This is a genomic window from Clostridium amylolyticum, assembly GCF_900142075.1.
Classification (GTDB): domain Bacteria; phylum Bacillota; class Clostridia; order Clostridiales; family Clostridiaceae; genus Clostridium_AA; species Clostridium_AA amylolyticum.
Genome location: NZ_FQZO01000010.1, coordinates 57,672 through 115,342 on the forward strand (window position 1 = coordinate 57,672; position 57,671 = coordinate 115,342).

The 57,671-nt window shown below is 30.6% G+C and carries 66 protein-coding genes and 1 pseudogene (1 of these 67 only partly in view); 63 read left to right on the forward strand and 4 right to left on the reverse strand.

Features of this window, described 5'->3' with window-relative positions; genetic code table 11:
* The 11 genes and pseudogenes from BUA82_RS17855 to BUA82_RS17905 all read left to right on the forward strand — a co-directional run.
* Positions 1-326 carry the 3' portion of an ABC transporter permease gene (locus tag BUA82_RS17855; protein WP_073011604.1) on the forward strand. It extends 1,651 nt beyond the left edge of the window, so the window shows 326 of its 1,977 coding nt (coding positions 1,652-1,977); its start codon lies beyond the left edge, outside the window; the stop codon is at positions 324-326.
* Positions 327-695: 369 nt separating this feature from the next.
* Positions 696-788 (forward strand): annotated as a pseudogene (locus BUA82_RS21040) (phosphohydrolase); the annotation flags it as partial.
* An 8-nt stretch (positions 789-796) separates the two neighbouring features.
* Positions 797-1,255, forward strand: coding sequence for a GNAT family N-acetyltransferase (locus tag BUA82_RS17860; RefSeq protein WP_073011607.1), 459 nt, complete (start codon positions 797-799; stop codon positions 1,253-1,255).
* Between the two features lie 139 nt (positions 1,256-1,394).
* Positions 1,395-2,366, forward strand: a complete 972-nt coding sequence (locus tag BUA82_RS17865; RefSeq protein ID WP_073011610.1) for a DUF3658 domain-containing protein — start codon at positions 1,395-1,397, stop codon at positions 2,364-2,366.
* A 67-nt stretch (positions 2,367-2,433) separates the two neighbouring features.
* Positions 2,434-2,853 (forward strand): GNAT family N-acetyltransferase, encoded by a 420-nt coding sequence (locus BUA82_RS17870; RefSeq protein WP_073011613.1) that lies wholly within the window; start codon positions 2,434-2,436, stop codon positions 2,851-2,853.
* 169 nt (positions 2,854-3,022) lie between these two features.
* Positions 3,023-3,262 (forward strand): PF20097 family protein, encoded by a 240-nt coding sequence (locus tag BUA82_RS17875; protein WP_073011616.1) that lies wholly within the window; start codon positions 3,023-3,025, stop codon positions 3,260-3,262.
* A 58-nt stretch (positions 3,263-3,320) separates the two neighbouring features.
* Positions 3,321-3,845 (forward strand): hypothetical protein, encoded by a 525-nt coding sequence (locus BUA82_RS17880; protein ID WP_073011620.1) that lies wholly within the window; start codon positions 3,321-3,323, stop codon positions 3,843-3,845.
* Positions 3,846-3,943: 98 nt separating this feature from the next.
* Positions 3,944-4,582, forward strand: coding sequence for a Type 1 glutamine amidotransferase-like domain-containing protein (locus BUA82_RS17885; RefSeq protein ID WP_073011623.1), 639 nt, complete (start codon positions 3,944-3,946; stop codon positions 4,580-4,582).
* Positions 4,583-4,847: 265 nt separating this feature from the next.
* Entirely contained in the window at positions 4,848-5,672 is an 825-nt protein-coding gene (locus BUA82_RS17890) for a GNAT family N-acetyltransferase (RefSeq protein ID WP_073011626.1), read from the forward strand.
* Positions 5,673-6,086: 414 nt separating this feature from the next.
* Complete coding sequence (locus BUA82_RS17895) at positions 6,087-7,052, forward strand: helix-turn-helix transcriptional regulator (protein ID WP_073011629.1); 966 nt, start codon at positions 6,087-6,089, stop codon at positions 7,050-7,052.
* 353 nt (positions 7,053-7,405) lie between these two features.
* Entirely contained in the window at positions 7,406-7,648 is a 243-nt protein-coding gene (locus BUA82_RS17905) for a hypothetical protein (protein ID WP_073011635.1), read from the forward strand.
* 278 nt (positions 7,649-7,926) lie between these two features.
* On the opposite strand, the gene BUA82_RS17910 is transcribed toward BUA82_RS17905, so the two are convergent.
* Positions 7,927-8,115 carry a class I SAM-dependent methyltransferase gene (locus BUA82_RS17910; protein WP_073011639.1) on the reverse strand — a complete coding sequence of 63 codons (189 nt, stop codon included), beginning with the start codon at positions 8,113-8,115 and terminating at the stop codon, positions 7,927-7,929.
* Between the two features lie 314 nt (positions 8,116-8,429).
* Here BUA82_RS17910 and BUA82_RS17915 point away from each other — a divergent pair, with 314 nt between their 5' ends.
* From BUA82_RS17915 to BUA82_RS18120, 45 genes are all read left to right on the forward strand, one after another.
* On the forward strand, positions 8,430-9,191 hold the full coding sequence (locus BUA82_RS17915) for a Nif3-like dinuclear metal center hexameric protein (protein WP_073011641.1): 762 nt from the start codon (positions 8,430-8,432) through the stop codon (positions 9,189-9,191).
* A gap of 64 nt (positions 9,192-9,255) precedes the next feature.
* The gene (locus tag BUA82_RS17920) at positions 9,256-9,657 is read left to right on the forward strand and encodes a GNAT family N-acetyltransferase (RefSeq protein WP_073011644.1); all 402 of its coding nucleotides are present in this window, start codon (positions 9,256-9,258) and stop codon (positions 9,655-9,657) included.
* A gap of 53 nt (positions 9,658-9,710) precedes the next feature.
* Complete coding sequence (locus BUA82_RS17925) at positions 9,711-10,043, forward strand: DUF1801 domain-containing protein (RefSeq protein WP_073011646.1); 333 nt, start codon at positions 9,711-9,713, stop codon at positions 10,041-10,043.
* A 126-nt stretch (positions 10,044-10,169) separates the two neighbouring features.
* Entirely contained in the window at positions 10,170-11,537 is a 1,368-nt protein-coding gene (locus BUA82_RS17930; protein ID WP_073011649.1) for a hypothetical protein, read from the forward strand.
* A 50-nt stretch (positions 11,538-11,587) separates the two neighbouring features.
* Complete coding sequence (locus tag BUA82_RS17935) at positions 11,588-12,028, forward strand: GNAT family N-acetyltransferase (protein ID WP_073011652.1); 441 nt, start codon at positions 11,588-11,590, stop codon at positions 12,026-12,028.
* A 44-nt stretch (positions 12,029-12,072) separates the two neighbouring features.
* Positions 12,073-12,213, forward strand: coding sequence for a DUF2244 domain-containing protein (locus BUA82_RS20540; RefSeq protein ID WP_143148661.1), 141 nt, complete (start codon positions 12,073-12,075; stop codon positions 12,211-12,213).
* 83 nt (positions 12,214-12,296) lie between these two features.
* A complete protein-coding gene (locus BUA82_RS17940) occupies positions 12,297-13,097 on the forward strand; it encodes a GNAT family N-acetyltransferase (RefSeq protein ID WP_073011655.1) in 801 nt (266 codons plus the stop codon).
* 146 nt (positions 13,098-13,243) lie between these two features.
* The gene (locus BUA82_RS17945) at positions 13,244-13,744 is read left to right on the forward strand and encodes a GNAT family N-acetyltransferase (RefSeq protein ID WP_073011658.1); all 501 of its coding nucleotides are present in this window, start codon (positions 13,244-13,246) and stop codon (positions 13,742-13,744) included.
* Positions 13,745-13,805: 61 nt separating this feature from the next.
* On the forward strand, positions 13,806-14,270 hold the full coding sequence (locus BUA82_RS17950) for a CPBP family intramembrane glutamic endopeptidase (RefSeq protein ID WP_178140779.1): 465 nt from the start codon (positions 13,806-13,808) through the stop codon (positions 14,268-14,270).
* Positions 14,271-14,371: 101 nt separating this feature from the next.
* Complete coding sequence (locus BUA82_RS17955) at positions 14,372-14,848, forward strand: 2'-5' RNA ligase family protein (protein WP_242949002.1); 477 nt, start codon at positions 14,372-14,374, stop codon at positions 14,846-14,848.
* A 118-nt stretch (positions 14,849-14,966) separates the two neighbouring features.
* Complete coding sequence (locus tag BUA82_RS17960) at positions 14,967-15,275, forward strand: hypothetical protein (protein WP_073011667.1); 309 nt, start codon at positions 14,967-14,969, stop codon at positions 15,273-15,275.
* Between the two features lie 49 nt (positions 15,276-15,324).
* Complete coding sequence (locus tag BUA82_RS17965) at positions 15,325-15,864, forward strand: DUF1697 domain-containing protein (protein ID WP_073011670.1); 540 nt, start codon at positions 15,325-15,327, stop codon at positions 15,862-15,864.
* A gap of 159 nt (positions 15,865-16,023) precedes the next feature.
* On the forward strand, positions 16,024-16,188 hold the full coding sequence (locus BUA82_RS20850) for a hypothetical protein (protein WP_178140780.1): 165 nt from the start codon (positions 16,024-16,026) through the stop codon (positions 16,186-16,188).
* A gap of 107 nt (positions 16,189-16,295) precedes the next feature.
* A complete protein-coding gene (locus BUA82_RS17970; RefSeq protein WP_073011673.1) occupies positions 16,296-16,739 on the forward strand; it encodes a GNAT family N-acetyltransferase in 444 nt (147 codons plus the stop codon).
* Between the two features lie 298 nt (positions 16,740-17,037).
* Positions 17,038-17,712, forward strand: a complete 675-nt coding sequence (locus tag BUA82_RS17975; RefSeq protein ID WP_073011677.1) for a class I SAM-dependent methyltransferase — start codon at positions 17,038-17,040, stop codon at positions 17,710-17,712.
* Between the two features lie 33 nt (positions 17,713-17,745).
* On the forward strand, positions 17,746-18,303 hold the full coding sequence (locus BUA82_RS17980) for an HD domain-containing protein (RefSeq protein ID WP_083600015.1): 558 nt from the start codon (positions 17,746-17,748) through the stop codon (positions 18,301-18,303).
* An 82-nt stretch (positions 18,304-18,385) separates the two neighbouring features.
* Positions 18,386-18,736, forward strand: a complete 351-nt coding sequence (locus BUA82_RS17985; protein WP_073011683.1) for an inorganic pyrophosphatase — start codon at positions 18,386-18,388, stop codon at positions 18,734-18,736.
* A gap of 135 nt (positions 18,737-18,871) precedes the next feature.
* Positions 18,872-19,417 (forward strand): GNAT family N-acetyltransferase, encoded by a 546-nt coding sequence (locus tag BUA82_RS17990; RefSeq protein ID WP_073011686.1) that lies wholly within the window; start codon positions 18,872-18,874, stop codon positions 19,415-19,417.
* Positions 19,418-19,652: 235 nt separating this feature from the next.
* Positions 19,653-20,546 carry an acyl-CoA thioester hydrolase/BAAT C-terminal domain-containing protein gene (locus tag BUA82_RS17995; RefSeq protein WP_073011689.1) on the forward strand — a complete coding sequence of 298 codons (894 nt, stop codon included), beginning with the start codon at positions 19,653-19,655 and terminating at the stop codon, positions 20,544-20,546.
* A 174-nt stretch (positions 20,547-20,720) separates the two neighbouring features.
* Entirely contained in the window at positions 20,721-21,599 is an 879-nt protein-coding gene (locus BUA82_RS18000) for a carbon-nitrogen hydrolase family protein (protein ID WP_073011692.1), read from the forward strand.
* A 287-nt stretch (positions 21,600-21,886) separates the two neighbouring features.
* A complete protein-coding gene (locus BUA82_RS18005) occupies positions 21,887-22,351 on the forward strand; it encodes a GNAT family N-acetyltransferase (protein WP_242949003.1) in 465 nt (154 codons plus the stop codon).
* Between the two features lie 24 nt (positions 22,352-22,375).
* On the forward strand, positions 22,376-22,864 hold the full coding sequence (locus tag BUA82_RS18010) for a GNAT family N-acetyltransferase (RefSeq protein ID WP_073011699.1): 489 nt from the start codon (positions 22,376-22,378) through the stop codon (positions 22,862-22,864).
* A 138-nt stretch (positions 22,865-23,002) separates the two neighbouring features.
* Positions 23,003-23,872, forward strand: coding sequence for a PHP domain-containing protein (locus tag BUA82_RS18015; protein ID WP_073011702.1), 870 nt, complete (start codon positions 23,003-23,005; stop codon positions 23,870-23,872).
* A gap of 106 nt (positions 23,873-23,978) precedes the next feature.
* On the forward strand, positions 23,979-24,572 hold the full coding sequence (locus BUA82_RS18020; protein ID WP_073011903.1) for a putative immunity protein: 594 nt from the start codon (positions 23,979-23,981) through the stop codon (positions 24,570-24,572).
* A gap of 202 nt (positions 24,573-24,774) precedes the next feature.
* A complete protein-coding gene (locus BUA82_RS18025; RefSeq protein ID WP_073011705.1) occupies positions 24,775-25,056 on the forward strand; it encodes a metal-sensing transcriptional repressor in 282 nt (93 codons plus the stop codon).
* A gap of 13 nt (positions 25,057-25,069) precedes the next feature.
* Positions 25,070-25,948, forward strand: coding sequence for a DMT family transporter (locus BUA82_RS18030; protein ID WP_073011707.1), 879 nt, complete (start codon positions 25,070-25,072; stop codon positions 25,946-25,948).
* Positions 25,949-26,175: 227 nt separating this feature from the next.
* Positions 26,176-26,619: an aminoglycoside 6'-N-acetyltransferase gene (aac(6'), locus tag BUA82_RS18035; RefSeq protein ID WP_073011710.1), complete on the forward strand. Its 444-nt coding sequence runs from the start codon at positions 26,176-26,178 to the stop codon at positions 26,617-26,619.
* Positions 26,620-26,645: 26 nt separating this feature from the next.
* Positions 26,646-27,149, forward strand: a complete 504-nt coding sequence (locus tag BUA82_RS18040) for an HIT family protein (protein ID WP_073011713.1) — start codon at positions 26,646-26,648, stop codon at positions 27,147-27,149.
* A gap of 22 nt (positions 27,150-27,171) precedes the next feature.
* Entirely contained in the window at positions 27,172-27,345 is a 174-nt protein-coding gene (locus BUA82_RS20855) for a hypothetical protein (protein WP_178140781.1), read from the forward strand.
* A gap of 45 nt (positions 27,346-27,390) precedes the next feature.
* Positions 27,391-28,056, forward strand: coding sequence for an HAD family hydrolase (locus BUA82_RS18045; RefSeq protein ID WP_073011716.1), 666 nt, complete (start codon positions 27,391-27,393; stop codon positions 28,054-28,056).
* Between the two features lie 72 nt (positions 28,057-28,128).
* Positions 28,129-28,605, forward strand: coding sequence for a hypothetical protein (locus BUA82_RS18050; RefSeq protein ID WP_073011718.1), 477 nt, complete (start codon positions 28,129-28,131; stop codon positions 28,603-28,605).
* A 229-nt stretch (positions 28,606-28,834) separates the two neighbouring features.
* Positions 28,835-29,377, forward strand: a complete 543-nt coding sequence (locus tag BUA82_RS18055; protein WP_073011721.1) for an ABC transporter permease — start codon at positions 28,835-28,837, stop codon at positions 29,375-29,377.
* A 796-nt stretch (positions 29,378-30,173) separates the two neighbouring features.
* Positions 30,174-30,503, forward strand: coding sequence for a hypothetical protein (locus tag BUA82_RS18060; RefSeq protein WP_073011724.1), 330 nt, complete (start codon positions 30,174-30,176; stop codon positions 30,501-30,503).
* Positions 30,504-30,668: 165 nt separating this feature from the next.
* Positions 30,669-31,763 (forward strand): ABC transporter permease, encoded by a 1,095-nt coding sequence (locus BUA82_RS18065; RefSeq protein WP_073011727.1) that lies wholly within the window; start codon positions 30,669-30,671, stop codon positions 31,761-31,763.
* 2 nt (positions 31,764-31,765) lie between these two features.
* Positions 31,766-32,968, forward strand: a complete 1,203-nt coding sequence (locus BUA82_RS18070; protein WP_073011731.1) for an ABC transporter permease — start codon at positions 31,766-31,768, stop codon at positions 32,966-32,968.
* Positions 32,968-33,660: an ABC transporter ATP-binding protein gene (locus BUA82_RS18075; protein ID WP_073011734.1), complete on the forward strand. Its 693-nt coding sequence runs from the start codon at positions 32,968-32,970 to the stop codon at positions 33,658-33,660. The genes BUA82_RS18070 and BUA82_RS18075 overlap by 1 nt, the downstream gene beginning before the upstream one ends.
* Positions 33,650-34,051 carry a hypothetical protein gene (locus tag BUA82_RS18080; protein WP_073011738.1) on the forward strand — a complete coding sequence of 134 codons (402 nt, stop codon included), beginning with the start codon at positions 33,650-33,652 and terminating at the stop codon, positions 34,049-34,051. Before BUA82_RS18075 ends, BUA82_RS18080 begins: the two co-directional genes overlap by 11 nt.
* Positions 34,052-34,555: 504 nt before the next feature.
* On the forward strand, positions 34,556-34,891 hold the full coding sequence (locus tag BUA82_RS18085; protein ID WP_073011741.1) for a hypothetical protein: 336 nt from the start codon (positions 34,556-34,558) through the stop codon (positions 34,889-34,891).
* Between the two features lie 621 nt (positions 34,892-35,512).
* Positions 35,513-36,856, forward strand: a complete 1,344-nt coding sequence (locus BUA82_RS18090; RefSeq protein ID WP_073011744.1) for an APC family permease — start codon at positions 35,513-35,515, stop codon at positions 36,854-36,856.
* Positions 36,857-37,210: 354 nt separating this feature from the next.
* Positions 37,211-38,044, forward strand: a complete 834-nt coding sequence (locus BUA82_RS18095; protein WP_073011749.1) for a PhzF family phenazine biosynthesis protein — start codon at positions 37,211-37,213, stop codon at positions 38,042-38,044.
* Between the two features lie 190 nt (positions 38,045-38,234).
* Positions 38,235-38,414, forward strand: coding sequence for a hypothetical protein (locus BUA82_RS18100; RefSeq protein ID WP_073011752.1), 180 nt, complete (start codon positions 38,235-38,237; stop codon positions 38,412-38,414).
* 107 nt (positions 38,415-38,521) lie between these two features.
* Positions 38,522-39,190 (forward strand): response regulator transcription factor, encoded by a 669-nt coding sequence (locus tag BUA82_RS18105; protein ID WP_073011757.1) that lies wholly within the window; start codon positions 38,522-38,524, stop codon positions 39,188-39,190.
* Positions 39,187-40,200 (forward strand): sensor histidine kinase, encoded by a 1,014-nt coding sequence (locus BUA82_RS18110; RefSeq protein WP_073011760.1) that lies wholly within the window; start codon positions 39,187-39,189, stop codon positions 40,198-40,200. The genes BUA82_RS18105 and BUA82_RS18110 overlap by 4 nt, the downstream gene beginning before the upstream one ends.
* A 177-nt stretch (positions 40,201-40,377) precedes the next feature.
* Positions 40,378-41,148 carry an ABC transporter ATP-binding protein gene (locus BUA82_RS18115; protein ID WP_073011763.1) on the forward strand — a complete coding sequence of 257 codons (771 nt, stop codon included), beginning with the start codon at positions 40,378-40,380 and terminating at the stop codon, positions 41,146-41,148.
* Positions 41,138-43,132: an FtsX-like permease family protein gene (locus tag BUA82_RS18120; protein ID WP_073011766.1), complete on the forward strand. Its 1,995-nt coding sequence runs from the start codon at positions 41,138-41,140 to the stop codon at positions 43,130-43,132. Before BUA82_RS18115 ends, BUA82_RS18120 begins: the two co-directional genes overlap by 11 nt.
* Positions 43,133-43,291: 159 nt before the next feature.
* On the opposite strand, the gene BUA82_RS18125 is transcribed toward BUA82_RS18120, so the two are convergent.
* The 3 genes from BUA82_RS18125 to BUA82_RS18135 form a co-directional block, all read right to left on the reverse strand.
* A complete protein-coding gene (locus BUA82_RS18125) occupies positions 43,292-44,410 on the reverse strand; it encodes a PTS sugar transporter subunit IIC (RefSeq protein ID WP_242949004.1) in 1,119 nt (372 codons plus the stop codon).
* 142 nt (positions 44,411-44,552) lie between these two features.
* Complete coding sequence (locus BUA82_RS18130) at positions 44,553-45,365, reverse strand: response regulator (protein ID WP_073011769.1); 813 nt, start codon at positions 45,363-45,365, stop codon at positions 44,553-44,555.
* Positions 45,362-46,660 carry an ATP-binding protein gene (locus BUA82_RS18135; RefSeq protein WP_073011781.1) on the reverse strand — a complete coding sequence of 433 codons (1,299 nt, stop codon included), beginning with the start codon at positions 46,658-46,660 and terminating at the stop codon, positions 45,362-45,364. Before BUA82_RS18135 ends, BUA82_RS18130 begins: the two co-directional genes overlap by 4 nt.
* Positions 46,661-46,928: 268 nt before the next feature.
* On the opposite strand from BUA82_RS18135, the gene BUA82_RS18140 reads away from it, so the two are divergent.
* From BUA82_RS18140 to BUA82_RS18170, 7 genes are all read left to right on the forward strand, one after another.
* Entirely contained in the window at positions 46,929-48,644 is a 1,716-nt protein-coding gene (locus BUA82_RS18140; RefSeq protein ID WP_073011784.1) for a methyl-accepting chemotaxis protein, read from the forward strand.
* 165 nt (positions 48,645-48,809) lie between these two features.
* Positions 48,810-49,841, forward strand: a complete 1,032-nt coding sequence (locus tag BUA82_RS18145; protein ID WP_073011787.1) for an extracellular solute-binding protein — start codon at positions 48,810-48,812, stop codon at positions 49,839-49,841.
* A gap of 34 nt (positions 49,842-49,875) precedes the next feature.
* Positions 49,876-50,982 carry an ABC transporter ATP-binding protein gene (locus tag BUA82_RS18150; RefSeq protein WP_073011790.1) on the forward strand — a complete coding sequence of 369 codons (1,107 nt, stop codon included), beginning with the start codon at positions 49,876-49,878 and terminating at the stop codon, positions 50,980-50,982.
* Positions 50,972-52,627, forward strand: coding sequence for an ABC transporter permease (locus BUA82_RS18155; RefSeq protein ID WP_073011793.1), 1,656 nt, complete (start codon positions 50,972-50,974; stop codon positions 52,625-52,627). The genes BUA82_RS18150 and BUA82_RS18155 overlap by 11 nt, the downstream gene beginning before the upstream one ends.
* Positions 52,628-52,845: 218 nt before the next feature.
* A complete protein-coding gene (locus BUA82_RS18160; protein ID WP_073011796.1) occupies positions 52,846-54,552 on the forward strand; it encodes a sensor histidine kinase in 1,707 nt (568 codons plus the stop codon).
* Positions 54,545-55,336 carry a response regulator transcription factor gene (locus tag BUA82_RS18165; protein WP_073011799.1) on the forward strand — a complete coding sequence of 264 codons (792 nt, stop codon included), beginning with the start codon at positions 54,545-54,547 and terminating at the stop codon, positions 55,334-55,336. Before BUA82_RS18160 ends, BUA82_RS18165 begins: the two co-directional genes overlap by 8 nt.
* A gap of 43 nt (positions 55,337-55,379) precedes the next feature.
* Positions 55,380-57,284, forward strand: coding sequence for a sigma-54-dependent Fis family transcriptional regulator (locus BUA82_RS18170; RefSeq protein ID WP_073011816.1), 1,905 nt, complete (start codon positions 55,380-55,382; stop codon positions 57,282-57,284).
* Positions 57,285-57,671 lie beyond the last annotated feature (387 nt).

Below are 57,671 nucleotides of genomic sequence, written 5' to 3' on the forward strand. Positions count from 1 at the left end.
TGCTTATTATCTACTACAAGCAGATTTCAGAAGGGTATGATGACAGGGAACGCTTTGAGATTATGAAGAAGGTTGGCATGAGCAAAGAAGAAATTAAAAAATCAATTGGTAGCCAAGTACTTATGGTGTTTTTTCTTCCCCTTGTAACTGCCATTATTCATATTGCCTTTGCATTTAAGGTTATAACTAAACTTCTAGCGGTATTAAATCTAACTAACATCACCTTGTTTGTACTCTGCACAGCAGGAACAATTTTTGTCTTTGCTATTTTCTATGCCATTGTGTATATTCTTACTTCGAAGGTTTATTATAAAATTGTTAGTTAATTAATGTTATCTTAGAGTTATTGAATAAAGTTTAAATCTCAGAGCAATAACACGGTAAAAGCAGAAGAAATGTTTGTCCAATGAATAAATTACTACTAAATAACTAAAGCCTAGTTGTAGTAGAATAACCCTCATAAAATACTCTAGATGGTTAGGAGTTAAAGAAATAGGTTTGTGGAGTATGTATATGGAAATGGAAAAATAAAAGAGTATTAAGGGCTGTACTAAATGAGTGTTTAGTATGGTCCTTATTTATTGCAGTGTAATTGAAAATATATGTAATATGACCAAAATAAGTATATAATAAAGGTAATCGCTTTTGAGTAATGTTTTCAAGTGATATATTCGTTGTGCAGGTGATTTTAATAAATTTTAGGACTTTTGCATGATATAGGAAGAAGATATGGAATATATGGTATGCGGCATGGTATTGACGGATATAATTATGCAATGAGTAAAGGAGAATAAGAGTGATATTTAAAATTGAGGATAAGTGTCAGAAAGAAGAAATAGCAAGGGAAATATTATCTAAGCTTACGGATTGGTTTGGCTTGCCGGAAAGTACAGCGGAATATGTTAAGTGTAGTAGAGATATGCCTTTTTGGGCAGATATAGAGAATGAACAGGTAAGAGGATTCATTACACTAAGAGAAACAAGTCATTATGCTGCTGAAATTTATGTTATGGGAGTATTAAAAGAGTTTCATAGAAATAAGATTGGTAATAAGTTATTTAAAACTTGTTATAACTACGCTAAAGAACAGGGGTATTTATATATACAAGTTAAAACAGTAAAAGAAGGATGTTACAATGAATATGATAGAACAATTGCATTCTACAAAAGTCTTGGGTTTAAAGAGTTTGAATGCCTTCCTACACTTTGGGATAAATGGAATCCGTGTCAGATTTATGTTATGTCCATTAAGTAAACTCAAAGCTGTAAAACTAATTGGAAAATAGTAATTTGTAGATTAGATTGAAAACTCGAAATTTATTGAGTTGTTCTGAACACAAGGTTGTTATACTATCTTGAAGATATGTATATGCTAGAGTTGGAGGGTAATGGTTATGATAGATATCGTATTCAGCGATAGTGCTTGTGGAAGCCTTAAAATGGCACAGCATTATGGCAAAGAAAAATATCAAGGTGGGTGCATGGGCATTATTGTCAGTCACGATGATGGAAGTAAGCCGACCAAAGAGGAAGTTGAAACTGCTCGTAGGGAAGCAGAGGAAAAGGCACGATTGGCATGGGAGAGCGCCACCCCCATGGGTGGAAAAACATCAGACATCTACGGATTCAATTTGATGCTGAGCATTGGAGATATTTCGGAGAATCGCCCTGGTATCAAGCGGAAACTGATATTAGAACACTTATACAGTGTTTATCCGAAAGACGAGTGGCATCAGGCGACGGAAGAAATACTCAATAGAGCGAATGAAGATCTGAAAACAATTCGCGAACGCGCAGCATCGGGAGAATCCCTTCGCATCTGGTATAGCAATCAGCCCGACGAAATGTGTGGTCTTTACTGTTTTATGAGTCAGTTGAATCAGTGGAAAGTGCGTGATGGACAGGTCTCGATTGTCAAGCTCCCGGAATGGGAAGCCGACGAAAGAGGAAATATTGTGCGGAAAAATAGCTGGAGTGAAGTAGCTCCAGAAGAATGGCAACGCTATCTTTCGATGCAAAAGATTGCACTTCCAGTATTTATACAAAGCTGTGTATCTCGTTGGCGGGAGCTTCAAGCAGAGAGTGCACCTTTGCGAGCCGTGCTGAATGGACAGTTGGTAAGTACATCAGAAATACTCTATGATGACTTTATACTTCGCGAAATTGAAGCAGAAGACGAAGAGTTTCATGAAGCAATGATTATCGGACGAGTGCTTGGTAAATACCAACTTGGTATTGGTGATTCCTGGGTTGCATTACGTATAGAAGAAATGATCCATGTCGGAAAACTTGAGGCTGTGACTACGGGTGGCAAATATATGCCAATCTATCATCGAGTATTGAAAAAGTGTATTCACAGATTATAAGCAGCAACAAATTCAAATTTTAGATTGAGAAATATAAATAGTAAATTTGCATTGTGGGGGATAGCAAATGTTTAATATTAGAATTGTAAAAAGTAGTGATAAGGAATTTTGGTATTCATTGGATAAACATTTACTAGATAAAGAATTTGAGAAAAAAGTTCGAGACAAAATGGGGTATATTATTTTGGAAGATGAAAAGCCAATAGGAATATTGCGGTACAATCTATTTTGGGATAATACACCATTTTTAACACTGATTCATATTGAATGGTCTTTTCAGAAGAAAGGTTTTGGATGTAAAGCAATGGACTTTTGGGAACAAGAAATGAAAAAATTAGGTTATGGAATGATTATGGTTTCCACACAAGTGAATGAGGGGGCACAGCATTTTTATAGGAAATTGGGATACAAGGATTGTGGTTGTCTTGTGGTAGACATTCCAAAGTATGAACAGCCTATGGAAATGTTTATGGTAAAAGAGTTGTAATGTAAATTCTACTTTGTATAATTCAGAAAATGAGCAGAACGTAAAGTTAGGTTGTTTCCCAACTTTCTAATAAAACGTCGCATTTATAAGTTCATGCGATGGTTTCTAAAAAATATAATGTAACTTAATAAATGATAATTTCAGGAATAAAATTTATGGAGGCATGAGTATGATTTGCCCATTTTGTGGAAGAGAAATGAAAAAAGGAAGTTTGGATACACCATCACGTTTTGGGAAGATTGAATGGTATCCAGAAGCAGAGAAAAATTATTTAGATAAAGCGTGTAATAGTGTTACTATTCGAAGTGCTATAAAACTTGAGTTTCCAATGGCATACCTTTGTTTTCATTGTCATAAGCTGATAATGGATGTTCAAGAAAGAGCAAATTTTAAATTTACTGAAGAGTAAAATGACAATTTATCGAGTACTTTGAGTTAAATATTATTTATCTAAAAGGAGTCTTAAAATGAAAAAGGTAAGAATATTTGTAGTTATTTTCTTATTAATTAGTATAGGAATATTAGCATTTTATTTCATTCCAATGAGAATAACTCCAAGGGTTCCTTTAACAAGCGAAGATATTAGTATAAAAGTTGAAAGGGCTGGAGGAAATACAGGACCAGTTTTTATAGTAGATAAAGACAAAACTAAACTTAAAAATATATTACAGGAAAAGTATCCTGATAAAGATATAGAACCATATTATATTGAATTAACAGGAAATCTACCAAATGGAGTAGTAATTGATCCATCATTCTTGGGAAGCTATGTAGTTCACGGTACGATTATTTCACCAGATGGCGGCGAAGAAAAAAGTACAATAATTGATGTTAAATATACAGATGCAAAGATTTCAAGATTTTTTAGGGATGATTTACCAAAGAGTGAGCATGAAATATTAAATGTATTAATTGCATTAGTATCTTCATTAGTCTCTATATTTATATTGATTATTATATTTTTAGCAAGGGGAAGAAAAACTATTAAATAATTTATGACTTAGTGAAAGTGTCGCATAATAAATCCTAATAAGTAGAGCAGATTGAAAAATAGTAATTTTGAAAGGGTGATATATAAGGGTGATATATAATGGTTAAAATACTGACAAGTGGATTCCCTAATGGGTTCCCCAATGATTTTAGTAAGGTACTAAGGAAATATATAAAAACAGGTATGAAGTTTGCTTTTGTGGCTTCTGAGTTTGAAAATATACATGAGAAAACTGATTGGTATTGCAATCACTTTTTAAAAATGTTTTCAGATTGTGGCATAACTTTCGGCAGCGTGGATGTTATAGATAGTAGAATGTCAAAAGAAAAAGCACAAGATACCGTTAGAAATGCAGACGTTTTATGGCTTGCAGGTGGTGATACACCTACTCAGTTTGCCTATTTGGAATCTTATGGGGTTATACCTTGTATTAGGGAACATAAAGGTGTGGTTATTGGAATAAGTGCAGGTTCAATAAATATGGCGAAAACAGCTGTATGTACATTAACCTGCGAACATGATAAGTTGGAAATATATGAAGCCCTCGGATTAGTTGAATTTTCGGTTGAACCACATTTTGATAAAGATAATATAACTGACGAGTTGCTTGTGCTTTCTGAAGAATATCCGTTATATGGGATATGTGATGACAGTGCTATAATATCCACGGAAGGCAACACTTCCTACATAGGCGATATATTCTTTATAGATAATAGACATATAACTAGAGTTTTCTAAATTTCAATTTTAAGCTGGGACTTTTGGAAGTTTTGATAGCGAAGAAAAATTTGAAGCTGTAATTAATGAAACTAGAAATATAGATGATACTTTTAAAACTACTGTTAATGGGATTAGTGTAGAAATCATTGATGAAGATGAAAATTCAATTATAGAGATCAACATTTCATTAAAATAAGTTAATTGTTACATGATTTTTATTAGGATGCACTTTTCTTATTTGCGTTACAGTTGTTATGTATAGAAAGTCTAAGGGGGAAAATTGATGAAGTATATTTCACTGATAAGTGATGAATTTAAGGCGAAAATATTGGATTTTCTATATGAGGATGAATTGTTCAATGTATTTCTAATTCATTTTATAGAAAATCAAATTGAAGATATTGGTGAACTATATATTGAAGAGTCAAATGGCAGGATTAATAACATCTTACATATGAAATTTGATGGTAATTCTTATTTCACAAGTTTTTTTACTAAAAATGAAAAAGGTTATGCTGAAATTGCAAAGCAACTTCAAATATTAGGCTATAATAGAGTTTTATTAGCAGGTAAAAGAAAAGAAGTATCGAAAATATTGTCCTATCTTGGTAAAGAGGTGACATCTATTCCTGACATATATTATAAGTTTGATGTAAATAGAAACTGTAGACAAACTATACATCCAGATATAACATATAGAATAGCTACTTATAGACAAGAGGATATGAATAAAATTAGTGAATATATGATTGATTTTTTTGAGCCTACAAATGAGCAAGAGATTGCAGATATAACAGATGAAAAGAAGTTAGTTGAAGATATAAAAGTAGGAGTCTATTTTATCGAATACAAAGGGCAAGTAATAGGTATGGCTAGATATAGTGGAAAAACCAAAAATTACATTGATATCACAACTGTCTACATTGACCCACATTATAGAGGAAAGGGCTTTGGAAAAAAATTAATGTCATATATGATAGATAGAATTATTTCAGATAATAAGATACCAGTAATACAAACTTCATTATTAAACATTATTGCAAGAAAAACTTATGAATCCTTGGGATTTATCAAACAGGATGATTATTCATTTGAATTTATATCCTAACCTAACTAATCAATAGAGGTTATTAATATCGAATATCTTTAAAATAGGAATTTGTTATTTAGGTAAGAACTAATAGGTAAAAAGTAAGAGTTAATGAAGAAATTCAGCAGGGGTGAATTTTCACCACAACTATTACATCTTAGCTCTTAGCTCTTTTATCTACAAATTTATAATTTTATGCTTAAAAACATCACTATCCGTTTTGAGGAGGGGTTTATCATGGGGCTCATCGACCCCAACGCTGCAGACAAAAATTTCTTTGATAGAGGTGTTAAAAACCTCATATTGTAGGGTCAGACGCAAAGAAGCAGAACTTAAAAGAGAAAAATGAAATAACAGCAAGTAAAATCAAGCAGTAATCTCTCTATTTCTTTATAATAAATGTAGGACGGTTGAAACGAGGTGGACAGGGGAATGTATCAGTGGCAGAAGCAAATTCAAATAATCGTTGATGAAATTGACAAATGTATTAAAAATTATAATGATGAAGACTTGACACTACGCTTTCTTTCCCGCAGACTGGGTTATTCCGAATTTTATACAACGAGAAAATTCAAAGAAATATCGGGTATGCAATTTAGGGATTATCTGCGGCATAGAAAATTAGCCTTTGCACTAAAAGAGGTTCGGGATAGTGAAAAATGTATTTTGGATATTGCCTTTGATTATGGTTTTTCATCTCATGAAGCTTTTACCAGAGCTTTCAAGGGTACATACGGAGTAACTCCCAGTGAATACCGTAAAAAGCCTAAGCCTGTCATTCTTCGTACAAAAATAAACCCTTTCGATCGCTACTTTTTAGGATTTGGAGAGATTGGTATGATAAAATCTACAGATGATATTAAAATTTATTTTGTAACCATTCCAGCACACAAATTTTTGCACATTAAAAACTATGAGAGTAATGGGTATTGGGATTTTTGGCAAAAGCAAAGCCTTATTCCGGGACAGGACTGCGAAACAATTTGCGGCTTACTCGATAGTATCAAGGGCAAATTGGATGACGATGGCGGGAGCGAATCTAACAGCGGCAGCGGTCAGATTATGGCGTACATTAATGACCCAGACGGCAGACTCTGCGATTGGGGTGTTCCACGTACAGAGTGTTATGGTGTACGTCTTCCTTTTGATTATAAAGGCGAAGCACCACCACAAATGCTTATGATTGATGTTCCAGAAGCCGAGTATATTGTTTTTGAACATGGGCCATTTGATTATGAGCAGGAAAATCGTAGTGTGGAGGAAAAGATTGAAAAGGTAATGGCAACCTTTGATTTTGCAGGCACCGGTTACTGCTTTGATACTTCCCCTGGTAGAATAATTTACTTTTATCATGATCCGGAGCGGTTTTTTAAGTATATCAGACCAGTGAGGAAGTAAATTTTATATGTATTTTGAAAAGAGGATGTCCAAAGCTACAGTATTATCGTTAAGAGTTGAATATAGAAATAGAATAATAGAAAAAAGTATTAAGGGCTATGCTAAATGGATGTTTAGTATGGTCCTTATTTATAGTATTTATAGTATAATAATTGAAAATATATGTAATATGACCAAAATAAGTATATAATAAAGGAAAGCACTTTTGAATAATATTGTGTCATAACTGTAGGAAATTGCGAACTAATTAATAGAAATGTTCTTTGAAAATTGAATAGTACGGGGGCTTGGGAAAATATGTTATAATTTATTTAAATTTATATAGATGAATTAAGGTTTAAAGGGGGAGCTTTATGAGTAAAAGAGGTGTAGGAGCACTTTTTTGTTTTATTGCTAGTATTTTATTTTCTGCAAGATATATTGCAGCAGCTATTTTTATGTCAGGTGTCTCATCATGGAATTCAGATTTATTTAAGGTAGGACTTGAATCTGTAGGAACTCCATTATTGCATCTAAGTATATTAAGTTTGATTGTAGGAGTAGGATACTTAGTTTGGGAGGAAATTTTAGATAAAAAGGAAAATAACAAATTATAGTTTACCAATGAAGCAATATTGAGTAAAAATAAGAAAATAGAACAACTAGGGAAAGAGAACAAGTTTTTGAAGGAACAACTAATGGTTTTAAGAGGTAAACTATATGATACTATATAGTTTACCTATGTAGCTAAAAATGGATAAGAGTATCCAGTATAGAACTCAAAAAGTTCGCTTTAAAAAATTGCGTATTAAGCCAATGGTAGATTATGCTTGTTAGATTCATTATTATGATTTAAAATTTTTATTCTATCCTTTCGCTATATACTTTCGTCACCCTATCGAAGTGTAACAGACCATCCGCGCTCCGCCAGTTTCACCGTGAACTTTCCAGTCCCCGCACCGATATCTGCGAATACTGCGCCTGATGGAGCAAACCCGACGATTGTTTCTATGGCCGCTTTGGGGTAGCCCGGGCGTCCTTTGGCATAGGCTTCCGCCTTGCCGGTAAAATTTTCTGTGTTCATTTTATTTCCTCCTAATATAAGTTTTCTACCTCATAATTTCTTACAAATTTGAATTAACTTTACTATACAATATTATCATTTTATTCCACATATTGGTATAAAGATTTTCTATCAAAGCTTCTCATTGTTTATATATCAACAACGTTGGAGTTACCAATTTAGGCTATATTTATGCATCGAAGTATAGATAACAAAGATATTATGAATTAGAGTTAGATTTGATAGTTTAATAATTTATTTATCTTAGATAATTAATGCACAATACTTAAGGATTACAATTAAGTAAATTGTTTGATAAACAAGGAGGTAAATATATGGATGTTTCACATATTGTTGAAAGAATTAATGATCTTTTTAATGTAACAAGTAAGAAAATTTATTCTAGTGAATCTGGGATTACATACCATGCAGATAAAAAAGTTAAAAAATTAGGATACTGTGTTAACCTAACGCTTGAAACTATAGAGGAAGCAAGAGTTCATGGAGTTGATATGATGGTGACACACCACCCTGCATGGGATGAAATATATGGATTAAAGGAGTCATGCATAGAAAAACTAGCAGAGTATGGTATAAGTCACTACTATAATCACTTGCCACTTGATGACTGTAACTTTGGAACAAATGATAGTTTATTAAAAAAATTGAATTTAAAAAGTGTTAAAAGAACCCACGAATGGGAAGGGTTATATTTTGGCAGAATTGCAGAATATGATGAAGAAATTGAATTTAATGAATTAGTAAAAAATATTGAAAATCTACTTGAAGAACCAGTTAAATCTTGGAGGTTTAATGATAAAAAGGTGAAGCGAGTAGGCTTAGTCTGTGGTAATGGAGGGCCAACAGCTTGCCTTAAGGAAGCAGTTGAAAATAAGTGTGATGTATACATCACAGGTGGATGTAATTTGTATACGATTCAATATGCTCAGTTTAAAGGGATAAATCTTATCATTGGGAGTCATACTTTCACAGAAATCTTTGGAATTCAAAGTTTAGCATTGAAATTGAATGAGAATAAAAAAGAACTTGAAGTAGTGAGACTTAATGAAGGACATTATGAAGCAAATATAAAATAAGACATAATATTCTTATATTGTGAAATTGGTATAGTTAAAACTTGACATGGAGAGGAGCATAAATATGAGTAATATTACAGTAACCGAAAGAAAACCTACCGTTGAAGAATATATACAATTAAGAAATTCTGTGGGGTGGAAAATATTACAAAATGATAATATAAAAAAAGGGTTGGATAATTCTATTTACTGTGTTTGTGTAGAAGATCAAGATAATATAATAGGATTTGGAAGAATTGTTGGAGATTATGGAACTGTTTTTTATATACAAGATATAATAGTTAAACAACCATATCAAAAGCAAAAAATTGGCACATTAATTATGAAAAAATTAATGGAGTATATTGATAATAATTGTATAGATGATGCTATCATTGGTCTGATTGCAATAAGTGAACTTGATAAGTTCTATAAAAAATTTGGCTTTACATATAATCAAGATAACCGTTTTTATAGATATAAATAGTTCACATTATAATAATATGCAGGTAAATGGGAAGTTTTAGAGGTGATTAGTGAATGAATGAAGCTATTATGGATTATGTTAAAGGATATTGTAAAGACATACAATCACTTTTTATTGAGATAAGGGAGCTTATCATCAAAAGTGTTCCGTGTGAGATAGAAGAAAAATTATGGGCAAAATTACCGAGTTATTATGTAGGAGAAAAATTTGTAAGAATCATTCCATTTAAGGATCATATTAATATTGAGGCTTACACAATTAGTAAGTACAAATCACAATTAGAGCAATATAAGATTACACCCAAAGGAATGCTACAGATTTATCTAAATCAGGATATACCACATACTGTTTTAAAAGAGGTTTTCATAGAAACATTAATGAGATAAATTCCAGATTTCAATTTAATGTTAGTTATTATAAATAGCAATTTGTGGGTTAGAGCTCTTATGTAGCCTCTGAAAAAAATGGATAAATGAGGGTTTAGATAAACTTAAAAAGGTGAGGGGGATATAATGAGTAATACTGATTTTCAATCATATAAGCCTAGCAATCCTTGGCGTAAACCCATGAGCAATATTACATGGGGATTTGTATTTACTGTAATGACTTTTAACTTTTTAAGTTTACAGTATGTTTTACCAACAATTGGAGTAGGGCTCTTATATATTGGTTTTCGTGATTTGCATGAGGAAAATAAAGAACTTAATATTGCATGGATTTTTTCTATAATAAATATGGTAGTTCACGTATTGGGTTTAATATATGTAAATACGCCATTAAACGTTAATTTTAAGAATAATGTTATTATGATACTTATTTTAACTGCTTTTCAAGTAAGCTTTCTTCTTATATTTCGAAAAGGATTAAAGAAGGTTTTTGAAAAGGCTGATGCAATACCCAGTAAAGATCCTATTTTAGGGGTGATTATTTGGAGGATTGTTATTCTAATTTTGGTTATAGAAGAGTTGGGAAGTATTTGGTTTATATATGTTCCAGTAATTTTATTTTATTTTTATAATTTCCGTTCACTTTATAAATTAGGTGATGATTTAAGTGATATTAAATTTAAAAATTCAGATGAGACTGTAAGGCTTAAGAGTAAGAAGCATGTTTTGGAATATATGATAGGGTGTGCCTTTATAGTTATCCTTTGCATTTTAGGATCTAATCATATTAGATTGGACTCCACAGAATTTATTTCTCCAAAGGCTTCAGGAACTCGAGATACGCTCATGAATATGGGGTTTCCAGAAGCTATTCTTAAAGATATATCAGATGATGAAGTTGATATGTTAAAGGATGCTATATATGTCGACGTTTCTAGTGAACTTTTGAAGTTTAAAGAGTATGGTGCCTATAATACTATTGAAAAACCAGGAAAAAGTAATTTGAAAACAACAATTATTTATGTTGAACTAAAGGATAGTCGAATGTATGCAATTGAATATTTTCAGTGGCTAAGTGGAAGCGCATATTGGCATGATGGATTTACAATCAGCTCTTTAGAGAATTTAGAACTTATAAATGGAAGGTTATTGTATGAGAAGAATGGTACGAGCTATTCCGCAGCTATACCAAGGTTAAAGAATGAGATGGTTTCACAAAGTGATTGGTCTGGGGATGAATACCAGTCCTCAAAAGTTTCTGGTGCTGTAAATTATCCTTTTGGTTCTGATAGGCAGAGAGGATATGTTTTCTACAAATTGAATATTAGGAAAAATGTGTGGCTTGGATCCAATCTACTTAACTATATACATTATAGTAATCCATTTAGAAGTCCTTATGAGGAGACAGAGAGGAAAAATTTAATGTTTAGTGATAAGCTAAGACAACATTATACAAATTTTAGAACCAAGGCTTATCGTGAAGCTAATAAGTAAGAACTTTAACATAATATAAATGGTAAATGGAAAGAAAAGTGGGAGGAAAAATGGAACTAAAAGTAATTAAGTTATCAGAGGAATATTTAGAAGAATGTGTAGACCTATTTATAGATACATTTTCAAGAGAACCTTGGAATGATGAGTATGATTCCAGGCAACAGGTAAAGAATTTTTTTATAAATCATATGAAAAATAATTATTTCTTAGGTTATATAGGATTAATAGATAAAAAAGTTGTAGCGTTAAGTGTAGGAGTAAAAAAACCTTGGATTCGTGGAATGGAGTATTACATAGATGAATTTTGCATAGGGTATGATTTTCAAGGAAAAGGTATTGGTAGCATGTTTTTGAAAGAGATAGAAGAATTATTGAAGGATGAAAATGTAGAAGGAATGATACTCAATACAGAAAGGGATTATCCCTCTTTTAAGTTCTACGAAAGAAATGGATTCAAAGTCTTAGGAAACTTAGCTGTTTTGGGAAAATAAGAAACTTAGGTAGAAGATAAATAGTAATTTGGGGGGCTGATTTTATGAAGAAAACTATATTTGGATGTACCTTATTAATAATGGGAACTATGTTTGATAATTCATTTGCAATTGCAATACCTTTTTGGGCAATCGGGGCAGCATTTGTTCTATTGGGATCTGTTGATGATAAAGCTAATAAGTAAATGCTCATAGTATTTCATAATTTTCTTATGAAACATCATAATAGATGTAAAGTTGTGAATAAAGTTATAAAAAGGGGGGCAGCATGATAAGAAAATTAACCGAAAAAGATAATAATAATCTTATGAACTTAATAATGGAGGAACCTGAGTATAATCTTTATATAATTGGGGATGTGGAGAACTTTGGATATAGTCAGGACTTTCTTGAGTTATATGGTGAGTTTGATGAATATGATGTGATATCTGCTGTTTTAGTCCGATATTTTAATATTTTTAATTTATATGCAAAAGACAGATTTGATATGAATGGATTTATAAATATAATAAAAAGTTATGACAAACCAAGAATGCTAGTTGGTAAAACGCAGATAATTTCAAGATTTGAGGGCTCATCATTAGGCTTTAATAAATCGGAACTCCACCATTTTGCTGTGTTAAGAGAAATAAAATCAGCATTTCAAGTAGATAAAAAAATCATTGTAAAAAAAGCAAATATAGATGATGTTGAACGTATAGCAGATTTAAGAAATGTTATTAGTGAATTTTCAAGTGGAAGTAATAATTTTAAAGAAATCCTTCTAAATGACTTTAAAGCTGGAACTGCTCACGGATATTATGTTGAAGTTGAGGGTGATATAGTATCATATGCTCAAACATCAGCTGAAAACAGCAAGTCAGCAATGGTGGTCAGTGTTATGACTGATAAGAAATATAGAAAAAAGGGACTTGCATCTGCATGTATAAAAGTGTTGTGTGATGATTTAATTAAGCAGGGGAAAACACTATGTTTATTTTATAGAAATCCTGAAGCAGGCTCAATATATAGAAGGTTAGGATTTAAAGAAATAGGTTTATGGAGTATGTATGTGGAAATGGAAAAATAAAAAAAGTATTAAGGGCTGTGCTAAATGAGTGTTTAGTATGGTCCTTATTTATAGTATAATAATTGAAAATATATGTAATATGACCAAAATAAGTATATAATAAATGTAAGCGCCTTTGAGTAATATTTTCAAGGAGAGAAATGTATATGAATTTTGAATTAAGGAAATTGACAATAAATGATAGTATGGACATCTATGGTATGTTGCAGGAAATACCTAAAGATGAAAATGGTTTTATTAATTCAGTAAATGGAAAGTCATTTGAAGAATATAAGGAATGGCTTATTATTTGCGATGCTATGTCTAAGGGGGTAGGTCTGGAAGATTGGCAGGTTCCTTCAAATACTTACTGGCTATTTGTTGATGGATATCCTGTTGGTATGGGTAAGCTTAGACACTTCTTAACAGATAAGTTGAGAGTAGAAGGCGGTCATGCAGGATATGCAATACGTCAAAGTGAACGAAACAAGGGTTATGGTACAGTTTTGCTAAAAATAATAATTGAAGAAGCTAAAAAAATGAACATAGAAAAGCTATTACTTACAGTAAGAAACAGTAACACAAATTCAATTAAAATTGCTTTAAATAATGGTGGGAAAATAGAAAAGATAAAGGAAGATAGACATTACATTTGGATTGACTGTTAATGTAATTAAATAATTATTTTGGATGGACCTTATTATTTTTAATGAATTTGGTAAGCGCCCTTTGTTATTAATTATTATTTCCACCAGCATAGTTGCTCCAATCTTTGAAGAAGTAATTTACAGAGGAATCATATTAGAACAACTAAACAGAAGATATGGAATGATGAAATCTATAATTGTTTCTTCATTATTATTTGGAATAATGCATCTGAACATTGAACAACGAATAAATGGGTTTTTTATAGGCATGGTATTAGGTTTTATTTATATAAAAACTAATTCATTATTACTTAGCATATTTCTACATTTAGCAAATAATTCGCTAGTAATAATATCGGCGTTTATTCCATTTATAGATTTAAGTAGCGAAAAATTTAATTTAGTTCAGCTGTTAATTGGAGCAATATTATTATTAATATCCTATAAATTTTTTAATAACATAGAGATAGATACAAATAGAAAATTTAATCTTAAGTTTATGGCTAAAGCTCGGGACAATAAAGCTTTGGATACTGATGGTAATTAGCATTTAAATAGAATCATAATAGTAATTTTTTATAAATAAAAGGTGTGATAAATATGTTAAAAAGGTGTATCATGATTTTCCCAACCTTTGAGAATGGACAAGTGATAGATAAAATAAGAGGACTATATGACCCTCTTGAAAGTTGTGTAAGGCCTCATATAACCCTTGTTTTTCCTTTTGATAGTCATATAGAAACTATTGAATTAAGGGAGCATCTTTCATCTGTGTTAACTGATATTGCTCCTTTTGAAATCATCCTTAAGGGGATAACACCAACCAATAACTTTGGTAAATATCTCTTTCTAAATATACAAAAGGGCAGGGATGAAATTATTGAATTGCATAAAAGATTATATACGGGAATTTTACAAAATTATTACCCCAAATGGTTAAAAGGAAAGGATTTCTTTCCGCATATGACTGTTGGAAGTTTTGATAGCCAAGAACAATTTGAGGCTGCAATTAGTGAAACCAGAAATATTGATGATACCTTTAAAACTACTGTTAATGAGATTAGTGTAGAAATCATTGATGAAAATGAAAATTCAATTATAGAGATCACTATTCCATTAAAATAAGCTGTTCCTGAAATTTTTTATTCATATTAGTGATAGAGATTATCAGCATAATCAAGTGATGCTTTATACATAACCTTCTGGTTATGAGTTCAATATATATATTTTGAGAGGTGTAAAAATGAAAAAGATATTAAAGTCATTTACATTCTATTTTATGTTAATGAGCTTATTTATGATTTACATGCAATATGTTGGATATGATTCTAAGAATATTATGCTTATACACCTTAACCCTATTTTAAGTAAGTTGCAGTACACTGATTTTGCAGAAAGTGTTTTAAATTCAGGAAAATTAGTTAACTGTAGAACCATAAGTGGAAGCATTTCTATTTATTGGTATATTGCTCATTTTATAACCTTCATAATTTATGGAATGATTTTTGACTTTATAAAGACAATTATTAAAAGATTGGCACGGCAACAATAATTAAATTAGCTGCATTATTTAATGTACCTTTAGAAAAGGAGGCTTTAAAATGAAATATATTGCACTACTCAGGGGAATTAATGTTGGTGGGAAAAATAAAATCTCCATGAGAGATTTAAAAGCTTGTTTCGAGAATGCAGGGTTTTTAAATACTATGACATACATTAATAGTGGTAATGTAATTTTTGATAGCGAAATAGAAAGTACAACAAAGATTTCCAAAAGATGCGAGGAAATCATTGAAGAGGAATTTGGGTTTCCTATTAGAGTTACAATTATCGATGGTAATACTTTAAAAGAAGCATTAGACCATGTACCGGAATGGTGGGGGGATGATCCAAACTCAAAACATAATTCCATATTTGTAATCCAACCAGCTACATCCAAAGAAGTTAGTGAAGAAGTAGGAGAAATAAAGCCAGAGTATGAACGGATTTATATTTATAAAGACATTATATTTTGGTCGGCTCCACTTAAAACCTTTTCACGTACACAATGGGCAAAAGTATCTGGGAAAAAAGCATATAATAATATTACCATTCGAAACGCCAATACAACCAAGAAGCTACTGGAATTGGTATTATCTTAAATCCTAATGATATAAAATGATTAAATAGAAAATCGAGTTGTATTTACTAAAAATCAATCCAATTGCTCATATCCTTTTTAAGAATACCTTTAAGTGTATTATTATACTTAAAGCGTAGGATAAAAATGATGTGTAATTGCAATTAAAAGGAGGACAAGAATGAAAAAAAGAGAAATTTTTATGTTATCAGCATTAGCATTTTCCACAGGCATAATTTTAGGATTTTTGCTTTCACCAGTGAAGCAAGGCTGTGGTAATAACAATGGTAATACCATAAATAATTATTATGGTGATAAAAAGCGCTCAATTGGAGATGAATCTTAATAACTCAGTGAATATCTAATGAAGGAAAGTATATGTGTAATTAGTAATTATGATCTTTTCTAAACTTGTGTCGAAAAGGTTAGTTATAACCATCTGGAGGTATAGGTATGTATTTAGACATTTTTAGATGTGGGATAAATGAAATTAAATATATTAAAGATGCCATTAGTAATGTTAAGAGTGAAGAAGATGCATGTTCATTTAATGAAGAAGCTATAAAAAATTTTTTGCTCAATGATGATAATTGGTTTTATGTTGCAACCATGGATGAGAAGGTGGTTGCTTATGCAATTGCTTATGTTCAAAGACGCCTTGATACCACAAAGAATATGATTTGTTTATATGAGATAGGTACATTAAAATGCTGCAGGAAAAAGGGAATTGCTAAAAAAATAATTAATACAATTGTTGAGCATGGAAAACTAAATGATGCAATGAAAATATGGATTCCCACAAATACAAGTAATGCAGCAGCCTGTGCATTATATAGAAGTATTGGAGCAGAGGAACCAGGAGTGAAAGATGAAATTATTTACAATTACAGATATTGAACATAATTTTTAGATAATTTATTGTAAAATTTCTTATATTACAATGAATTTGTCTTATTTGTGTACAAAAATATATTAATTACATTAGAACTAAATTGGGTTAATGGTAGCTGAGAGGATGTTAAATTAGCAAGTATAGTTAACGAAGACTATGTTTAATATCAAGAGCAGAAATACTCTTTTTGTTTTTATCTTATAATTTATCAAATTAATATTTAATCTATTCATTCTACTTAAATTAAGTGGAAATTGTATAATATAGAAACATATAAATTAATTTTAGCTAGGAGGTGGGATTATGTGTAACTATTACAGACAGAACTTAAACTCTACGAAACTTTTTCAAGTTTACCAGACAAAGTATCCAAGGATTAAGCGTTATTTGGATGAAGAAATCGATTTTGTGTGTCGGAATTTGCATGGCAACGAGAAGGTGCTGGAGGTTGGAGCCGGATACGGACGTATCGTCAAGAAATTGGCCCCTTTTTCAGCCAGCGTTGTAGGAATTGATATCTCAGAGTCAACAGTGGATCTTGGCAAGGAGTATATAAAAGAATGCCCGAACTGTAGCATTCAAGTGATGGATGCCTACAACCTTGTGTTTGATGAAGAATTTGATGTGGTATTGTGCTTGCAAAACGGTTTGTCAGCCATGAAAGGACAGCCTATGCATCTCATTGAACAATGTATGAATGTACTGACTCCTGGGGGAAAAGCCTATTTCAGTACATATAGTCCAAAGTTTTGGGAACATCGGCTGACCTGGTTCCATGAGCAGGAGAATAATGGGTTAATTGGAGAAATTGATTTGGAAAAAACCAAGGATGGCACAATTGTATGCAAGGACGGGTTTGTTTCCCTCACCTTTTCAGAGGATACACTTAAAAAACTAGGAGAGGAGTTAGGGTGCTATTATCGCATTGAGGAAGTAGACAAGTCAAGTCTCTTTCTTATCCTTAAAAAGCCAGAATAATATCTGGCAAAATTAAATACGGGGGAAATGACAATGGATATGATTGAGAATATAAAACAGGATATTAAAAAAAGATGTGTAAGCCCAGATAACTTTTTTGGCGAGGGAATATATGAGCATGTTGAAAGCGTAGCTAATAATGCTGTTGAACTGGCTAAACTATATCAAGCGGATGCTGAGGTATGTGAATTAGCAGGGTGGCTGCATGATATAGCTTCAATTACAGATTACAAGCTATATGAAGACCATCATATACATGGAGCAAATATGGCAGAGGAAATCCTCAAATCATATAATTATCCAACAGATAAAATTGAGTTGGTAAAGCTGTGTATACTGAATCATCGAGGAAGTGTGCTAAAAGGAAAAACAACTAAGGAAGAAATATGTGTGGCTGATGCTGATGCTATATCTCATTATGATACTTTACCATCACTATTTTATTTGGCCTTTGTTCAAAGAAAGCTTAATATTAATGATGGTGTTGAGTTTGTTAAAAATAAACTTGAAAGAAGCTACAATAAAATGTCTCAACAAAGCAAGGAATACTATAAGCATAAAAGGGATATGATTCAAGCTATATTAAATTAATAATATTCTTGTTAGCCATTCTTCATGAGTATTAAATATAGAAATAATATATGATTACTTTATTATACGAGGAGGTAGGACTATGGAGTATAATTCAGAATTTTGGAATGCTTTAGATGAGCTTGTTAATAAATCAAAGATTGTAATTGATAGACCAAAGGGCACAAGGCATCCCAAATATCCAGATATACTATATAAAGTTGATTACGGATATTTAGAAGGGACAACCTCTATGGATGGTGGCGGCGTTGACGTTTGGAGGGGGACTGATGCCATGCAAAAAATAGATGCCATTATGTGTACTGTGGATTTAACAAAAAGAGATTCGGAGATAAAAATACTTATAGGATGTACGGAAGTTGAAAAAGAAAAGATTTATCATTTTCATAATGATTCAAAATCTATGAAGGGTATTTTAATACGAAGAAAATGAATTAGTGGGAAAAATATATCAGCAACTATTATGTACTAGTTTAAATGGCTGCAATTGTTTGGGGATGACAAGGAAGCTGTGAAAATGAAAGTTTAAGACAACGATTATTTATATATGATGGGGGACAGAAATAACATGAGAATAGAAACAAATCATTTAGTAATTCGAGATTTTCAGAGGAAAGACGCAGAAAATCTTTATAGAATTGTTAGAGAAAAAAATATCCTTCGTTTTATGTCTGATTGGGCGGAAAACAGTGATTCACCACAATCCTATTATGGATATATTGATTGGCATCAAACTCAAAGAGATTCAACAGATATTTATGAAAACAAAAGATATGTAATTGCATTACCTAACACAGATGAGATGATAGGTATGGTAGGTATGGGATTGGAAGATACATTGAATGAAGTTGAAGTAGCTTATTTTATGTCTGAAAAATATCAGAGAAAGAGATACACAGAAGAAGCAGTAAATGCTTTAGTAAATTGGTGCTTTAGTGTATCAAATATAAAGTATCTTATAATAACTATTGATTGTGCAAATATACCTTCCTGTCATCTTGCAGAGAAATGTGGTTTTGAATTATTTGAAAAACGAACACCTATGGGACATAAGCAGCCTAACATGGAGAGTGATAGTTACTTCTACTATAGAAAATATAGAAGTTTGTCATAAATACTGTTACTTTTAGTACACACTTTCCTTGTGGCTCTTAAAGGCTATACGTGAAGAATTGGCGAAAATTAAGGGATGTAAAGTATGACTTAGTAAAAGTTTATATAGTAATATGAAAGCATAAGCAGGAGGGGATTATTTGAATCTAGTATTTTTAATTGGAGATGCAGCTGTAGGCAAAATGACAGTGGGACAAGAACTCATGAAAATTACAGATTTACGATAGGGGGAAGTGGTGGAAGTGTTTACTTTGGAGAAAGATGGGTTTTGCGGAACGTATTTTAAGGGAGAAAAGCACTTAGAAAAAGCTATCATTTTCATGAGTGGCGCAGGTATTAGTCAAAAACTAACAGAGTCATCGGCTTCATTTTTAATTAAACAAGGATATTCTGTTCTTGTGCTAGGTTTTTATAAGTGGAAAGGAATGCCCAAAGAAATGTATGGGATTCCTGTAGAATATGTGGAGCTAGCAGCAAAATGGTTGATATCCTTTCAAGAACAGAAAATTGAGAAGATAGCTATAATAGGAACATCAACAGGAGCTGGATATGCTTTATTATCTGCATCACTATGTCCCCAAATTAGTTGTGTTATTGCTATTTCACCTTTTGACTATGTGATGGAAGGTTCTGGCAAAAATTTTTCGAGAAAATACAAATCAACATATACATATCGCAAAAGAGATATATGTTTTACTCCAAATATTGCTTTGGATAAAGGTGCTCATGCTTTGATAATGGAAGCTAAAAGAGATAAAAGATATGGATTACGGCGTACTATGAGATATGTGTATGATATCAATCCTCCAATTGACGAGTCACGCATATTGATTGAAAATATGAAGGCTGATGTATTATTGCTTGCCGCTAAGAATGATGACTTTTGGCCATCTGATGAGGCGGTACCTCGGATGGAGAAAATATTATCGGAATCAAATTATCCATATAAAGTAAAAAGCATCGTTTATGACAAAGCCAGTCATTTGCTTGGTAACATATCTGGAATGAGTTGGGTTTTAAAGAGATTAATTAGACTGGTTATTATAGCAGAACACAAATTCCCTGTGGAGTGTGAAAATGCCAGAAAGGATAGTGTGCAGCAAATTTTATCGTTTTTGAATGAATGGTAATTAAATAACTATGATATTGGAAAAGATGATTTAGAATCTAGACTTCATCAATATACTAACAAAGTAGTAATTTTAATCGGTGATAAGGAAATCAAGAATTTTATGGAAAGCATTAAGTGGTGAGTAAGGGATATAGTTCTATAAAAATAGAAAGGGACTGAAAGGAGAATTTTTTTGAAAAATTTAAAAATAGCATTGCTACAGCTTATGCCGGAAGATACTTTAGAAGGTAATCTAGAAAAAGGGTTGAAATATTGCAGAAAATCGAAAGAGATGGGTGCAGACATTGCATTGTTTCCTGAAATGTGGAGTGTCGGTTACAATATTTTAGAAGATGTTACTGAATTGAAGGCAAGTGCTATATCTAACGAAAGTATATTTCTCAATTCATTTGGTAAACTGGCGAAAGAGCTTAATATGGCAATCGGAATAACCTTCCTTGAAAAGCATGAGCCATTGCCAAGGAATACCATGTGTTTATTTGATCGCTTTGGTAACAAAGTACTTACATACGCAAAAGTACACACTTGTGATTTTGGAGATGAGAGAAGATTAACAGCAGGTAATGACTTTTATGTTGCTGATTTAAACGTTGAGCAAGGTGTGGTAAAAATAGGTGCAATGATTTGTTATGATAGAGAATTTCCAGAAAGTGCAAGGATTCTTATGCTAAAAGGTGCTGAGATTATTTTAGTACCAAATGCTTGTCCTATGGAGATAAACCGTATATCACAGCTTAGGGCAAGAGCCTATGAGAATATGGTTGGTATTGCAACTGTCAATTATCCTAAAGGCAAACCTGACTGTAATGGTCATTCTACAGCGTTTGACGGGATTGTATACAGACCTTCTGACCCTGGCTCTAGAGATACACTTATTATTGAAGCCGGAGATAAAGAGGACATTTATATAGCTGATTTTCCTATAGATGAAATAAGAGAGTATAGAAGTCACGAAGTACATGGAAACGCATACCGCCATCCGCAAAAATACAAATTACTAATTTCTGAAGGTATTAAAGAGCCATTCATTAGAAAAGATTATAGAAAATAATATTAGGAAATTATAGGAAAAAAATATTTGCTGAATTCTCAAGAATGTTATATGCTAAAATTTCAATTAAAGCTTGAGAAATATAACAAATTAGAAAAATTAATATTAAAGAATTGAATAAAGAAATAGAATAATAGAAAAAAATATTAATGGCTGTACTAAGTAAAATCACCCTTATAGTATGGCTTTTATTTATAGAATTGCAGTTGAAAATACATTCTTTGGTCAGTAGTTTTCTTATAATAAGTCGCAGCAGTTTTATATTGTAAATGAAGGGAGGGGATAATGTGTTAGGTGAGGAATATAGATTGTGTTATGCAGAAATGGATGATATAGACTCCTGGATTAAAATGATTGATATTGTTAGAGACAATTTTCCAGGGTTAGAAACAGCCGAGGAGTTGGAAGGGTATAAGCAAACTGTTATTAAAAATATAAAAAGAAAAACTGCTGTTTGTGCAAAATATGAGGGGGATGTTGTTGGAGCTATGATATTTTCTTTCAATTCTAAATGGCTTTCCTGTATGGCAGTTCATCCTAGTCATCGTAGGAAAGGAATAGCATCTGCAATGATAGAAAAAATGTTATCATTATTTCCTAATGAAGTAGATATAACAGTTACAACATTTAGAGAAGATGATATAAAAGGAATTGCGCCCAGGGCACTATATAAGAAATATGGATTTGAGGAAGATGAACTTGTGACTGAATTTGATTATCCCAATCAGAAATTTGTCTTACATAGAAAGTAAGCGTAGAAAAAGGAGGTACTTCTTATGATAAACATAAGACCTATTCAAGAATCTGATAAAGAATTTTTATGGGACATGCTATTTGAAATGATTTATTTCCCAGAAGGAGCTGAAAAGCCTAATAAAGAAGAGTTATTAAAAAATCCGGATATTTATAAATATTTAAATGATTTTGGTCTTAGAAAAACAGACTCAGGTTTCGTTGCTGAAAATGAAAATAATCAGTTAGTTGGAGCGGCATGGTTTAGACTATTCCATGGTGGTAATAAAGGCTACGGATATATTAGCGATGATATTCCTGAATTATCAATCGCTATAGTGAAAGAATATAGAGGAAAGGGCTTTGGAAGTGATTTGCTAAAAGCTTTGATAGAAAAAGCAAGAAAAGATGGATATCCATCAATTTCTCTAAGTGTAGATCCCAATAATGCCGCTTATGGATTATATGTAAGAGAAGGATTTAAAAAAGTAGGAATTGTTGATACTTCTTGGACAATGAAATTAGATTTGTAAATCATGTTCTGTTAACAAGTACGGAATATAGATTTATATAGGTATATTCCATATTTTTAACAATATTATTTTTTTAGTTAAAATAATAAGCGATGATATATTATGTGAGAAATATTTTAATTTAAGGGGAGAGAGTTTATGAAAAAAATAGATTTACATATGCATTCAAACTTTAGTGATGATGGTGAATTAACTCCGCAAGAAATAATAGATAAAGCTATTAATAATAATATGGATATTATTTCAATCACAGACCATAATTCCATAAAATCTAATGCTATTGCATTAGATTATGTCAAAGACAAAAAAATAAAATATATACCTGGCATAGAGATTGATTGCCAATATAATGGATTAAATCTTCATCTTTTGGGCTATAATTTTGATTTTACAAAAGAGTGTTTTTCAGAGTTAGAAGAAAAAATTATAAATGAAGAAAAGCAGGCAGGATTAGAAAGGATGAAAAAAATAAAAGAAATAACGAAGCTGTATTTAGACGAAGTTGAAGTATTAAAAAGAGCTAATAATGGTATAGTAACCGGTGAGGTAATAGGAGAAGTACTGCTTGAAGATATAAGAAATAAAGATTCACAGCTTCTTAAACCTTATAGAGAAGGCGGATCAAGAAGTGATATGCCTTATGTAAATTTCTATTGGGATTATTTTTCTCAAGGTAAGCCAGCTTATGTTCATATAGAATTCATTGCATTATCAGAAGCCATAAAGATGATTAAAGATAATGACGGAATAGCTATAATAGCTCATCCCGGCAATAATTTAAAACATAATTTAAATATTATAGATGGCTTAATATCTGAGGGAATAGATGGAATCGAGGTTTTCAGCCAATATCATAGTAAAGATGATATTGAATTCTTTTATAATAAATGCATAAAATATAATTTACTTATATCCTGTGGTACGGATTTTCATGGGAAAAACAAACCTAATATTGACATAGGGAAGTTTGAAATTGAATTTGATTCAAATAAAATAGTATTTAGCTAATAAAAAATCATGGGAACTTAATGAAACAGCCAGCATTAGGATGTTGAATATTGCAATAGAAGAACAGAAAACAGCTATTTTGGCTATTTGGAAGGAAATTAATACTATGTTTTCAGATGTAGAGATTAAATTAAAGAAAAGAAATAAAATTCTATTTTCTCGTGACAGTGAATGCTTACAAGAGTTGATAAGGTTAATTCAATTACAAAATCATCGAACACTTGTGATGTGGGCATTGGATTGTGCAAAAGTGCCTTTGAAAGAATTTGAAGAAAAGTACCCAAATGAACGTCGACCTAGAATCTGTTTAGAGCTTTGTGAGGCTTGGGCAAGAGGCAGAATCAAAATGCCTATAGCAAAACGGGCTATTTTAGATTCACATGCAGTGGCAAAAGAAATTGATGACAGCGAATATGGCGCCTTGTGTCACGCAATTGGACATGCTGGAGCTGCTGTGCATGTAGAAACACACGCTTTGGGGCTGCCTATCTACGAATTAACAGCAATGGTGTTAAAATACGGAAAGAATAATTTTCAAAAACCAGTGAGTGAAAAGATAAATTACTATTATAACCGCATGCTTTACTGGCAAGAAAATACCGATAAACTTGGACTTGATTGGGCAGGCTTTCTATTGGATAATACCAAACCCAATAAAGAAAGATTATTAGACGAAAAACGAAAATTAAAGCAGCAATGATTATTGAAATGAAAGAATTACATGTACAGAAACTAATTTTTTAGTATTTAAAATTTTAAATCTAAATAGTTTTCAAAAATAATATCCTCTTATCTATATAATTGCAATCATTTTATATGATTGCTTTTTTTTTATTGAAAATAATAGCAGAAGTGATATACTATTTATATCCCCTATGGGGGGATGTGAAGGGAGAGTTAATATGTGCCAAGAATATAAGCATGAACATCAAGATACTAAAAAAATAATAGATAGAATGTCTAGAGCCATCGGACATATGGAATCAATTAAAAGAATGATTGAAGAGGGGAGAGATTGCAGTGAGGTTTTGATTCAGCTTTCTGCAGTTCGCTCAGCAATTAATAATATTGGCAAAATCGTTTTACAAGATCATATTAATAATTGTGTAGTAGATGCAGTGGAAACAGGAGATAAAGTTGTGCTAGAGAATTTAAACAAAGCAGTAGATAAGTTCTTAAAGTAAATAGGGGTGCATCATGTTAAAAGAAAAACATAATTCGGCAATACTTTTGGCAATTCTTGCTGCTGCTTTATATGCAATTAGTTCACCGGTTTCCAAAATACTTTTAAATAAAGTATCGCCAACCATGATGGCAGCACTTTTATATCTTGGTGCAGGAATTGGAATGTCTATAATAGGCTTTTATAGAAAGAAAACTGGTAAGATAAAAGAGGAAATGAAAATTACAAAAAAAGAGCTGCCTTATACGGTTGGGATGGTGGTTTTAGATATATTAGCCCCTATTTTTCTTATGATAGGCTTAACCATGACAACTCCTGCAAATGTGTCTCTACTTAATAACTTTGAAATTGTTGCCACTTCATTAATTGCACTTTTCATTTTCAAGGAAGTAATAAGTAAAAGATTATGGATTGCTATTATATTGATTACAATTGCCAGTATTGTTCTTTCAATTGAAGATGCTAGCAGTTTCTCTTTTTCTCTTGGTTCTATTTTTGTTCTATTTGCATCTGTTTGTTGGGGACTTGAAAATAACTGTACCAGAATGTTGTCAGTAAAAGATCCATTACAGGTTGTAGTCATTAAAGGTTTTGGCTCAGGGGTTGGATCATTACTAATATCTTTTATTCTGAAAGAGACATCGACTGAGGTGTTTTATATATTTGCTACACTTTTATTGGGATTTGTTGCTTATGGGTTAAGCATATATTTTTATGTTTATGCACAACGAGAACTGGGGGCAGCTAAAACCAGTGCATATTATGCCATTGCCCCATTCATTGGTGTAGTGCTTTCGTTTATTATTATCTCTGATATACCTACCATTTCATTTATTGCTACGTTACTAATTATGATAGTTGGAACTTATTTTGCTTCAACGGATAATAAATAAAAAGATTATTAATATAAATTAGTTAATAGGATTATAAGACATGTAGAGGGCTGTACTAAATGTATCTTTAGTATGGTCCTTTTTATAACATTATTGTTGAAAATATATGTAATATAACCAAAATTAGTATATAATAAAAGTAAAATACTTCTGAAAAATATTGTAAAGTAAAGAGAAGTAAAATTATTTTATTATAGTTTATATAGACATTTGGAAGGTGATAAGTAATGATAAAACAAGCATCCGTGGATGATGTCAAAATAGTTGCAGAATTGGCCATATTATTATGGGAAGACAATGAAATTGATGATTTAGAAAATGAAATAAAAGAATATATTGCTTTAAATAAAGGAATAATTTTCATTTGCTTTGAGGATTCTATGCCCGTGGGTTTTGCACAGTGTAATTTAAGACATGATTATGTTGAGGGAACAGAAAGCAGTCCTGTTGGATATTTGGAAGGTATCTTTATAAAAAAAGAGTATCGTAATAAAGGATTTGCAAAGAAGCTATTGTCCCAATGCGAGCACTGGGCAAAAATACAAGGATGTAATGAATTTGCAAGTGATTGCGAGTTAAATAATACAGATAGCTTGAATTTTCATTTACAAGTTGGATTTGAGGAAGCGAATAGAATAATATGCTTTAAGAAAAAGATATGCACATATTGATTATTAAATTGTAGGGTGTGAATATATTGACTAGAACTATTACATTAGCTGATGGAAGAAATTTAGAAGTAGAGTGCCTAAGCTGTGCAATTACAAGTGGATTAATAGAGCCAACAGGTGGAGTTATAGCAGAGACAAAATATTTTCATGTACATCAAGATGTAGCTTATCCAATACCTGGTCTGGTTATTTTGGCTTCGAAGCGGCATTTTTATTGCATGGATGAACTAACTATTGAAGAACGATTAGAATATATTGAGTTGATATATAGGATTAGAGAAGCACAGAGAAAAATACTTGGAATTGAAAAGGTGTACTATTTTTATAATGAAGACACAACACATCATTTTCATTTATGGTTGGTTCCCAGGTATGAATGGATGTATGAATTTGGTAAATCTGTTGAGTCGCTAAGACCAGTATTATTACATGCACGAAATAATTTAAATAATAAAGACAATATGAAGCGAGTAATTGACGCAATTACTAATTTGCGAGAGGAATTAAGAGGGATTGAAACTGAGTTTTGATTGTAAAGAAGGAGGAAATCTTATGGATTATGTTAAGTATGTTTTAAATATCTTAGCTGTTTTATTTATAGTCATAGTAATTACTAAAGTTTGGATGGTAATTGCAAACTATATAAGTGAACAATTTGGGATTGGAAAGTTTTTCTGTAAGCTTATTATGAAAGTAAAAAAACGTAGAACTGGCATAAAGTCATAAGCATATAATTGAAGATTTCCTATTATAAGAAAGAGGTAATGTAGCATGAATAATAAAAATATGATATTTGATTTTGATGGTACACTTGCAGATTCTAAACAATGCAGTGTTCTAGCTACACAACAAGCTTTTAGTGAATTTGGTTTAGTAGAGCCAAGCCCAGAGCTAATTGAACATTATATGGGGATACCCATTGAAGTGTCTTTTAAAGAAATGGCAGAAATAGAGTTTACAGAGGAGTCATTTCAAGAACTGCTTATTAACTTTAGAAAAGCGTATAAGGAACATGAAAATGATGCTCTGTCTGTTTTTCCCTATATTCCAAAAGTGCTGGAAAGACTAGTGGAAGATGGTAAACAGCTTTATGTTGTATCCAGTAAAAAATCTGACGTACTACTACGTAATCTACAAACGCTGAAAATAGACACATACTTTAAAGATATTATTGGATCTGATAAGGTATCGCATTATAAACCACATCCAGCAGGCATTTTAAAGATAATGGAGCTATATGAATTAAATCATGAAGAAACGGTTATGATAGGTGATGCTATTTTCGACTTACAGATGGCAAAAGCAGCTGGAGTGAATTCTTGTGGGGTGACCTGGGGAAGTCACAGCAAGGAAAAACTACAAGAAGAGAATCCAACTTTTTTAGTAGATGATGTCAAACAATTACTAGAACTTGAGATGCATTATTATAGTGCATAAGAAAAATAAATTTCATTGCTACTTGTGAGATTATATATTAAGAAGGATTTTTAATAAAAGGGAGAAGGGGATATGAAAAAGTCTGCTATTATATACTTAATTTTAATGGCATTAATATTAGGCGGCATTTATAATGCTAACAATGGTGTATTTAAGATAGATAAAAGTAAAATAAGTACTGTTCTATATGTTTATGAAACAGATAAAAATAAGATGAGTCAATTTAATATGACTAATAATTTGAGCAGAGAAGACATAAATTCTATGGTAGAAAGCATGAACAATGGCGTTCTAAAACCGGATAAGAATAAAACAGGTAAACAAACATTAGAACATATAGAGATGCTAGCTTTAGGAGATAGATGGTTTAGTATATACAAGCAGGATGATGGCAAATTTACTGTAATGTATCAAAGTTATGGGTCTAATTCAGAAAATAGTGAGAAGCAGATTACCATTGATTCAGAAGTATTGAAAAGTTACTTTGCTGAATTTAGGAAACTGTCTAAAAACTTAAAGCCCATTTCAACTTGGGATATAAAAAAGTAAGTCTTGTTTTTTATGTATTCACGGCACATTTGAATAAATGTGTCGTTTTTTGTTTTGTCAAAATGACAAGTTATGACAGAAATAACATATTTATAATGATAAGATTATATATAATAAGCTTTTTCAAATATTAAAGCGGTAAAGGATAGTTACATGTAAATAAGAGAAACCCATAGAAAGTTGTTCTTAATAGTTAATGTGTAACTAATAGTTAAAGGAGGAGAAGAAGTTGAGAACTATTTATAGAAATATAAAGAACTCTACAGGACTAATAATAATTTTTACCACAATTTTTATGTTTTTTACTTTAGTAGCCACGGCTATATTATCTCAAAAGCAATTTAACGAAAACATTGATAGCTTCTTATCTAAAAACTACAGAAGTATATTTATAAATGACCTTAATCCGGAAAATCTTGAAACAATTTTTAAGGAACTGTCGAAAAATAAAGGGGCCATAATTTTAGCTAATGATGTATATAATGAAAGTTCAAAATTAACTGCTAAGTGGGTATATTTTAATGATAAATTATTTGGTACCCCACCAAAAATGAAAAGTGGAAGATTTTTTAATAGAGAGGACTTTAAATCTAATAATCCTGTAGCCGTTATAGGAGAAAGTTATTTAAATGAAACCTATGAAGAAAAGGGAGACAAGTATATAAAAATTAATTTACTAGTACTAATATTATTTTATTTAGGTATCTGTTATTGCGCTACACCTAACAATAGGAATGATATTGGTGGGGTGGGCAAAATGGAAGTACAATAAATAGTAAATCAGCTAGAGTTAAAGCAGATAGGGAATTTAAAAAAGCAAGACTAAAGTTATTACTAAAAAACTTAGAATCAAAAGAAGATTTACACTATAAAGTTATTGCTCCAAATAATGAAATAATATTAGAAGGTGTGGTAAAAGGAGATTGGACTATAGAATTTGAAAAGAGTGACAATGTTTTATATAAGTATAGATATGAGTTGAAATTTACAAATAGGTAACAACTATAATTTAAATTTATATAATACTAGAAGGACTCCATATTATAGTATTCACCAATGATGGGGGGGATTATGTATATACGTAAATAGCAATAAAGAAAAATAATGTAAATAACCTAGTTAATATAATGAAGCTGTAAAATAATGGTGAGCAAATGTTTATGTGGAATTTTCAAAGGGGTTGAATGTTACCGTTGAGAAGTTGAGAACATGGCTCAATGGAGTAAATATAAATGAAATTTAATGAAAGTACAATAAAAGAGTTATTAACTTCATTTCAAGAAGAAGGCCGTTATTGGATCTAAAATCACTAAACAGCGAGGAAGTTTATAACAGATTTGTTCTAGCTTATAAAATAAATTTAGATTTTGAGAAAAATGTCGGTTTTTTATTTTTTTTAATGACAGGTTATAACAAAAATAACATATTTGTAGTGGTAACATATATATAACAAGCTTGTTACATGAATTTTTAGTTGTTAACTAAATTGTTACATGCAATTTGGACAAACTAATAGAGAATTATTCTTAATGGTTAAATCCAAGTTAATATTTAGAAGGAGGGTTTTTATGAGAAAATTAAAATTAATAGCATGTACACTAGCTTTAGGGCTATTATGCTCTACTCCATTGGTTGCAAAAGCTAGCTTTACAGATAAGGGGAATAAGGCAACATTTACTTCAACTGGAGTATACGTTTTGGGGTTTACTGGTTCAAATGATGGATATGCTGCGGTAGGAGTATATGGAGTTAAATTCGGTAAGACAAAACTTCTTATTTCTGATACTGGCACGAATTGGGCACAAACAAGTACTATTTTTGCACCTGAATGGGAAAATCCTACTGTTTTTTGCTATCATGATTGTAGAACTGATAGTGCACGTACTGAAGTAAGATAAAATCATAAATTAAAAAGGTGGATAACCTCTAATACTGGATGTTCAACATATTTAATTTGTTAAACTTAAAGAATCATTCTTGATAAAGTTGCAAGACAATATAATGTTAGAGGAGGAAAATGAAATGTTTATTTTCCTCCTATTCCATTAAGAGGAGGGTGGGAGTTGAGAACTATTTACAGAAACATAAAGAATTCTACAGGATTAGTAATTATTTTTACTACAATTTTTATATTTTTTACTTTGGTAGCAACTGTTATACTATCCCAAAGACAATTCAATAAAAATATTGATAGCTTTTTATCTCAAGACTACAAAGAAATATATATAAGGGAACTTAATCCAGAAAATATTAAACTGATATTTAATGAACTTTCAAATAATAAAGGAACTATTATTTTATCCAATGATGTATATAATGAAGATTTAAAATTAACTGCTAAGTGGGTATATTTTAATGATAAATTATTTGGTACCCCACCTAAAATAAAAAGTGGAAGATTTTTTAATATAGAAGACTTTAAATCAAACAATCCTGTAGCTGTTATAGGAGAAAGTTATTTAGAAGAAACCTATGAAGAAAAAGAAGAAAAATATATAAACTTTAAAGGGATATCCTTTAAGGTAATAGGTGTATTTAAAAGTGGAAAGGGATATTTCGATAATAGCTTAATGTTAAATTTTAACGCTTTAGCGGATAATAAACTTAGTGTTAATAATATGCAGTATGATAATTATAACGGTAGTGTCATACAAGATCTAAATTCTTTAAAATCTTCTTTTGAGAATTCTGATACTGGAAAATTATTCTCAATAGAAAGTCCTATGATGAATACATCAGACCATTTATCAGGAGTTTTAAAGCAGTATAAAAGTTTAATAGATAAATTTATGCTTATGTTAGCAGCCTTAATTCTAAATACCATATTAGCAAGTTTTTTCTGGATTCAAAAGAAGACAAAAGAAATTGGTGTTCGCAGGATTTATGGTGCTAGCAACATAAAAATGGTATTTAGTATTATTAAGGATTATTTGTCAGTTGTATTTTTTTCAACCATATTAACTGTAATTATAAATCTAGGGTTAAAAAGCTATATTTCAAATATGGATTTAATAAACGTTGCTATGGATAAAGATTATCTTATAATTATAACACTTTTGTTGATTGTCTTTGCTTCAATATTAGGTTTAATATTTGCCATAATATCTACTTTGGGAATATTAAAAAGAGAACCATCTGAAATAATTAGGGAGAGATAATTATGATTAATTTTAAATATGCTCTTTTACAATTAGTAAAAAAGACAACCACAACTTTTTTTATAGTGCTGCAGATAGCATTAGCTTTTTTTTTAATGTTTACCTTGATTGAAGTAAAAAACGGTACAGCTAAAACCTTAAAGGACATTGATAGAATATATGAAGATAGCAACGATATGTTTACTATTTTTGATTTAAATGATATAAGAAATATGAATAATTCTGATATAAAAGAAAAAATTTCGAAATATATTAATGAAAAGGGCTATAACTATATTACTTCGAGTAAGGGATTTTTATATATAGATAAAAATAGTTCTATAAACAATCTTTCAGAAATCTTTTTACAGTCAATGCGTAGTAATAATTATTATGATGCTGGAAAAATTGAGTTAGATCATAATGGGTATAAGTATTTTAAACTTGAAGTTTCAGAGGGAAGAGGTTTAGAAGAAAAAGATTTTCTATATAAAGAAAATGAATATGTTCCAGTGCTTGTAGGAAAAGAGTTATCAAAGCATTTCAAGGTGGGAGATGTTTTTCAAGGATTAAATAATGATAAGAGTAAGAAATTTAAAGTTATTGGAGTACTAAAAGAAAATTTGTCTGTTTTTGGTGCTACAGGTGTATATGATATTGTGAACACTAATAGTTATTTTATAATTCCTAAAGTTGGAGAAAGTAACTTGGAAAACTTTGATGCAAAAATATTTTTTGGGAGAAAGGCTTCTAATTTAAAGAACTTTAAAGAAAGTGTTGAAAAAGATTTTAATGAGATGAATATTTCAACTCAGGTGAATTTAGTAGATGATAATTTAAAGGATATAGAAAAAGGTATAAAAACTCAGAGAAGAATAAATAATATAACTTTTATTGTAGTATTACTGTTTTCCTCTGTGGGCTTTATATCATCCTTACTATACTCAATAAACAAAAGACTTTCAGAATTTGGAGTTCATTTAATGAGTGGAGGCACAATATCAGATATAGCAAAGAGAACTTTTATAGAAGTTTCTATCCAAATTATTATAAGCTTTGTTGTTGCATATATATTTAGGACTGTTTACGTTCCTTATAAAATGGAAATCTCGGATTTATATGAATCAATCCTATATGCAGTTATCATTAGCATATCAATATCTATAATACCGGTCACAAAGGTTTTAAGAATTAATATAGATCAATTGTTAAGGGGGCGTGAGTAGTGCTTATAAGTTTAGAAAATGTGTCCAAGACATATAATAATGGAAAAATTGCAGTTGAAGCATTAAAAAATATAAATATTGAAATTACCGAAGGTGAATTTATAGCCATTGTAGGCACATCAGGTTCAGGTAAATCCACATTACTAAATATTTTGGGATTACTAGATAAATGTACAGAAGGAACCTATAAATTAAATGGACAAGATATAGGTAATATTAAAGATAAAGTAAAGGCTGAGCTTAGAAATAAGAATTTTGGATTTGTGGTTCAGTATTTTGCACTTATAAATGACTACACCTCCTTTGAAAATATTGAGATACCCTTAGAGTATGCAAAGGTTAAAAAGTCAAAAAGAAAGGCTTTAATTGTAGATATATTAGAAAAGCTTAATATATCTGACAAGGAAAAAGTTACGCCAAAGGAGCTATCAGGAGGACAAAATCAAAGGGTTGCCATAGCTAGAGCTTTAGTTAATAACCCCCATGTTATTCTTGCAGATGAGCCAACAGGGGCGTTGGATTCAAACACTTCAAAAGAAGTAATGGATATATTCCAAGGGTTAAATAAGGAAGGTAAGACAATTATAATAGTAACTCATGACGTTAATATAGCTAACTATTGCAATAGGATAATCAGTATTGAAGATGGAAGAATAGTTTCAGATGTTAGGAGAGAGGTGCATGAGGTATAAGAAGAATATATTAATTTTAATAGTATTAATAATACTATCTGTGGGTATTTGGTACCTTTTTTCAGCTAAAAATAGAAATGATATTGGCGGTGTGAGGGAAAACGGAAGTACAATAAATAGTAAATCATCTAAAATTACAGCAGACAAAAAATTTAGAAAAGCAAGGCTAAAAGTTTCATTGCTAAACTTAGAATCAAAAGAAGATTTACATTATAAAGTTACTGATCCAAACAATGTGATAGTATTAGAAGGTGTAGTAAAAGGTGGAGAAGAATTTAAATCTAAAGAAATTGTTACAAAGTGGGTAGAAGGTGACTGGACTATAGAATTTAAGAAGAATGATGAAATTATGTATGATTATACTTATGAGTTGAAATTTACTAATAAATAAAGTTTTAAACTAAATTTGCATAAAGAATTAAGAAAAAAGATAGTAAATAGTTATATAAAATAGTTGAATTAGATTCAGTTAGTAAAACTATTATAATCTAAAAAGATTAAAACCTTTTAATCTATATACACCTAAAGGAATATAAGAACAGAAAAAGTCATAAAAGAGTTGCTTTTATCTGTGAATAGAAAGAAATATGGGTGAGAGAAGTTAGAGGTTATAAAGCCTATAATTGAAGAGATATTCTTTGCCTTTTTGTATATTTTTTAAATATAACATTTTATTGCTAAGCGAAAAATGATATCTTTAAGAAAGTGAGATTTTTATTGTCTTAAATGATAGGCTATAACATAATTGTATATTTATAGTCATAAGACTATACGTAACAAGCTTGTTAAAATATCAAATTAGTTTCTGACTGAATAGGTATATTTAAATAGGATGACCAATAAAAAACTATTCTTAACCGTCAGATCCTAACTAATATTTAAAAGGAGTGATATTATGAAAAAATTTAAATTATTATCATTTACACTAGCTTTAGGACTTTTATGCTTTTCTCCATTAGCTGCAAAAGCTGCCTTTACGGATTATGGTGTAAAAAAAACATTTACTAAAAATGGTATATATGTCCTAGGGTATACTGGTTCAAATGATGGATATGCTAGTGTAGTCATACAAGGAATAAGAGGCGGAATTTTTTATAGACTTGCTGAAGATTCTGACTCGAGTTGGGCACAGACTGATACTATTTATATACGTTCATCAGATTATGCCATGGCTCAATCTCAACATAATTGTCGTAATAATATGGTGCGTATTGATCTTGAGATAAGATAAAAGATGTATTTAAAATAGTAAACTTTATCCATAGATTAATAATATATGTTCATAATTAAAGTCGTTCTATCAATAATGGAGGAAATAGGGAGATTTTCCCTATATTCCTTCATTATTTTTTATTTATATAAATGTGCTGATAATGTAATAATTATGAATGTATGTAACAAAACTATAATTAGTATATAATAAAAGTAAGGGTTTGTAAGAAAATAATGAGGGTTATGAGTGAAAAATTGTTTTTATTATGGTAATTATAAGTATTATTTTAATAGTTATAGGAGGGTGTAATAAAATGAGGATTATAAGGTTAAATAAATTGATCACAGAGTGTTATATAAAATTAAGAAACCTAAAAATGTTGATACTATAAAGAATTATAAAAATGGACAAAAAACATATTTTGATGTGATGTGAGGTTAATGGATAAATATGATAAAAATAATATATAAATCAAAACTAACTTTTTGATAAATTTCCAGTAAAATGCATAGTTTATAATAAAGCCATTCATGATAAAATAATTTTGAAAAATAATTATAGAAATTATTTTTCATTAAAGCTATACTTATTAAGTTAAGTAAAAAACTAATGATGAATCTTTATCAGGATGGTGAATTGATGGGAGTAGTAAAGGAACAAAAGGTTGAAATTAAAAATAATGTACTTAAGAAGGAAATAGGATTATTAGAAGCTATGACCATGGTAATTGGAGTAGTAATAGGTTCAGGGATTTTCTTTAAGGCCTCTATGGTATTTAAAAATGCAGGAACACCAACTTTAGGGGTTTTAGCTTGGGTGGTAGGAGGAATTATCACCATGGCATCAGCCCTTACTGTAGCGGAAATTGCAGCTGCCATTCCAAAGACTGGAGGGATGTTTGTATATATAAAAGAACTCTACAGTGATAAATGGGCTTTCTTATTTGGATGGATGCAAACTTTAATATATGTGCCAGGGGTTGCAGCGGCTTTATCTATAGTCTTCGTTACACAGGCTACCTATTTTGTTAAAATAACAGCACTTCAGCAAAAATTTCTTGCGGTATTTATATTATTTTTTATAATGCTTATAAATGTTATTTCCACTAAGCTAGGCAGTAAGGTGCAATTATTTTCTACCATTGGTAAGTTGATTCCTATAATTGTAATCATTATATTCGGTTTAATAAAAGGAGAGGCTCATAGCCTTACAAATCCAGTGGTTTCCACTGGTACCTCTGTAGGAATTGCAGGTTTTGGAACCGCTATATTAGGAACTTTATGGGCATATGATGGTTGGATTTCTGTAGGTAATATGGCAGGAGAACTAAAAAGACCTAAGAAAGATTTGCCAAGAGCAATAATCCTAGGATTGTCCATAACTATTATAGTATATATCTTAATTAATGTAGCTATCGTCAATATAATGCCGGTTTCAAAGGTTATTGGGTCTGATAAGGCGGCTTCTGATGCAGCAGTTATATTATTTGGAAATGCTGGTGCTTCATTAATTGCAGCAGGGATAATGATTTCTATATTTGGTGCTTTGAACGGATATTTAATGACAGGGGTTAGAGTTCCATATGCTATGGCCCAGGATAATTTGTTTCCTTTTCCTAAGTTCTTTGGAAAACTTAGTGATAAATATGTTACACCTATAAATGCTTTTGTTTTTGAAGTAGTACTTGCCTCCTTGTATGTTCTAAGCGGGTCTTTTGATACCCTTACTAATCTTGCGGTATTTGCAATGTGGATATTCTTTGTAATGACTGTAGGAGGAATATTCATCTTAAGAACAAAGCTTAAACATTTACCAAGGCCTTATACTGTTCCCCTATATCCAATAATACCTATAATAGGCATTGCAGGTGGGATATATATACTAATCAGTACTTTAATTACGGACACAAAGCATGCGTTATTTGGAATAGTTGTAACTATCATGGGAATACCTGTTTATATGATTATTAAAAAGAAAAAATAGTAAACTATATTAAAAGTCAGAGAAAAATAGGGTTAAAAGCCTTATTAAAGCTCTGGCTTTTTATCTTGGCAAGGAAGTATAGTGATAAGGCTTGAGGAAAAAATAAGAAATTTTATTAGAGATGATTTACATCTAAAAGAAACACATAATAGTTTTGAAGGATTTGGAAGATGGTTATAGAATATATTTATAAAGTTGTAATGGTATAATTATCATTTAAAGTTATTTAGAATTACAAAAAATATAAAAGTCATTACAGGCATTAGCGCTATAAAACCATTAGTGATTTTTATAATGAGTGGAAAAGAGCTATAGAAAACTAATAATAACGACTAGCATTGGGAGGATATAATAATGAAAGTAATACAAGTATATCAAGTTGATGCATTTACAAATGAATGTTTTAAAGGCAATCCAGCAGGTGTATGCATTTTAAAAGAATCAATTGAGGATAAATACATGCAGTTAATTGCTAGAGAAATGAATTTATCAGAAACTGCTTTTGTTCAATCACTTGAAGCTAGTCAGATAAATAGTACAAGTATATTTTCATTAAGGTGGTTTACTCCAAAATATGAAGTCGATTTATGCGGTCATGGAACAATTGCTGCTTCAGAAATACTATTTAATAATATAGGAATCAAAAATGAAAAGATTATGTATGAAACGAAAAGCGGCAGGCTTATTGCTAATAAAAATGATAAAGGAATTGCTCTTGATTTTCCCATTGATGAACCATTAAATGTTGATTTATCTAAAGATATTTTAGAAGCTATGGGGATAGAAAGTTATGAAAACGCTGTAATTGGAAAAAACACAAATAAATTGATTATTCATTTAAAAACAGAAAATGAAGTGTTAAAGTTAACCCCTAACTTTGAAAAGATGAAAGAGCTAGAATTTGAAAGGAATGTAAAGGGGGTTGGGGTTACCTGTATAGGAAACGAAAAATATGATTTTATATCCAGGTATTTTAATCCCTGGGCAGGAGTTAATGAGGATCCAGTTACTGGTTCAGTTCATACATTACTAGCAGCATATTGGAGTAAGATATTAAACAAAGATGAAATGAAGGCATATCAAGCTTCTGACAGAGGTGGGGAGATTACATTAAGAATATTGACAGGAAACAGAGTAGAGTTAATTGGTCAAGCAAAAGTTGTATTAAAAGGTGAATTATATATTTAGATCATAATGGTCATGTTAAGTATAAATTTAGCGTGGCTTTTACTGTATATAGAGTATAATAATGGTATAGGGCTGGTTTAATAAATATAAAACTATGGATTAATATAAAGGAGAAGAATTTATGAGAAATAAAAAGGAAGTAATAGAAATAGCAAAAGCTCAATTACTATAAGTTTAAGGAGGAATAAATTTGTTTCAAATAATATTACTTTTGCCGCTGATATTTGCGTGTCTTTATATCACCTACTTTATAATAAAAATAGCAGTTAAACATGCTATAAAGGAAAGTTTAGATGATATACAAGGGATTATTAAAAATGCTATTAGCCAGAGTAGAACTGAATATGATTGGAAAAATAAAAATGATTAACCCTTAAAAGATAAGTAAAGGTGTTTATTATAAATCAAGATTTATGATTTTATATGAAAAAGTTAATATGATATAATTTACTATAATAAATCCTAGGAGAGAGTATCTTGGAAAAAATATTTTTTATTGAAGATGATGAAAAGATAAGAAATGAGCTTGCTACATTTTTAGGTAGATATGGTTATGAATGCAGCTTTTCTACTGATTTTGAAAGTATTGTGGAAAAGGCTTTGGAAGAAAAACCTAGCATTATTTTGTTAGATATTAATTTACCTTATTTCGATGGGTATTATGTATGCAGGGAAATTAGAAAGTTATCCAATGTACCCATTATAGTGGTTACCAGTAGGGATAGTGAGTTAGATGAGCTTATGAGTATGAACTTAGGCGCTGATGATTTTATAACCAAGCCTTATAATACTGAGATTTTGCTTGCTAGAATTGCATCTATTCTTAGAAGAACCTATGGAAATATTGAAATGGATATTTTAGAGTATAGAGGAATCTACTATAATAGAGCTACCAGTGAAGTGGAATTTAATAATAATAAATTAGAACTTACTAAAAATGAAAGCAAGATTCTAAATACGCTAATGATTAGTAAAGGTAAAATCGTTTCTAGAAATGAGCTTATGAAGATTTTATGGCAGTCAGAGGAGTTTGTAGATGATAATACCTTAACTGTTAATATAAATAGATTAAGAAAAAAACTTGAGGAAATAGGAGCATTAGATTATCTTCAAACTAAGAGGGGACAAGGTTATTTATTAATATGAATGCATTAGAATATTTTAAGGATAAGGAGATTTTTATAGCAACAAACTTAATAGTACTTTTTTTTACCTCTACGCTTTTAAGAGCTCTAAGAGTGGACACTTATGCCATAATATTTACTGTAATATTAAACTTCTTAGCTTCCTTAAGCTATTATATATATGATTACTATAATAAAAAGAAATACTATGGTAAGGTTTATAATACCTTAGATTCTTTGGATAAAAAATATTTAATATCTCAGCTCATAGATGAAGGGGATTTTTTAGAAGGTAAAGTTTTATATGATATATTAACTCAAACGGATAAATCTATGAATGATGAAATAGCCAGATTTGTTAATGACAAGCAAGAGTATAAAGAATATATAGAACTTTGGGTGCATGAAGTTAAGACACCTATAGCAGCAACAAAGTTATTAATAGAGAATAATAAGTCTAAGGTTACAGATAGCATTTTAGAAGAAGTAGAAAAACTGGAGAATTATATAGAACAAGCCCTTTTTTATAGTAGGAGTTCTGAAGTAGAAAAGGATTATATAATTAAGAAGATAAGCCTTAAAGATAGTATTAGTTCCGTTATAATTAGAAATTCAAATGCATTAATAGAGAAAGGCATTAAGGTTAGTATTGAAGACTGTGATAGGGATATTTATTGCGATAAAAAATGGTTGGAGTTTATTTTACATCAAATCGTAGGAAATTCTATTAAATATATGAACAAAGAAAAAAGAAGTTTAAAACTAACTTGTGAAGAAATAGAACAAGGCTTAATTCTCCATATCATTGATAATGGAGTAGGTATGAACGAAAAAGCTTTAGAAAAAGCCTTTGATAAGGGATTTACAGGAGACAATGGAAGAGTATTTAAAGAATCTACTGGTATCGGCTTGTATTTATGTAAAAAACTTTGTGCAAAACTAGGTTTATCAATTTCTATTCAATCTAAAGAAAATCAAGGTACTCAGGTATCACTTCTCTTCCCCAAGAATAATATGTATACATTTGAATAATTAAGGCTATGTCAAAAATTACAGAAGTAAAATTGACAGGCCTTTTTTATTTCTAGAAATATGACAAAAATGTAAGGTTCATGTTGTGTTATTCTATGGTTAAGTTTAATAAAAAAATATAACATATAGCTATAAGGTACCTATAAGAATAACAGTAGGAAATACAGGGAGGAAATTATGAGCAAGGAAATTTTAAAAGTTGTTAATATAGAAAAATATTATGGAAGTAAAAATAATATCACAAAAGCTATCAATAATATAAGCTTTAAGGTAGAACAAGGAGAGTTTGTAGGGGTAATGGGAGCCTCTGGTAGCGGTAAAACCACACTTTTAAACTGCATTTCTACCATAGATAAGGTAACTAGTGGGTATATTTATATAGGAGATCAGGAGCTTACTAAATTAAATAGTAAAAAGATAGCAGCCTTTAGGAGAGAAGAGCTAGGATTTATATTTCAGGATTTCAATTTATTAGATACCCTAACCGCCTATGAAAATATAGCTTTGGCTTTAGCAATTTTAAAGAGGGATCATAAAGAAATTCATAAGCGAATCATTGATATTTCAGAAAAACTCAATATTTCAGAGGTTTTAAATAAATTCCCTTATGAGATGTCAGGCGGACAAAAGCAAAGGGTGGCAGCAGCTAGAGCTATTATAACAAACCCATCCTTGATATTAGCAGATGAGCCTACAGGTGCTTTAGATTCAAAGTCAGCTAAGGTGCTTCTTGATAGTATGGAAAGCTTAAACTCTTCCATGAATGCCACTATTATGATGGTAACTCATGATGCTTTCGCAGCTAGCTATGCTAAAAGGATACTATTTATAAAAGACGGTAAAATATTTAATGAAATAATTCGTGGAAAGGATTCAAGAAAAGAATTTTTCAATAGGATTATTGAAGTTGTGACTCTTCTTGGAGGTGACCAAAGAGATGTATTTTAAATTAGCCACTAGGAATATGAAAAGAAGTTTAAAAGATTATACCATATACTTTCTAACCTTGGTGTTTGGGGTTTGTATATTTTATACCTTTAACTCCATAGAATCTCAAAAGGTCATGATGAAGCTTAATGAATACCAAGCACAAGGCTTTGATAGGATAGAAAAGGTTATGGGCGCAACCTCAGTATTTATTGCTTGTATACTAGGATTTTTAATTATATATGCCAATAACTATCTTATTAAGAGAAGAAAGAAAGAATTTGGTGTTTATTTAACTTTAGGTATGGAAAAAGGGAAAATATCTAAAATTTTATTTGTAGAAACTATTATTATTGGAATCATATCTTTAGTTATAGGGTTAGTTATAGGAATTATATTATCCCAAGGAATATCAGTGTTTACAGCAAAATTATTTCAAGTAAGATTAGAACAGTTTAAGTTTATATTTTCCTTAGCAGCCTGCATTAAGACAGTTACTTATTTTTTGATAATATACTTTATTGTATTTATATTTAATACAGTTTCCATAAGCAAAGTGCAACTTATTAACTTATTGACTCAGGGTAAAAAGAATGAGAAGGTTAAGCTAAAGAGCATAAAATGGTCTGTGGTGGTGTTTATACTTAGCGTTATAATTCTTGCAGCAGCTTATTTTAAGATGCTAAATATGAGTTTAGATATACTTGATGCAGATTTATTAATTCCTATTATATTAGGAATAATTGGAACATTTTTATTCTTCTTTTCTCTGTCAGGATTTTTCCTAAAGGTATTTCAATACAATAAAAAGAGATATTTTAAGGATTTAAATATGTTCATGTTAAGACAAATAAATAGTAAAATTAACACAACCTTTGTTTCTATGAGCTTTATATGCTTAATGCTGTTTATATCAATATGTACCTTGGCTGGAGGCTTAGGTATTAATAAAGCAATAAATAAAGATATAAGAGATTTAACTCATTATGATGCGACATTATTTGGATTTGGACAAGTACCTATAGAGAAACTTTTAGAAAATAATAATATAGATATAAATAAGTATTCAAATGACTATATAAATTACTATACTTATACGAATGAAATGGGAAATGATCAAATGGGTATAAAAGATTATCTTAGTAAGGAAGCAGCAGATAAGAATAAATCATATTTTGAAGTGGCTCAAAATAGCACAATACCCATAATGAAATTATCTGATTATAATAATGTAATGAAGATGTTACAAAAGGAAGGCATTACTTTAAATAAAGGAGAATATGCAGTCTTTGGAGACATTAATACCTTAATGGATGGACTTAAAGAGGCTTTAGATAATAAAACTAAGATAAAAGTAAACGGAAAAATATTAGAACCTTCTAAAAACCCCGCAATGGAGATTACCATTTCTAATGATTTAATAAAAAGAAACTACTGCACTTTTGTAGTAGAAGATTCATTAGCTGAAGGATTAATGCCTATTAATTCATTTTTAAGTCTAAATTATAAGGGTGATAAACAGCAAATGGAAAAGACATATACTAAAGATATAAGGAAAGTAATTACAGATCAAAAAAATGGAGTGATGAGTATAACCAAAGAAAGATTATTAGCAGATTCAGCTAGTTTAGGAGCTATGATATCTTATTTAGCTATATATATTGGAGTAATCTTCTTAATTACATCTGCAGCTTTATTAGCTCTTCAGCAGCTATCAGAATCTGCAGATAATATAGAAAGATATAAACTTCTAAGAAAAATTGGAGCAGAGGATAATATGATAAATTCATCAGTGCTTATACAAGTAGGGATTTATTTTATGGTACCTTTATCCTTAGCCTTAATACACTCCTTAGTAGGGCTTAAAATAGCTGGACAAATAGTTAAAATTTTTGGTTCAGTAAATATTCTAAATCACTTATTAGTAACTACAATATTTATAGTTATAATTTATGGAGGATATTTCTTTGCTACTTATAGCGGTGTAAAGAAAATGATTAGATAAAAATATAATAAAATAGCTACAATATATGTAAGCAGTTCCTATTTTTCTTAAAACAAAGATAGGAACTGTTTAATTTTGATAAAACCTCTTCGAAGAGCAGCTGAATATTATCGATGCTGCGTAGCTTCGAATTTGGTCTTAAAAAATTATTTCAACTTGTTATTGCAAGTTAGCTTTTTTTATTCTATAGTATTTTAAAATATTTAAAGAATTTTTTTTCTTAGTATTTAAAGTGTTAGCAATGTCATCATTAACTTTATTAACAGGAATTTCATCCGAATCACATTGTTTATTAGCAAAGCCTTTAAAGACAACTGAACCAACCAGTCCGCCTATGGAGCCTCCTATTATAGCAAAGGCAAGAGCTATAAGAACTTTTTTAGGATCATTAAATCCAAAAGGGGCCAATAATCCGGGGATAGGAGATGCTGTGCCTGGAGCATTATTTACTATATTAAAATAAGCTGCTGAGAGTCCTGCTAATCCTCCGCCTAAAATATTTGATCCGTATATGGGAATAGGATTTTTAGTTACTATAGGTGCTTGGGTTAAAGGTTCTAACATTACCGCTATTATATTACTTTTATTACCTAATCTAAGTCTTTTAAAAATGATACCGTTTGTAAAGGAGCCTCCAACACAGGCTAGAGCTGAAATTCCCATGGCTAAGCCTTGTAGTCCAAGCATAGCAGTAACTGCCATTGAACTTAGTGGAGAGGTACATACTACTTTCATTATTCCACCAAGCAAGAATCCCATAACTAGTGGTGACTGCTGTGCAGCTAGGGATATCATTTGTCCTATATTAACTAATGTGCCATTAACTATAGGATATACCCCCATTGCTATAAATCTTGCTAAGGGAGCTATTAAAAGAGCTCCTGCTATAGTATTTAATCCTTCTGGTAATTTTTTATCAAATATAGGAGCTATAAGACCTACGATATATCCAGCTATAAATCCAGGTAATATGCCATATCCACCTAAGGCTACCCCTGCTACCACTGCATAAATGGGATTAACTCCCATAGATATTGGCACTAAAATAGCTGCTGCCACTCCCCCCATAGATCCTGATACTGATCCCACTTTGCCTAGAAAAGTAAGATTTAAAAAATCTCCGCTTATGTATTTATGAATAGCTTCTACTAAAAAGGTTGCTACTGCTGCATTTGCTAATCCTGACATAGCTTTACTTCCCTTAGGGGCTTTAAAACTAAATAATGAAAATAATCCTAATGTAAATAATAATAGTCCCATTCCTTTAACAATTTCCACAATATGAAACCTCCCTTGACTTAAAGTCCTCTAATCGTTTACAGAATTAATTGATTATTTAGACTATATAGCCTGAATTTCAAAAAGTTTCAGAAAGTTTCAAAAAGTAATTTGTTATAATTATAACAATTTCCGATAGCCTTTATTTGTTAATACAATAAGCTATTCCCTGTAAAAATTTTTTAACATTAACGGATCCTTTCTCATGACTTTTTCCTCTTATATAATCCATTTCTTTTTTTACTTCTTCGAAACTAAAAATGGAGTTTGAAAATTCTAAAAAGGTATCATTCATGTAATCTTCTAGTCCTAAATTAGCAATATTATTTAAAGCTACAAAGGCTGTTCTTCTTATTCTTTGTTCTATTGACTTAGGTTTAAGGGATATTTCATTAAATAATTCTTTAAGAGTATAGGTATCTTCAGAATTATTTTCAATTATATACTCTATACTTTTTATTATGTCTTCGCAGCCTGATTCACCTAATATCCCTAATTTATTCATTATGCTTTTAATTTTACATATACAGTTACCCTCATCTTCCCTTTTTAATACAGAGTCTATATTGCCTAATTTTTTCTTCATAATACCACTATTAATTACTTTCTTTAAAACAGATTTAACCTCAACTGCATTTATAGGCTTACTTATATAAAACTCAATTCCATTTTCATAGGCTTTGGCTATCATATCTTTAGTGGATACTTGGGATAACATTATATATTGAATATGAGGGTATTTAGGCTTATATTCTTTAACTAAAGCTAATCCATCTGTTTCAGGCATTAAAAGATCCACAATAACAATATCCGGCTTTTCCTTTTCTATTAAAAACCCCCCATCTTCTCCATTTAGAGCAGAATCTTTTATCACTTCTCCCAAGCATTCATGATTTATTATCTTATTAAGAATCTTATGAACATTTATATCATCATCTATTATTAGTATTCTCAAAATCTACCCTCCTCTAAAATGTTTTTAGATACAAAAATCATAAACTTAGTGCCTTTTCCTTTGGAAGATGTTAGTGTTACAAATCCCTTTAATTTAGTTTCAACTATATCCTTTACTATGATTAATCCTAGTCCGCGATTCACATCCCCAGTTTCAAAATTAATTTTAGTAGAGAATCCTGGATTAAATATATACTTTTTATCTTCATCAGCTATTCCTTCACCATTATCTATAATTTCAAAACAATGACCCACTATATTATCAATTTCCATAGAATTGTGATTTAAATATATAAATCCATTATCCTTATCTTTTAAGGCGTCGATGCCATTCATAATTATATTTCTAAAGATAGATATTAAATAGTAATGATATATTGTATTGAAATTTTCTCCTTTTTCGATGTTAAAGGTTATATTTGTATTTTTTAACTCTATATTTATCATGTGTTTTAATATATCTAGTATTGCATAATAATCCATACTGTCTTTAAGCTCTTTTGTATTTGTTAATTCGTTTACACCTCTAACTATTAAATTAAATTCTTTTTTTATCTCATGGATGTCCTTTGTGATTTCCATAATTTCTTTTTTTAAGTCATCATCTAAATCCTTTTCACTGATATCCATATATAATTTATAAGATTTACCCATGGTATTTTCAATATTATCCATAGATTTTTCCATAAGATAAACCTCACTTTTTAAAGTAGAATTTGATGCTAACAGTTTTATATATCTTTCTGTATGTTCTTTTTTTAGAAGGGTAGTATTATATTTAATCATTAAATTTATCATAACCCATATTAATGTAGATCTTAAAAATGCAACAAACAGCAGTCCTATTATCATGTTAAGATTAAAATTCTCTAAATAAATAGTATGCCGAATATACATTTCAGTAAAGTTAGCAAAAAAATCACAGATAATGAGTTTAGGTAAAAGATAATTTAAATTTTTATTTTTAATATTAATAATAATAAAATATATAGTTATATAAACTAAGTAAAATATGAATTCCGGGAAATGATTGCGTATACCCAATTTAAGAGCAGATTCTATTTCGATGTTTTCTAAAAAATAAACTAAGATCCTTATTATATATACAAAGAAAGAAGAGATGACAGCTACCATTATTTTATTATCTATTTCAATCATATATAGCAGTATTATTAGAATTATAATTCCAAAGGATATATTGAAATGGTTAACAAATAATTTTATATATATTTGAGCTGAAAACATAACTAAAAAGCTTATAAAAATAAGTTGATTTAAATTGTTTTTTGCTTTCATTATTTTCATCTCCTTATAAAACTTCTTTAGTAGTAATATTCAATAACTTTTTTAAATAACCTTTGAAAGTTCTATTAGAATAGCTGATAGTAACTATTAGTAAAAGTTATTGTCTCTAATTATTGATCCTAAGAACTTTATTTCCTATTTAAATTTAGCTTAAATAGATTCTTTAAAAAAACAACAAAAAATATTTTCAATATAAATATCAAGTAATGGGGAAAACTGTCGAAAAAAATAGTATCAAAATTTGATGGGGAGTGTTCTTATGAAGTGGTTTAACAATTTAAAAATGAAACAAAAATTAATATCAGCATTTATTTTAGTAGCAATGTTTATTGGAGTAGTAGGTTTTTTCGGCATAAATAATATGAAAAAGATAAATAAAAATGCTGTTTTAATGCATGACTATAATCTAGAAAGTATTAAAACATTAACCACTGTTAAGCAAAATATAGCAGATTTACGTGCAAGTTTATTAAGAATTGTATATGTACAAAATGATGAGCAGCAAAATGATGCCCTTAAAAAGGATATAGATAAAATACAAAATGACAACAAGCAAATTTTAGAAAAATATGAGAAAACCTTGATAAGTGAAGCAGAAAAGCCTATAATGACTCAGTTTAAAAATAATTTAGAGGCATATAATAATGCTAGTAGCTTATTAATAAAGTATAGCGATGAAAAGAAATACAAAGAAGCAGATGCCAGTTATTCAAAGGTTACTGAGGCAAGAACTAAAGTATATGAGGATTTAGATAAGTTAATAAAATTAAATACAGATGATGCGGATAATTCATATAATGATAATAATGCTACATACAAAAGATCTTTATACATAACCATTGCTGTGATTTCAGTGGGAGTAGTTATAGCAATAATTTTAGGATTAATTATAGCTATAATAATTTCAAAACAAATTGTACACGTACTATCCTTTGCAAAGGCTATTGGTGAAGGTGACTTGACTCAAAGTATAAATATTGATTCTAAGGATGAAATAGGCAACATGGCTAAAGCTCTTAATCAAGCAGGAAGCAATATGAGAAATTTAATATCAGAGATAATAGGAAGTGCTAGTGATATTAGCGCTACCAGTGAGGAGTTATCAGCTACCACCCAGGAGATATCTTCAAGAATGGAAGTAGCTAGCGAGTCTAGTGAGCAAATAGCTAAAGGTGCCCAAGATTTAAGTGCTACTACTGAAGAAGTAAGTGCCTCAACAGAAGAGATAGGAGCAACTATAAATGAGCTTAATAACAAGGCTAAGGATGCGGATGTTTCAGTAAAAGCAATTAAAACTCGTGCTTTTGATGTAAAAGAAAAAGCAACCAAGAATATTCAAGAAGGAAATATTATCTATGATGAAAAACGTGCAAATATAATAAAAGCTATTGAAGAAGGTAGAATTGTGGAAGAAGTAAAAACCATGGCGGATTCCATTGGAAATATAGCTACACAAACTAACCTTTTAGCTCTAAATGCTGCCATTGAAGCTGCAAGAGCAGGAGAGCAGGGTAGAGGCTTTGCTGTGGTTTCAGAAGAGGTAAGGAAGCTTGCAGAACAATCTGCAGAAGCAGTAGCAAACATTCAAACTATGGTAATGCAGGTGCAATCTGCATTTAATAACTTATCTCAAAGTGGACAAGAAGTTTTAGACTTTATGGCCAACAGTGTAAAACCAAGCTTTGAATTACTTATGAGCACTGGTGTTCAATACGAGAAGGATGCAGAATTTGTAAGTGAAATGTCTGAGGACATAGCAGCATCTACTAAACAAATGAGCGAAGTTATAGATCAAGTAAGCGGAGCAATTCAAAATGTATCTGCTACAGCAGAGGAATCTGCATCAGGTTCTGAGGAGATATTAAACAATATAAATGAAATAACCATAGCTGTTAATGATGTAGCAAAAGCTGCTCAAAATCAGTCTGAGCTTGCTCAAAAGCTTAATACCATGGTTCAGAGCTTTAAAATATAAACTTAATATAATTAAAAAGCACAGTTTTTACTGTGCTTTTTAATTTGTTTATATTTTATTTATGTATTTTACACTATGTTTATGAATTTTGACATTTCAATGAATACATATTTTTATTAAAATAAATACAAGAAAACGTTAACAAATTGTTAGGAGGAGTATAAAATGAAAAAAATTATTGCTTTAGTAACAGCTGTAGCTCTAAGTTTAGGAACACTTGTTGGCTGCGGAGGAGGAGAAAAGGCCGGTGATACAAAAGACTCCAAAAAACTTGTGGTTTATTCCCCAAATAGTGAAGATATAATAAATACAATTGTACCAATGTTTGAAAAAGAAACAGGAATAAAAGTTGAACTCGTTAGCGCAGGAACAGGAGAACTTATTAAACGTCTACAATCAGAAAAAGACAAGCCATATGCCGATGTGCTTTTTGGAGGTTCAAGAGCTCAATTTGTACAAAATATAGATTTGTTTGAAAAATATGTTTCGCCTAATGATAAGGATTTATTAGAAGGACATCAAAACAGTACAGGAAGCTTTACCTCCTATGTAGCTGACGGAAGCGTTCTTCTCGTAAATAAGAACCTTGTTGGAAACATTAAGATAGAGGGGTACGAAGACTTACTAAATCCAGCCTTAAAAGGTAAAATTGCTTCTGCTGACCCAGCAAGCTCAAGTTCAGCCTTTGCTCAATTGACCAATATGCTATTAGCAGTGGGTGGAGATTATACCTCTGATAAGGGTTGGGACTACGTTAAAAAACTTACTGCAAACCTTGATGGTAAAGTAGCTAGTGGTTCTGGAGCTGCCCATAAGAGCGTAGCTGATGGAGAATACGTGGTAGCTTTAACTTATGAAGATCCATCTGCAAGTTATGTAAGAAGTGGAGCACCTGTAAAAATTGTATATCCCAAGGAAGGTGCTGTATTTTTAGATGGTACTGCTGGAATATTAAAAGGTTCTAAGAATATGGACAATGCTAAGAAATTTATTGACTTTATAATATCTAAAAAAGCTCAAGATGCTTTTGGTTCACAATTAACTAATAGACCTCTTAGAAAAGATGCAGAAGTAGGAAGCTATATGACTCCAATGAAGGAAATAAAGCTACTAAATGAAGATCATGATTATGTAAACAAGCATAAATCTGAAATAGTAAAAAAATACACAGAAATATTTACAAGTAATAAGAAATAATACACAAATAAACAAAGTTAGAAGGTGAATAAACTTGAGTATATCAATTAAATGTGAAAATGTGCTTAAAAAATACGGAGAAAATATTGTAATACCAGACTTGAACTTAGAGATAAAAAATGGTGAGTTTTTCACCTTACTAGGACCTTCTGGTTGTGGTAAAACCACATTGCTTAGAATGATAGCTGGATTTAATAGTATTGAAGGAGGAACCATTAGTTTCAATGACAAGGTGATTAATGAAATGGCTCCTGGTAAGAGAAATATCGGGATGGTGTTCCAAAACTATGCAGTTTTTCCTCATCTCACTGTAAAAGAAAATGTAGCCTTTGGTTTGCAAAACCGTAAAGTTCCAAAGGATGAGATTACAAAAAGAGTAGATGAGATGATAAAGCTGGTAAAGATTGAAGAATACAAGGACAGACTACCAGAAAACTTATCTGGAGGTCAGCAACAGCGTGTAGCTTTAGCTCGTGCTATAGTTATTAATCCTGATGTGTTATTAATGGACGAACCTTTATCTAACCTAGATGCCAAGTTAAGAATCGAAATGAGAAATGTAATTAAAGAAATTCAAAATGAGATAGGTATTACCACGGTTTATGTTACCCATGACCAAGAAGAAGCCATGGCGGTATCTGATAGAATAGCAGTAATGAAATTAGGAATAATACAGCAGATTGGAACACCACAAGAAGTATATCAAAGGCCAGCTAATATTTTTGTAGCTTCCTTTATTGGAGGAACCAACGTACTATCTTGTAATGCTATAACTAAGGATGGGAAAAACCATGTCAGCTTTAGCCATGCTTATGAAGAGGATATGGAAAATTTAAAAGTTAATATAAACTCTGATAAAATTCCAGTGAAGGTTTCTGTAAGACCAGAAGAATTTATCATTGTAGAATCAGGAGAAGGTATAGAAGCTACTGTTACCTCCAGTATATTCCTAGGCATAAATACACATTATTTTGCAGAATTAGAAACAGGAGAAAAGGTTGAAATTATTCAAGAATCCACCGTGGAAAAAATAATGTCCCCTGGTACAAAAATTGGACTAAAGGTTAAAAAACATAAGATAAATGTTTTTGACAGTGAAGGAGAAATTAATTATACAAAGGGTGATGCACATGAAGTTTAATAAGAAAAAATTAGATATTTGGAGCTTAATCACTCTCATTGTATTCTTGTTTTATTTAATATTATTAGTATTTCCGCTATTTACACTACTAATTAAAAGTTTTATAGATGGTAATACAGGAAACTTTTCTCTAAGTTATTTTGTGAAATTCTTTAGTAAAAATTATTATTATGGGGCATTGTTCAACAGCCTTAAAGTAACAGTAAGCGTTACCTTATTATGTGTACTAATTGCTACGCCATTAGCTTATATTATGACTACCTTCAAGATAAAAGGAAAACAGTTTATACAAATCCTAATAATAATATCCTCTATGCAGCCTCCCTTTATAGGAGCTTACTCTTGGATACTATTGTTAGGTAGAAACGGTGCTATAACAAACATTTTAAAAAAGTATCTGAATGTTAAAAGCGTAGATATTTATGGATTTACGGGGATATTATTGGTACTTACATTGCAATTAGTTCCACTAATATATATGTATGTATCTGGGGCTTTAAAAAGTATAGACAACTCCCTGCTGGAAGCAGCAGAAAGCATGGGGTGTACTGGTATTAAGAAGATGTTAAAAGTAACTATTCCTCTAATACTACCTACCATATTAGCTGGATCTTTACTAGTATTTATGAGAGCTTTAGCTGACTTTGGTACCCCTATGCTTATAGGAGAAGGATATAAAACAGTACCGGTACTTATATTTAATGAGTTTATTAGTGAAATGGGCGGAGATGACGGATTTGCAGCAGCTATTAGCGTAATAGTAATAATATTTGCAACTATAATCTTCTTATCTCAAAAATATATATCCAACAAAAAGTCTTTTACCATGAACTCATTACATCCAATACAACCTAAAAAAGAAAAAGGAGTTAAAAATGTCTTAGCTCACTTGTATGTATATATATTCACAATTTTAGCTTTATTACCACAACTAAGCATAATTTACACCTCTTTTTTAAATACTTCAGGCAGAATATTTACCAAAGGATTCTCCTTAAAGAGCTATAATGCTGCTTTTTCCAAGGTGGGAGATTCTATAACAAACACCTTTGTGTTAGCTTTGATTTCTATAGGGATAATAGTTTTCTTAGCTATACTTATAGCATACATCACAGTAAGAAGGCGTAACTCCATTACTAATTTATTAGATATTTTAACTATGTTCCCTTATATAGTACCAGGATCTATTTTAGGTATAGCATTATTGGTTAGCTTCAATAAAAGACCTTTACTATTAAGTGGTACAGCTGCAATTTTAGTAATAGCCTTTGTTATAAGGCGTTTGCCCTATACAATTAGATCCAGTGCAGCCATAGTGCACCAAATTAGCGTTAGCATAGAAGAAGCAGCCATAAGCCTTGGAGCATCAAACTTAAAGACCTTCTTTAAAATAACCTTACCTATGATGATGCCAGGAGTTATAGCAGGAGCAATACTCAGTTGGATTACTATAATTAGTGAATTAAGCACTTCCATTATATTATATACTGCTAAAAGTAAGACCATGACTATTGCAATTTATACAGAAGTTATCAGAGGTAACTATGGAGTTGCAGCAGCTTTAGGAACCATATTATCAGCTATAACCATTGTTTCTTTATTAATATTCTTTAAAGTGTCAGGTAATAAAGAAGTTACAATGTAGTAAAGTCAAAGACCATCTGTTTATCAGGTGGTCTCTTTGAATTTAATTGTCATAATTTCACGAGGATTATTTATCACTTATATATTGTATAATAAGTATATTTCCATTTATATTCCTTTGATACGGATTTACCCTTGTTATATAATATAATCACTGGAGAGCCTATGTAATTAAAGCCTCATAAAAGGCTGAGGACATACATAATAGGAGCAAAATAAATGAATAAAACCACTAGAAATTTTAAAGAAACTCTTAAATATTTGTTTTTAAGATATGCCATGATACCTATAATATTAGTTTTCGCCTTATTCTCTATATTTATGTTAGTGGCATTACGGATAAATGTAATTAATAACACTAAAGAAGCAGGAAAAAATATTACTTCTTCCTTAGACGAGGTTTACACCAACTATTATGAAGAAGCAAAAGAAATGTCAAAATCCACTGCAGTAAAAAATCTTATAAATACCAGATTAGATAGTAATTTGGTATTTGATGAATTTTATAAGTTTAATAATAGTCAAGAGGTAAAAAGCGTATTTCATGTAGTAGATAACAAAGGGGTTTTCTTGGCTACTACCACCCCATCAGATTCTGATATAGAAAGATTTATCATAAGAAACATTATTCCTAGGATTAAAGAAAAACCAGAGGAGGTATTAAGTCAAAGGGATACCTTAAACTATCCTTTTAATAGGCGTACGGTGTATACCTTTGGAAAAGCAATTGTAAATGAGTCTTCGCAAATCATTGGGTTTATTATATTTCAATTATATGAAGAAGATATGCAGCAACTAATAATTGTACAAGATAATGAAATAACTGTGGTTACAGATGATTATAATAGCATTATAGCTACTAATAACAACTCTGTAAAAGGATTAATGAATAAATTTAACCCTAAGTATTACCATAAGGAAAAGTATGTACAATTAGGAAAAGGTAATTACTATATAAACAAAAGTTCTTTGTCCATAGCTCCTGTCTACGTTTACACCTTAAATTCCATTAGTATAAAAAGTATTATATTTATTTTATATTTTTTATTCATTTTAATAGTTAGCACAGTGTTGTGGTTTTTAATCAACCATCTGGCGGAGAGAATGTCTTCTAAGAATACAGAATCCATAGATAAATTAATCCATTCTGTTAATGAACTGCAAAATGGAAAGATGGATTCTTATGTGGATATTAATTCAGGAGATGAATTTGAAGTTTTAGGACATCAGTATAATAAGATGCTAGATGAGCTTAATGAGCTAATTACAAAAAATGAAGAGCTATCGAATCTTAGGCGTATTTCTGAAATAAAACAGCTGCAATCTCAATTTAACCCTCATTTTATTTTTAATGTTTTGGAGACCTTGAGATACTCCATGGTTATTGCACCTAAGGATGCAGAAAAAATTATTATAGGGCTTTCAAGGCTACTACGTTACAGCGTGAACTATGAAGGTCAAAAGGTATTATTAAAGAAAGATTTAGATTATATAGAGGACTATTTAGAATTAAATAAGTTTAGGTTCAATAATAGATTAGAATATACCATTGATATCCGTGAAGAGATGAAAGAGGCACTTGTACCAAAGCTATTATTACAAGCTATCATTGAAAATTCAATTAAATATGCATATAAAGACAAAGATACCCTTATTATTGAGATAAAGGGGAATATAATAGAAGGAAACCTTATATTGGAAGTGAAGGATAACGGCAGTGGTATTGGGGAAGAACAGCTTCAAGACATAAGAAGAATTCTAAGTGAACCCCAAAATAGCTCTGAGCATATTGGTTTATATAATGTTCACAGGCGTTTGGTTTTATTATATGGAGAAAATTATGGTATTGCAATTAATAGTATCTATGGAAAGGGTACTGATGTTAAAATAACAATTCCTTACGAAGCAGGTGATTTCAATGTTTAAGGTTTTAATTGTTGAAGATGAAGAAATGATAAGAAAAGGTCTTCATTATACCTTTGACTGGAACAAGGCAGAGTGTATTGTGATAGGAGAAGCTGCCAATGGTAAAGAGGGGTTAGAAGCTATAAAGGATTTAGACCCTGATATAGTGGTGGCGGATATAAATATGCCTATTATGGATGGTATAACCATGATAAAAAGCAGTATTAAAGATTTTTTATATAGTTCTATTATACTTACAGGCTATGATGAGTTTGCTTTAGCAAGGCAAGCCATACACCTAGGAGTTAGCGAGTATCTATTAAAACCTGTAGATAATGATGAGCTTTTAGAAGCCTTAGAAAAGTCCAAGGAACAGGTAAAGGTAAGAAAGTACTATAAGACTATAAAAAGCAACTCTTTAGATTTAAATAAGTTAAATGTACTTTCAGGAGATTTTTTAAAAGAAGAAAACAAGTCTTCTAAAGTGGTAAGTGATATGATTGCTTATGTAAAAGAAAATTATCATAAGAAAATAAGTATTCAAGACTTAGTGGATATACTTGGAATGAGCTCCACCTATCTAAATCAAAAGTTTAAACAAGAAACCACCTACACCTTTAATGACTATGTAAATAGATATAGGATTAACCAAGCTATCAATTTAATGAAGCGTGGTGAAGGCAAGGTATATACCATAGCTACGGATGTAGGTTTTAAAGACTATAGATATTTTATAAATGTATTTAAAAAGTATGCAGATTGTTTGCCTAGCGATTTTATGGAGTATTTTAAAGAATATAGCTAGAAAGATAATTATAGTAAGATTAAGTAATATGGGGGTGGCTTTTATGTTTCATAGAAAAGATTTTAAAAATATAATAAAAAGATCTCATAAAAGATGCATGGAAGAATATAAGGTAACTAAGGATAGAGTTTTTCCCACTAAAATGGTTAAAGGCAAGGATTTTATTAAACTTTGTGAGGAAAACTCTCAAATAATAAAAGCAGCCACTCCATATATGAAAATATTATATGATTTTCTTAAGGGATCTGGATTTTTTTTGGACCTTACTGATAAAGAAGGAATTATTTTAAGTGTCATTGGAGATGAGGATGTCATTGAAATAGCTAAAGCTATGGGAATGATGGAAGGTACAGACATGAGTGAAAAAAGTACCGGAACCAATGCTATAGGTACTGCTCTTTACGAAGATTGTCCTATCCAATTAGTGGAGAAAGAGCATTTTATCACAGCTTATCATATATGGACATGCTCTGGGGCTACTATACATGATGATAAAGGTAATGTTATCGGATGCATAAATTTAACAGGAAGATACCAGCTTGCACATCCACACACCTTAGGGTTAGTGGTGGCAGCAGTAAAATCTATAGAAAATCATATGAAAAAGGAACAATCACAAAATGAGCTTTTTGAGGCATATCAATATTTAGATACCATAGTTAACTCTATAGAAACAGGAATATTAACTGTAAATATAGATGGTGAGGTAATATCTGTTAATAAAGAAGCATGTACTATGTTAGATTTAATTGAAGAAAATATAATACATAAGAATATTAAAAGGATATTAGAAAACTGGGATAACATTTATGAGGAAGTTATTCGGGGCAAAGGATATGAAAATAAAGAAGTTAGCTTTTTTATAAAAGATAAGAAAAGATTTAATCTTAGCGTTTATGCCATAAGAGATAAAGATGACTCAATTACTGGAATGACCTTAGTTATTAAGGATATTCAGAAGGTTTATAATATGGTAAATAAGTATACTGGAATGAGCGCTAAGTATACTTTTAGTGATATTATAGGTGAATGTGAAGCTATAAAAAAATTAAAATATTATGCTAAAAGTATAGCTGATAGTCCATCTACAGTTCTTATACAAGGAGAGAGCGGCACAGGAAAGGAGCTTATTGCTCAAGCAATTCACAATAATAGTGATAGAAAAGATTTTGGATTTGTAGCAATAAATTGTGGTGCCATACCCAAAAATCTTATTGAAAGTGAGCTCTTTGGCTATGAAGAAGGTGCCTTTACCGGTGCTAGAAAAGGAGGACATCCAGGAAAATTTGAACTTGCTAATCATGGTACTATTTTTTTAGACGAAATTGGAGAAATGCCTTTGGACATGCAGGTGAGCCTTTTAAGAGTTCTTCAAGAAGGCTATGTGGCTAGAATTGGCGGAAACAAGTATATTCCTGTGGATGTAAGAATTATTGTTGCCACTAATAAAAACCTAAAAGAAGAAATTGAAAAGGGTACCTTTAGAGAGGATTTATATTACAGACTTAGTGTAATACCAATATTTGTACCTCCCCTACGAGAAAGAGTTGGGGATATACCTATATTAATAGATCATTTTTTAAAGATTAAGGCTTTAAAATTAAATAAACCTGTACCTACAATACACACGAGTTTATATTATAAACTTTTAAATCATTATTGGCCAGGTAATATTAGAGAGTTGGAAAACTGTATGGAAAACATCGTTAACATGGATGGAAATATTTACTATGATTTTAGTCAAAAGAATGTAAATGTTATAGAATCTCATGAAAGAGAGTTTCACTATAAAATGTGTTCCTTGGAGGATTGGGAGAAAATAGCAATAACAAAATGTATTGAAGGCTGCTTAGGAAATTTATCTAATGCTGCTAAAGTATTAGGGATAAATAGGACTACACTTTATAATAAGATAGAGAAATACAATATAAGTAAATTTAAAATTTAGAATTTAGAGCTTAGAATGAAGGATGTTTTTCTGAAAAAAGAGTTCAGAAAAACTGAGATTTTATATTTGATTTCTCCCTAGGGAGAAATCAAATAGTGAATTGTGGAATGTGGGGGTTATAGAATAGTAATAAAAAAACTTTGTTAAAGTAAATACAAAATTTGTAAAGAACGGTGTGTTGAAAAATTAAACAGTGTTGAAAAAAACAACAAAACTTATGTGGATTTTGTTGTTTTTTTATACAATGGTTTTTATTGAAATATAGAAAAGCTTGAATTAGAGTGAATATTCATATATTGGCATGAATGTTGCTTAATTTAATTAGTGGAATATTTATAAGAATGATAATTTAATAACATTCTGGTAAATGTTACTCATAGTTAATTT

Coding starts and splice junctions, on each gene's coding strand:
- BUA82_RS17910 (WP_073011639.1), bottom strand. CDS start 8,115: ATGAACACAGAAAATTTTACCGGCAAGGCGGAAGCCTATGCCAAAGGA.
- BUA82_RS18115 (WP_073011763.1), top strand. CDS start 40,378: ATGAGCAAGGAAATTTTAAAAGTTGTTAATATAGAAAAATATTATGGA.
- BUA82_RS18095 (WP_073011749.1), top strand. CDS start 37,211: ATGAAAGTAATACAAGTATATCAAGTTGATGCATTTACAAATGAATGT.
- BUA82_RS18160 (WP_073011796.1), top strand. CDS start 52,846: ATGAATAAAACCACTAGAAATTTTAAAGAAACTCTTAAATATTTGTTT.
- BUA82_RS17990 (WP_073011686.1), top strand. CDS start 18,872: ATGAGAATAGAAACAAATCATTTAGTAATTCGAGATTTTCAGAGGAAA.
- BUA82_RS18120 (WP_073011766.1), top strand. CDS start 41,138: ATGTATTTTAAATTAGCCACTAGGAATATGAAAAGAAGTTTAAAAGAT.
- BUA82_RS17985 (WP_073011683.1), top strand. CDS start 18,386: ATGGAGTATAATTCAGAATTTTGGAATGCTTTAGATGAGCTTGTTAAT.
- BUA82_RS17940 (WP_073011655.1), top strand. CDS start 12,297: ATGATAAGAAAATTAACCGAAAAAGATAATAATAATCTTATGAACTTA.
- BUA82_RS18050 (WP_073011718.1), top strand. CDS start 28,129: ATGAAAAAGTCTGCTATTATATACTTAATTTTAATGGCATTAATATTA.
- BUA82_RS18045 (WP_073011716.1), top strand. CDS start 27,391: ATGAATAATAAAAATATGATATTTGATTTTGATGGTACACTTGCAGAT.
- BUA82_RS18145 (WP_073011787.1), top strand. CDS start 48,810: ATGAAAAAAATTATTGCTTTAGTAACAGCTGTAGCTCTAAGTTTAGGA.
- BUA82_RS17965 (WP_073011670.1), top strand. CDS start 15,325: ATGAAATATATTGCACTACTCAGGGGAATTAATGTTGGTGGGAAAAAT.
- BUA82_RS18135 (WP_073011781.1), bottom strand. CDS start 46,660: ATGAAAGCAAAAAACAATTTAAATCAACTTATTTTTATAAGCTTTTTA.
- BUA82_RS18030 (WP_073011707.1), top strand. CDS start 25,070: ATGTTAAAAGAAAAACATAATTCGGCAATACTTTTGGCAATTCTTGCT.
- BUA82_RS18060 (WP_073011724.1), top strand. CDS start 30,174: ATGAGAAAATTAAAATTAATAGCATGTACACTAGCTTTAGGGCTATTA.
- BUA82_RS17980 (WP_083600015.1), top strand. CDS start 17,746: ATGGATATGATTGAGAATATAAAACAGGATATTAAAAAAAGATGTGTA.
- BUA82_RS20850 (WP_178140780.1), top strand. CDS start 16,024: ATGAAAAAAAGAGAAATTTTTATGTTATCAGCATTAGCATTTTCCACA.
- BUA82_RS17870 (WP_073011613.1), top strand. CDS start 2,434: ATGTTTAATATTAGAATTGTAAAAAGTAGTGATAAGGAATTTTGGTAT.
- BUA82_RS17880 (WP_073011620.1), top strand. CDS start 3,321: ATGAAAAAGGTAAGAATATTTGTAGTTATTTTCTTATTAATTAGTATA.
- BUA82_RS17905 (WP_073011635.1), top strand. CDS start 7,406: ATGAGTAAAAGAGGTGTAGGAGCACTTTTTTGTTTTATTGCTAGTATT.
- BUA82_RS18110 (WP_073011760.1), top strand. CDS start 39,187: ATGAATGCATTAGAATATTTTAAGGATAAGGAGATTTTTATAGCAACA.
- BUA82_RS17875 (WP_073011616.1), top strand. CDS start 3,023: ATGATTTGCCCATTTTGTGGAAGAGAAATGAAAAAAGGAAGTTTGGAT.
- BUA82_RS18020 (WP_073011903.1), top strand. CDS start 23,979: ATGTTTTCAGATGTAGAGATTAAATTAAAGAAAAGAAATAAAATTCTA.
- BUA82_RS18070 (WP_073011731.1), top strand. CDS start 31,766: ATGATTAATTTTAAATATGCTCTTTTACAATTAGTAAAAAAGACAACC.
- BUA82_RS17890 (WP_073011626.1), top strand. CDS start 4,848: ATGAAGTATATTTCACTGATAAGTGATGAATTTAAGGCGAAAATATTG.
- BUA82_RS17960 (WP_073011667.1), top strand. CDS start 14,967: ATGAAAAAGATATTAAAGTCATTTACATTCTATTTTATGTTAATGAGC.
- BUA82_RS17920 (WP_073011644.1), top strand. CDS start 9,256: ATGAGTAATATTACAGTAACCGAAAGAAAACCTACCGTTGAAGAATAT.
- BUA82_RS18015 (WP_073011702.1), top strand. CDS start 23,003: ATGAAAAAAATAGATTTACATATGCATTCAAACTTTAGTGATGATGGT.
- BUA82_RS17930 (WP_073011649.1), top strand. CDS start 10,170: ATGAGTAATACTGATTTTCAATCATATAAGCCTAGCAATCCTTGGCGT.
- BUA82_RS18090 (WP_073011744.1), top strand. CDS start 35,513: ATGGGAGTAGTAAAGGAACAAAAGGTTGAAATTAAAAATAATGTACTT.
- BUA82_RS18085 (WP_073011741.1), top strand. CDS start 34,556: ATGAAAAAATTTAAATTATTATCATTTACACTAGCTTTAGGACTTTTA.
- BUA82_RS17935 (WP_073011652.1), top strand. CDS start 11,588: ATGGAACTAAAAGTAATTAAGTTATCAGAGGAATATTTAGAAGAATGT.
- BUA82_RS18025 (WP_073011705.1), top strand. CDS start 24,775: ATGTGCCAAGAATATAAGCATGAACATCAAGATACTAAAAAAATAATA.
- BUA82_RS17895 (WP_073011629.1), top strand. CDS start 6,087: ATGTATCAGTGGCAGAAGCAAATTCAAATAATCGTTGATGAAATTGAC.
- BUA82_RS17865 (WP_073011610.1), top strand. CDS start 1,395: ATGATAGATATCGTATTCAGCGATAGTGCTTGTGGAAGCCTTAAAATG.
- BUA82_RS17970 (WP_073011673.1), top strand. CDS start 16,296: ATGTATTTAGACATTTTTAGATGTGGGATAAATGAAATTAAATATATT.
- BUA82_RS20855 (WP_178140781.1), top strand. CDS start 27,172: ATGGATTATGTTAAGTATGTTTTAAATATCTTAGCTGTTTTATTTATA.
- BUA82_RS17915 (WP_073011641.1), top strand. CDS start 8,430: ATGGATGTTTCACATATTGTTGAAAGAATTAATGATCTTTTTAATGTA.
- BUA82_RS18165 (WP_073011799.1), top strand. CDS start 54,545: ATGTTTAAGGTTTTAATTGTTGAAGATGAAGAAATGATAAGAAAAGGT.
- BUA82_RS18080 (WP_073011738.1), top strand. CDS start 33,650: ATGAGGTATAAGAAGAATATATTAATTTTAATAGTATTAATAATACTA.
- BUA82_RS18170 (WP_073011816.1), top strand. CDS start 55,380: ATGTTTCATAGAAAAGATTTTAAAAATATAATAAAAAGATCTCATAAA.
- BUA82_RS17945 (WP_073011658.1), top strand. CDS start 13,244: ATGAATTTTGAATTAAGGAAATTGACAATAAATGATAGTATGGACATC.
- BUA82_RS18140 (WP_073011784.1), top strand. CDS start 46,929: ATGAAGTGGTTTAACAATTTAAAAATGAAACAAAAATTAATATCAGCA.
- BUA82_RS20540 (WP_143148661.1), top strand. CDS start 12,073: ATGAAGAAAACTATATTTGGATGTACCTTATTAATAATGGGAACTATG.
- BUA82_RS18010 (WP_073011699.1), top strand. CDS start 22,376: ATGATAAACATAAGACCTATTCAAGAATCTGATAAAGAATTTTTATGG.
- BUA82_RS17975 (WP_073011677.1), top strand. CDS start 17,038: ATGTGTAACTATTACAGACAGAACTTAAACTCTACGAAACTTTTTCAA.
- BUA82_RS18155 (WP_073011793.1), top strand. CDS start 50,972: ATGAAGTTTAATAAGAAAAAATTAGATATTTGGAGCTTAATCACTCTC.
- BUA82_RS17885 (WP_073011623.1), top strand. CDS start 3,944: ATGGTTAAAATACTGACAAGTGGATTCCCTAATGGGTTCCCCAATGAT.
- BUA82_RS17925 (WP_073011646.1), top strand. CDS start 9,711: ATGAATGAAGCTATTATGGATTATGTTAAAGGATATTGTAAAGACATA.